We start from the raw sequence: 57,671 nt of genomic DNA, 5'->3' as shown, positions 1-57,671 counted from the left end.
CGGTGATGTTGGCTGCGTCGATCGCACGCCTGATCAATGCCTGCGTTGCGAACGGCCGGGCGGCATCGTGAATCAGCACAATGTCCGGCGCGTCGGCGGCCAGCGCCTCGAGGCCGGCATGAACGGAGGCCTGGCGCGTGGCGCCGCCATTCGCCGGGGGGCGGTAGTCAAACCCGGCGACGGCCTGATTGAACATCTCGGCGTCATCAGGGTTCAGCACCGGCTGGACAGCGAAGACGTCGGGGTGATCGCAGAATGCCTCCATGGCCCGCGCAATCACGGTCCGTCCGCCGACTGTCCGGTATTGCTTGGGGCCGCCGGCGCCGGCGCGAAGTCCGCGCCCCGCTGCGACAATGATGGCGGCCGTTCGTGGAGAGGTCGGCATTGGAATCGACAGGTATAAATGAGGTTGGAAGACGGGAATCCCGCTCGGGTCACTGCCCTTACCACGCTCGGAACAAAACCAGCAGGTGTCCCAAGGGGTTGGCCCCGGATTATTTGTGCTGCAGCGCACTTGTAACATGTAAGAAATTGGCTAAACTATAGGCATTCGATATTGTTGCCCAAATAATCGACAGTTCCGGGGCGGCTTGCAAGAGTTCCAAAGGCTTATGACTTCCAACCCGTCCCGCCCTGCATCAGATCAAAATCCGCTCATGATCGGGGATATCCCGATCGCCAGCCGCGTCTTTCTTGCGCCGATGTCCGGCATTACCGACCGACCGTTCCGTCGTCTTGCGGAATCGCTGGGGGCAGGGCTCGTGGTCTCCGAGATGACCGCCAGCGACGATCTCGTGCGCGGGCGTCCCATGTCCGTGCTCCGTTGCGAAGCAACCGGTGGCGGACCGCACGTGGTTCAGCTCGCGGGCTGCGAGACGCACTGGATGGCGGAAGGTGCGCGGATCGCCGAGGCAGCGGGCGCCGATATCATCGACATCAACATGGGTTGTCCCGCCCGCCACGTGACAGGCGGCCAGTCGGGGTCGGCCTTGATGCGCGATCTCGACCACGCCTTGCGACTGATCGAGGCGACGGTCGGCGCGGTGAAGGTGCCGGTCACGCTCAAGATTCGGCTTGGATGGGACGATCGCTCGCTCAATGCGCCGGCGCTCGCGCAGCGCGCCGAATCCGCCGGCGTGCGGATGATCACCGTTCATGGCCGCACGCGTTGCCAGTTCTACAAGGGTCGCGCCGACTGGCAAGCCGTGCGGGCGGTGAAACAGGCGGTCCGCATTCCCGTGGTGGTCAACGGCGACATAACCTCGTTCGAGGCAGCCGTCGCGGCGCTGGAGGAATCGACCGCCGATGCCGTCATGGTGGGGCGTGGCGCGCAAGGTCAGCCCTGGATGCCGGGGCAGATCGGACGCCGGTTGGAGACGGGCGTCGCCGAACCGCCGCCGTCGCTCGCGGACCAGTTGGCGTATATCCGCGCGCTTTATGACGATCTGCTTCGGCACTACGGCCTTCGTATCGGTCTTCGTCATGCGCGAAAACATCTCGGCTGGGCGCTCGGGATCGCGGCCGCCAGTGGAAATGTTTCCACGTCCGTCCTCAAGATATGGCGCGGAAAAATTCTGACGGCCGACGATCCGGCTGGCGTGCAGCGCTCTCTTGTGGATGCATTCGAGGATTTCGGATGGAGCGCCGCAGCATGACGTCGCTTGTGGAGCGCGCGCGCGCTGCGCCATCCGACGGCGAGGCTGTTCTCAACGCGCTTCCAAATCCGGTGCTGCTGGTCGCGCCCGACGGCCGGATCGTCGACGCCAACGCGGCCGCGGAGTCGTTCTTCGAAATGTCGGCGCAGTTCCTGCAGCGGCTGCCGCTGAAGGAGGTGGTCCCGTTCGGCAGCCCGCTGCTGCCGCTGATCGATCAGGTGCGGAACGCCGGTTCGCCGGTGAACGAATTCCGGGTCGATCTCGGCACGCCGCGGATCGGCCGCGACCGCCAGGTCGACCTGCACGTCGCGCCGCTGACGGAACGGCCCGGCCACGTCGTGGTGATGATTCAGGAGCGCACCATGGCCGACAAGATGGATCGGCAGTTGACCCATCGCAGCGCGGCGCGCTCGGTGACGGCGCTCGCGGCCATGCTCGCGCATGAAATCAAGAATCCGCTCTCCGGCATTCGAGGTGCGGCGCAGCTTCTCGAACAGGGAGCATCGTCGGAAGACCGGATTTTGACCCGCCTGATCTGCGACGAAGCGGACCGCATCGTCACGCTGGTCGACAGCATGGAAGTGTTCGGCGATGAACGGCCGGTGACGCGAGGCCCGGTCAACATTCATTCGGTGCTCGATCATGTCAAACGGCTCGCGCAGTCCGGCTTTGCGCGGAACGTCCGGTTTGCCGAGGATTACGATCCGTCGTTGCCGCCGGTTCTCGCCGATCGGGATCAACTGATTCAGGTCTTTCTGAATCTCGTCAAGAATGCCGCGGAAGCCGTTGCCGATCTGGGAGGCGAGGGAGAAATCCAGTTCACGACCGCATTCCGTCCCGGCCTCCGTCTGTCGGTGCCCGGTAACAAGTCACGCGTGTCGCTGCCGCTGGAATTTTGCGTCAAGGATAATGGTCCCGGCGTAGCAGAGGATCTCTTGCCCAACCTGTTCGACCCGTTCGTAACCACGAAGCCGGCCGGAAGCGGGCTCGGACTCGCGCTGGTCGCCAAAATCGTCCGCGATCACGGTGGCATCGTCGAATGTGAATCGCAGCCGCGCAAAACCACCTTCCGCATCCTGCTCCCGATGTTCGACATAAGTTCAAAGCACCGGCAGAGCGACGATGCCGCCGCCCCGGAGATGGCGTCACACGCCTCACGCGATCCAGGATGAGGACGACACATGCCCGCAGCTCACATACTGGTCGCAGATGATGACGCCGCCATCCGCACGGTGCTCAATCAGGCGCTGTCGCGCGCAGGATATGAGGTGCGTCTCACCGGCAACGCGGCGACGCTGTGGCGATGGGTCAGCCAGGGCGAGGGGGATATCGTCATCACCGACGTCGTGATGCCGGATGAGAACGCCTTCGACCTGCTGCCGCGCATCAAGAAGATGCGGCCGAACCTGCCGGTCATCGTAATGAGCGCGCAAAACACCTTCATGACGGCGATCCGCGCCTCCGAGCGTGGCGCGTATGAATACCTCCCGAAACCTTTCGACCTCAAGGAACTGGTCGCGATTGTCGGCCGCGCACTCGCCGAACCCAAGGAGCGCGCCGCCAGCCGCAGTAGCGAGAACGAATTCGAGTCCATTCCGCTGATCGGCCGTTCGCCCGCCATGCAGGACATCTATCGCGTGCTGGCGCGGCTGATGCAGACCGACCTGACAGTGATGATTTCCGGCGAGTCCGGCACCGGCAAGGAACTGGTCGCGCGCGCGCTTCACGACTATGGCAAGCGGCGCAACGGTCCGTTCGTCGCCGTCAACATGGCTGCGATCCCCCGCGACCTCATCGAATCGGAGTTGTTCGGCCACGAGCGCGGCGCCTTCACCGGCGCCAATAACCGCGCCTCCGGCCGTTTCGAGCAGGCCGAAGGAGGGACCCTGTTTCTCGACGAAATCGGCGACATGCCGATGGAGGCGCAGACGCGTCTGCTGCGCGTGCTGCAGCAGGGAGAGTACACTGCTGTCGGCGGACGCACCGCGATCAAGACCGATGTTCGTATCGTCGCAGCCAGCAATAAGGATCTTCGCGTTCTGATCCAGCAGGGGCTGTTTCGCGAGGACCTGTTCTTCCGCCTCAACGTGGTGCCGCTGCGCCTGCCGCCGCTGCGCGAACGCATCGAGGATCTGCCCGATCTGATTCGGCACTTCTTCGCCCTCGCCGAAAAGGACGGGCTGCCGCCCAAGAAGCTCGATGCGCTCGCGATCGAGCGCCTGAAGCGGCATCGCTGGCCCGGCAACGTCCGCGAACTGGAAAATCTGGCGCGCAGGCTGGCGGCGCTCTATCCGCAGGACGTCATCACCGGCCCCGTAATCGACGGCGAACTTGCGCCTCCTCCCGTGGTTTCAGGCGGCAGCGGCCGCCAGGGCGTCGACAGCCTCGGCGGGGCCGTCGAGATGTACCTGTCGTCGCATTTTTCGGCCTTTCCGAACGGCGTGCCCCCGCCGGGCCTGTATCATCGCGTCTTGCGGGAGATCGAGATCCCGCTTCTCACGGCAGCTCTGGCCGCGACTCGCGGCAACCAGATTCGGGCAGCCGACCTTTTGGGTTTGAACCGCAATACGCTGCGCAAGAAAATCCGCGATCTGGATATCCAGGTCTATCGGACCGGAGAATAACGCGGCCGCATTCGGCCTGTTTTCGATTATAATCCAGACCGAATCAGCAAATTATGCGAAGCTTGGCCCGTCCCCGCGCGAAGGATCGCGCCGCGGAAATGTCTCAATTGTGCAACATTGTTGTAGGAATGCATCAGTTCGCTGCCGGGTGCGGCCAGTTTAGTCAGCGAACTTCAAACCTTCAAACCTTATTCCCAGGATGATTAGCGCAGACACGCGGGCCCCCTCCCACGATCCGTCATTTGCCGAGCCGCGCGGCTGGACCCCGCGCCGACTTCTAGCGGCGGTTGCGATCGGGCTCGCGCTGTTGTCTGCACTCCTGACCTTCGTGGTTCTGGTCGGCCTCACCCCGATCGAGCCGAACCACCGGGTCGTCGTCACCTTCCTGCTGATCGACGCCGCCATCATCCTTTTGCTTATCGGGATCATCGCCCTCGAAGTCTGGCAGGTGGTTCAGGCCCGCAGGCGCGGCCGCGCCGCCGCGAAACTCCACGTCCAGATCGTCAGCCTGTTCTCGGTGATCGCGGTGCTGCCGGCGGTGCTGGTGTCGGTGGTGGCCAACGTCACCATCGATCGCGGTCTCGACCGCCTGTTTTCTGGACCCACCAGGGAAGTCATCCAGAACTCGCTGATCGTCGCCAACGCCTATTTGCACGAGCACGCCCAGCTCATTCGCGGCGATATTATCGGCATGGCCAATGATATCTCCAACGCGCGGCCGTTGTACGATCAGGACCGCGCGACATTCAACCAGCTTCTGACCTCGAACGCGAAAGCCCGCAACCTGCCGGGTGCGATGCTGATCGACAAGGACGGCAATGCGCTGGTGTCCGCGCAAACCGGCATCGAGCGGACCTACACCACGCCCAACCCGGATTTTCTCAAGAACGTCGGGGAAGACGAACCGCAAATCGCTGTATTTCCAGAAGCGAACTATGTCGCCGCCGTCATACGGCTGCGCGCGTTCGACGATAAATTTCTTTATGTGGCGCGCCTGCTCGATCCCCATGTCGTCGCGCAACTGAAGCAGACCGAGGCAAGCGTGGCCGTGTACGCCACGATCGAGGCGCGGCGCCTCGGCATCCAGGTGGCGTTCGCGCTGATGTTTGCCGTAATCGCGCTGACCATCCTGATGGCGTCGGTGCTGCTGGCGCTGAACTTCGCCGACCGGTTCGTCGCACCCGTCCGTCGCCTGATGAACGCGGCGAACGTCGTGTCCACCGGCGACCTGAACGTTCAGGTGCCTGTCCTCAAATCCGAAGGCGATCTAGCCCAGCTCGGCGAAACCTTCAACAAGATGACAGCCGAGTTGCGGATGCAGCGTGATGAACTCGTCAGCGCGAGCGGCCTGATCGACAGCCGCCGCCGTTTCATCGAGGCCGTATTGTCGTCGGCAAGCGCCGGCATCATCGGCGTCGACGGCGCCAATAACATTGGCATCCTTAACCGGTCTGCCGAGAAGCTGATCGGTCATTCTGAATCGGAAACGCTCGGACATCCGCTGTCCGAAGTGATTCCGGAGCTCAACGATCTCATGCAGACGGCGAGGGAGGGGACCCAGCGGCTGGTGCAGGGACAGGTCAACATCAATCGCGACGGCAACGAGCGCAATATCTCGGTGCGCATCAGCGCCGAGCAGAGTAGTCAATCGCGCGACAGCTACATCATCACTCTGGACGACATCACCGAACTCGTGACCGCACAACGCACATCCGCGTGGGGTGACGTAGCCCGGCGGATCGCGCATGAGATCAAGAATCCGCTGACGCCGATCCAGCTATCGGCCGAGCGCATTCGCCGCAAGTTCGGCAAGGCGATCACGGAAGACAAGCCGATCTTCGAGCAGTGCACCGATACGATCGTGCGCCAGGTCGAGGATATCAGGCGGATGGTCGACGAATTCTCGCGTTTTGCGCGGATGCCGAAGCCGGTGATGGAAGGCGAGGACGTCGCCGACACGGTTCGGCAGACGGTTTTTCTCATGCGCGTCGGGCATCCCGAAATCGAGATCGAAGCCGACATCAAGCACGACCCGATGCGCGCCCAGTTCGACCGGCGGCTGATCTCGCAGGCTCTGACCAACATCATCAAGAATGCGACCGAGGCCATCGAGGCGGTGCCGCCGGAGACACTCGGCAAAGGCCGGATCGATGTCATCGCCGCGCGGGAGGGCGACGACATTGTTATCGACGTAATCGACAACGGAATCGGCCTGCCGAAAGTTGCGCGAGCGCGCCTGCTTGAGCCCTACGTCACGACGCGCGAGAAGGGCACCGGCCTTGGTCTCGCGATTGTGGGGCGCGTGCTGGAAGACCACGGCGGAAAACTCGAACTCAATGACGCCTCCGCCATAAGACCGGAAGCGCGCGGAGCCTGGATGCGATTGCGGTTTGCGATATCCGGGCGCGCAAAAAGTGAAACCGACGGGAGCGGCGGAGCGACTGACGACGGTGCGTCGACCGGCGATGAAACGAAAGCAAAGGTTGCAACCGGCAACTGACTGGGCGGATCCAATCCATGGCACACGATATTCTGATAGTGGACGACGAGGCGGATATTCGCGACCTCGTTGCAGGCATCCTGGAGGACGAGGGTTTTACGACCCGCACCGCGCGCAACAGCGATGAGGCGCTTGCGGAGGTCTCAAGCCGCCGCCCGCACATGGTGTTCCTCGATATCTGGCTGCAAGGCAGCAAGCTCGACGGATTGCAACTGCTCGAGATGATCAAGCAGGACAGTCCCGACACGCCGGTGGTCATGATCTCCGGTCATGGCAACATTGAAACGGCCGTTGCCGCGATCAAGCGCGGCGCCTATGACTTCATCGAAAAGCCGTTCAAGTCCGATCGTTTGATTCTGGTGGCGACGCGTGCGCTCGAAACCTCGCGCCTCAAGCGCGAGGTCAGGGAACTGAAGCAGCTCGCGCCGGCGGCGGGATCGCTGGTCGGCCGTTCGCCGTGCATGAACCAGCTACGGCAGACCATCGAGCGCGCAGCGAAGGCCAACAGCCGGATCATGATCGTCGGCCCGTCCGGATCCGGCAAGGAATTGGCAGCGCGAACGCTTCACAATCAGTCGAGCCGCTCGGAGGGACCGTTCGTCGTCATCAACGCGGCGGCGATTACGCCGGAGCGAATGGAATTCGAATTGTTCGGCATCGAACAGACCGACGGCCAGCAGCCTCGCAAGACAGGAGCCCTGGAAGAAGCGCACGGCGGGACGCTGTTCATCGACGAGATCGGCGACATGCCGCGCGAGACCCAGAACAAGATCATGCGCGTCCTGGTCGATCAGACCTTTCAGCGCTCTGGCGGGATAAACAAGATCAAGGTCGATGTGCGCATCATTTCGTCGACGGCGCGAAACCTGGAGGAGGAGATTGCCGCCGGGCGTTTCCGCGAGGATCTTTATCACCGGCTGTCGGTCGTGCCGATCCGGGTTCCGCCGCTCTCCGAACGCAGGGAGGACATTCCCGAACTGATCGAATTTTTCATGGACCACATCTCCGCCGCCAGCGGGCTGCCCAAGCGCAGGATCGGCGACGACGCGATGGCCGTGTTGCAATCGCACGTCTGGCCGGGCAACGTCCGGCAACTTCGCAACAATGTCGAGCGCGTGATGATCCTGGCCGGCGGCGGTCCGGAGATAATCATTACCGCTGACATGCTGCCGCAGGACGTCGGCTCGATGGTTCCGGCGATGCCGTCCGGCGTTAACGGCGAGCACATCATGGGCCTGCCGCTACGCGAGGCTCGCGAGGTGTTCGAGCGCGACTACCTGATTGCCCAGATCAGCCGCTTCTCCAACAATATCTCGCGGACGGCCGAATTCGTCGGCATGGAGCGCTCGGCGCTGCACCGCAAGCTCAAGGCGCTCGGCGTCAACTAAAAGCCTTTCGGGGGTTGGACGCGCCGATGTCGCGAATTGCTTACGTCAACGGCCGCTATCGCGATCTGCGCGACGCCTGTGTCAACGTCGAGGACCGTGGCTATCAGTTTGCGGATGGTGTTTATGAAGTCTGCGAAGTGCGAGGCGGAAGGCTGGTGGATTTTCCCCGGCACATGGCGCGATTGCAGCGGTCGTTGCGCGAATTGCGGATCGCCGAACCGATGCCGCTGTCGGCGCTCGGTATCGTCATGCGAGAAGTGGTACGCCGCAACCGCGTGACCTACGGACTGGTTTATCTGCAGGTGTCCCGCGGCGTGGCGCGGCGCGATCATGCGTTTCCGCCGGATACAGTGAGGCCAGCCGTCGTGGTGACGGCGCGTGCGCTCAACTATGCGAAGAACCAGCAAACCGCCGCGACCGGCATCAAGGTCGTCACCGTGCCTGAAAATCGCTGGCCTCGGGTGGACATCAAGTCGGTATCGCTGCTGCCTAATGTGCTGGCGAAGCAGGAAGCGCGCGAGAAGGGGGCTTACGAGGCCTGGTACGTCGGGAGCGACGGATTCATCACCGAGGGCGCTTCGAGCAACGCCTGGATCGTCACCAAAGACGGCCGGGTCGTCACCCGCTCCGCCGAGAGCGGTATTCTCGCGGGCATCACCCGGGCCGTCCTCATGGAGGTCATGGCGGCGCTTCAGATCACTCTGGAGGAGCGCCCGTTCACGCCGGCGGAGGCGCACGAGGCCGCGGAGGCTTTCGTCACCTCGGCCTCCCAGATCGTCATGCCTGTCGTGGCGATCGATGGTCAGATCGTGGGAAATGGCCGCCCGGGCGGCATTGCCAGGCGGCTTCGGGAAGAATTTCACCGTTTTTCAGCATTTTCCTGACAGTTTTTGCCTATCCGGGCGAACCCGCGGCCCGAACCGGCTTGCCTAACCTCATGCTCTGCCTTCTAATCAAAGGCGCCGGGTCCGCGAGGAGGATCTCAAAGGGGGCCGGCGGCCAGGAGACGCTCCGGGGAGAGCTGTGTCCGGTCCAAAAAAGACAAACAAAACTGCGGGATAATAAAAATGGCGATAGACCGCGCACAAAACCTTCAGGACACCTTCCTCAACCACGTTCGAAAGACCAAGACGCCACTGACCATCTTTCTGGTGAACGGCGTCAAACTGCAGGGAATTGTCACCTGGTTCGACAATTTCTGCCTGCTGCTCAGGCGGGACGGTCATTCGCAGCTCGTCTACAAGCATGCGATTTCAACCATCATGCCGGGCGCCCCGATCCAGTTATTCGAAGGCGGCGAGGACGCTCCGCTTTGAGCAACATGAAAGTTTCCTGATTGGAACCCCGGCATCCCCAGGGGGGCATCGACCGTTCAGGGCCGATGCAGGGCAAACCGACCGGGCGGGCCATTGTCATCGGCCCTTATCTGCGGATACGGCGCGACGACGCCGGCACGCCGCAGGCGGGACATGCCATGCGCGACAGCGATGCCCGGCTGGATGAGGCCGCCGGCCTCGCACGCGCGATCGATCTCGACGTCGCCAAGGCGATCATCGCGCCGGTCAACCAGATCAGGCCCGCGACATATCTCGGCAAGGGCAAGGTCGAGGAATTGACCGGCTTGATTACCGCCGAAGGCGCCGATCTCGTGGTGATGGATTGCGCGCTGTCGCCGATCCAGCAGCGCAATCTGGAAAAAGCCTGGAGCACCAAGGTGCTCGACCGGACCGGCCTGATCCTTGAAATTTTTGGCCGCCGCGCCAAGACGAAGGAGGGCGCGCTTCAGGTCGAGCTTGCCCATCTCAACTATCAGCGTAGCCGTCTGGTGCGCTCGTGGACTCATCTTGAAAGGCAGCGTGGCGGCTTTGGTTTCATGGGCGGCCCCGGCGAAACCCAGATCGAGGCTGACCGCCGCCTGATCGGCGACCGCATTACGCGGCTGGAGAACGAACTGAAGAAGGTGCAGGCGACGCGGCGGCTGCATCGCGCCGGGCGGCGACGCGTGCCTTATCGCGTGGTCGCGCTGGTCGGCTATACCAATGCCGGGAAATCGACGCTGTTCAACCGGCTGACGCGCGCCGACGTCCAGGCCGCCGACATGTTGTTCGCGACCCTCGATCCGACGCTGCGCGCGCTGACGCTGCCGCATGGCGGCAAGGCGATGCTGTCGGACACGGTCGGTTTCATATCCAATCTGCCGACCCAGCTTGTCGCCGCTTTTCGCGCGACGCTCGAAGAGGTGATGGAGGCAGACGTTATCCTCCATGTTCGCGACATTTCGCACGAGGACGCAGAGGCGCAGCAGCACGATGTCGAGGCCGTGCTGCGCCAACTCGGCATCGATCCGGAACACGGAGCTCGCATTCTCGAAGTCTGGAACAAGATCGATCGCTTCTACGCGGATCAGCGAGAAAATCTGGAAAACATCGCGGCGCGCCGCTCGGCTGAAGTGCCGTGCTTCCTCGTCTCCGCCGAAACCGGCGAAGGGCTCGATAAGCTGCTGGCGGCGATCGAAGACCGGCTCGCGGCGACCCGAACCACGCTGGACCTGTCGGTCGATGCCTCCGACGGCGCGGCGATCAGTTGGCTGCACCGCAATTCCGAGGTGCTCGCCAAGGAACTGCGCGACGGCCGTTACGATATGACAGTCCGCGTCGACGAGACCAAACGCGACATTCTCGTCAACCGGTACGCCGCGATACCGCATCCCCTTTGACCAACTGCGCCGTCCTCTCCCGTCTTCGCAAGGCAGGGCCGCGCAGGACAGGCTTGACCGGCAAGGTGGCGCATTATTCGATGCGATTTAAATCATCGCAGGAAACTCTCAGGAGAGGCCCGTGAGCTATCAAAACACATCGCTGCTGATCGACGGCAAATGGCGTCCCAGTGCATCCGGAAAAACCCTGGCCGTGCTCAACCCTGCTACCGAGGAACAGATTGGCACGGTGGCCCACGCCGATCGCTCCGATCTCGATGAAGCTCTCGCCGCGGCCGAGAAGGGCTTCAAGGTCTGGCGCGCGGTCGCGCCTTTCGAGCGCGGCAAGATCATGCGAAAGGCGGCGGCCTTGATGCGGGAGCGCGCCGACAACATCGCAACGCTGATGACCATGGAGCAGGGCAAGGTTCTCAATGAGGCGAGGATCGAGACGCTGGTGGCGGCCGATGTCATCGAATGGTTCGCCGAAGAGTCCCGTCGCGCTTATGGCCGGGTGATTCCGGCGCGCGGCCCCGGCATCTACCAGATCGCGATCAAGGAGCCGGTCGGGCCGGTGGCGGCTTTCACGCCGTGGAATTTCCCGATCAATCAGGTCTGCCGCAAGCTGTCGGCCGCGCTTGCCGCCGGCTGCTCGATCATCGTCAAGGCTCCGGAGGAAACACCGGCGTCTCCCGCCGAACTGCTGCGGGCATTTGTCGATGCGGGCGTGCCCGATGGAGTCATCAATCTCGTGTACGGCGTGCCCGCCGAAATCTCCGAATATCTGATCCCGCATCCGGTTATCAGGAAAATATCGTTTACTGGCTCGACCGCGGTCGGCAAGCAGCTCGCCGCACTCGCCGGTCAGCACATGAAGCGCGCGACCATGGAACTTGGCGGCCACGCGCCAGCCATTGTGTTCAACGATGCCGATATCGCAGGCGCGGTGAAGATCATCGCCGGCGCCAAGTTTCGCAACGCTGGTCAGGTCTGCATCGCACCGACGCGGCTTCTGGTGCAGGACAAGGTATACAAGGATTTTGTCGGCCAATTCACCGAAGCCGCGAAGGCGATCAAGGTCGGCAACGGACTCGATGCCGATTCAAAGATGGGCTCGCTCGCGAACGCGCGTCGCGTTGCCGCCGTCGAGGGTTTTGTGCAGGACGCGATCGGCAAGGGCGGCCAGCTCGCGGCTGGCGGACATCGCATCGGAAACAAGGGTTACTTTTTTGAACCGACTGTGGTGACCGACGTGCCGAAGGGCGCCCGCGCCATGAACGAGGAGCCGTTCGGCCCACTGGCGCTGATCTCGCCGTTCTCGACCTTCGACGAGGCCGCGGAGGAGGCGAACCGCCTGCCGTACGGGCTCGCGTCCTATGCCTTCACAAGTTCGACCAAGACAGCGACCGCGATTGGTGCAGAGATCGAGAGCGGCATGGTGGCTATTAATAATGTCGGGCTCGCTTTGCCGGAAAACCCGTTCGGAGGCGTCAAGGATTCCGGCTACGGCTCCGAGGGCGGCATCGAGGCGATGGAGGCTTATCTCATCACCAAGTTCATCAGCCAGACCGGTGTGTGAACCGGGCCTTGGCTCTAACTGCTCAAACCCTTTTCCTGAGCTTTGGCCTCATTCCATAATGCATCCATCTCGGCGAGAGACGCATCCTCCAACGAGCGGCCCTTCGCGACAAGAGTCTGTTCGATATAAGCGAAGCGCCGCTCGAATTTCGTATTGGCTCCGCGCAGCGCCATTTCAGGATCGGCATCGACATGACGCGCGAGGTTGACCAGCGCGAACATGAGATCGCCGGTCTCGGACGCGATGTCGGATTTGTCGCCGCGATCCAGCGCCGTCTCGATCTCGTCGGCTTCCTCGCGGATCTTGGCGAGCACGGCCCGAGGATCGTTCCAATCGAATCCGACCGTAGAGGCCTTCCACTGCAGGGCCATTGCGCGCGCCAGCGCGGGCTGTCCGGCCTTGATGCCCGCGAGCAGACCCGAGGCCGGCGCTTCGTTCGTCGATTTGCGCGCGGCGCGTTCGGCCTTTTCTTCCGCCTTGATGCGTTCCCATGTTCCCTTGACGTCCGACGGCGCGATGTATCCTGAACTGTCGGGAAATACATGCGGATGCCGCCGGACCATCTTGCGCGTGATCGCTTCGACCACATCGCCGAACGAAAAGGCATTTTGCTCCTCGGCCATGCGCGCGTGAAAGACCACCTGCAACAGCAGATCGCCGAGTTCGTCGCAGAGATCGACCAGATCGTTGCGCGCGATCGCCTCCGCCACCTCATAGGCTTCTTCGATGGTGTAGGGCGCGATGGTCGCGAACGTCTGTTCGAGATCCCACGGGCAGCCGGTGCCGGGCGTTCTCAGTCGCGCCATGATTTCGATCAGGCATGAAATATCGCGGGAAGGGGTCATCATCAAGTCACCGATAGCGAGAAATGTGCATCCTCTATGCCGCAAGCCGCGCCGCCGTCCCAGCAAAAAGCAGGCGACCGGCCGCGCAACCCCCGCTGATTGGCGCGTAAAGGCGAGGGGTGTTATTGGCTTTCGCCATGACCGATCAACCAGCCTCCCGCACCGCGCTGGTGCTGTTCTCCGGAGGGCAGGACTCCGCGACTTGTCTTGCCTGGGCACTGCAACGCTTTGCGCGGGTCGAGACGCTGGGTTTCGACTACGGCCAGCGCCACGTCATCGAACTCCAATGCCGGGACAACCTGCTCGCTGGCATGAGATCGCTGCGTCCGGACTGGACCGGGAAGCTCGGCGAAAACCATACGCTTGCCATTCCGACGCTCGCGGAGATTTCCGATACCGCGCTGACCCGCAACGTCGCGATCGAAATGGGCGAGGGCGGACTGCCCAATACATTCGTGCCAGGCCGCAATCTCGTATTCCTGACCTTCGCGGCGGCGCTGGCCTATCGGCGCGGCATATCACACATTGTCGGTGGCATGTGTGAGACCGACTATTCCGGCTACCCGGATTGCCGCGACGATACCATCAAGGCGCTGCAAGCCGCGCTCAATCTCGGGATGGCCAGACAGTTCGAACTGCACACGCCCTTGATGAGGCTCGACAAGGCCGCGACCTGGTCGCTTGCGCATGAACTCGGCGAGGCGGGGCTGGTCGATCTGATCCGCGAGCGCTCGCATACCTGTTATCTCGGCGAACGCGGTGCACGGCATGACTGGGGTTATGGTTGCGGCGAGTGCCCGGCGTGCCGGCTGCGCGCAAAAGGTTGGCGCGAGTATGCAGCGCGGACGGCTTGATGGAACTCTCCAGGCGCAGACAGCGGCGGCATATATGGTCCGCGCAGCCGCCAGTCCGCCTCCTCGCGAAACCTCCGGATGTGTTATAGTGTTGCAGTCGACTCGCCATTCGCGGGCGTGTTAGACACACATCGCTGGCTTGGGACGAAGTAGGCCATTGACCCTCACCACCTCCCACGATCAAACCGTTCGCCCGTGCGTCTCGCGCAGCAGGATCGCGGTCGTGTTTCTGATTGTGGCTTATTTGTTGTCTGGCGCGCTGCATCAATGCCTCGACATCGACGTGACCGCTCCCGAAGGCCGGATCGTCGTCTCGATGACGCCGGACCCTACGGACACCGGTGGCCCCGAAATCGTCCCGGAACACCATTGTCATGGCTGTTTTCCGGTTTCGCTGCCGAACCCTCCGTCGCTTTCCATGACGATCGAACCTCAGATCGCCGCGATGCCGAAAGTGCTTTCTCGCGCCTCCGATCTTGTTCCGGGCATCGACACTCCGCCACCAAAACGCCTGACCTGAACGTGTTCGCGGGCGTATTGACGCCCTGATTCCGCCGTTCGTCAGGATCTTCCATGCTATCGAAAACCGTCGCGCGTCTCGCGGGGACGATGGCGCTGCTGGTCAGCCCTTGGCTGATGGCGACGTCGCATTCGCAAACGCTCACCTTGAAGACCGCGCTTCAGCGCGCGCTCGCCGCCAATCCGCGCCTGACCGCCGCCGAGCGCGATGTCGGAATCGCAACCGGCCAGCGCATCCAGGCCGGTGCGTTGATCAATCCCGAACTGTCCTATGAGCAGGACAATTCGTTCGGCTCCGGGCGCTATCGTGGGACGAAATCGGCGGAGACCACGCTGCAGATTAGCCAGCTCTTCGAGCTTTTCGGCAAGCGCGACGCGCGAATTGCCGTCGGGCAGGCCGGCGTCGAGGCCGCCGCCATCCAGCGCAAGGCGGTGCGTCTCGAAGTTCTGTCGGAGACGGCTGTCGCCTTTCTGGGCGTCCTCGGCGCGCAGCGCAGGGTCCGGATACTGGACGAGCAGATCGCCGCGATCGACAAGTTGTCCCCGTTGCTGCACCGGCGTGTGGACGCCGGAGCATCATCACCTGCTGAAATCGGCCGGGCTGAAGTCGCGTCCGCATTGGTGAAGGCGGATCGCGAGCGGGTGAGTTCGACGCTCGCCAGCGCCCGGCGCGAACTGGCGGTGCTGATGGGCGACGCCACGGCGAAGTTTTCAGTCGTTTCCGGTCGGCTCGACGATCTGGGGCGGCCACCCTCTTTTCAGGCCGTTGTCGCCGCGATCGATTCAAATCCGCAACTGATGCGCTGGACCGCGGTTTACGCGCAGCGCAACGCCGAACTGCTGCTGGCGAGGTTGAAGCCCTATCCGGACGTTCGCGTCGGCGCCGGCTGGCGTCATTATAACGAGACCGGCGACGACGCTGTCAGGCTGTCGCTGTCCGTTCCCATTCCGGTGTTTGACCAGAACCAGGGCAACATCCTGTCCGCTCGGGAAAGCCTCGCGAAAACGAGGGCGGAGCGCGAAGCCAATCGCAACACGCTGATCGTGCTCGCTGGCCGCGCCTACGATTCGTTGCAGGGATCGTTGCGCGAGTTGAAAGTGTTGCGCGACGTGGCGATTCCGAAATCGAGCCAGGCAGCCGACGCCATCTTCGAGGGATACGGGCAGGGGCGCTTCACGCTGCTCGAAGTGCTCGATGCGCAGGCAAGCGTCGCTCAGGCGCGCCTGCGCGAACAGGAGGCCCAGCAGAATTTTCACGTCGCCGTCGCAACGATCGAGGGTCTCGTCGGTCATCCGCTGGTGCTGACGCGGGGGACTGCGAGATGAAGACATCCACGATTATCTTTGTGGCCGCTGCGATCGTTGCGGGTTTCTCTCTCGCAGGCGTCGGATACCGCATGAAGGACCCTGCGAAGCCAAACGCGCCAGCATCGCAGACGAGCCACCACGAGGAGAAGCACGCAAGCGGACACATCGAGCAGGACGAACACGGAGCGGACCGCATTCTGATCAGCGACGTCAAGCTCGCGGCGGCCGGTGCGGTTCTCGCCAAGGCGGGCGCGGCGACGCTCAGCGATACGCTGTCCTTCAACGGCGTGTTGCGCGCCAACCAGGAGGCAGTGGTTCAGGTGACGCCGCGTTTTCCGGGCATCGTTCGCTCGATCAGCAAACGGATCGGCGACACGGTGGCCAAGAACGACCATCTCGCATCGATCGAAAGCAACCAGAGCCTTACCGTCTACGACCTGAAGGCGCCGATCAGCGGCACCGTGATCGACCGGCAGATCTCGCTCGGCGAGTACGCCTCGGAACAGAAGCCCTCCTTCGTCGTCGCCGACCTGTCGACGATCTGGGTCGACCTGTCAATATATCGGCAGGATCTCAATCGCGTCCGGACCGGCGACGAAGTGCTGATTGACCCTGACGACGGCGGCGCGGACATCAAGGGTCATATCTCCTACGTCGCGCCGGTCGGATCGAGCGACACGCAGACGGCGATCGCCCGGATCGTTCTCGCAAACGCGGACGGCCGCCTGCGTCCGGGCCTGTTCGTCACCGCGCGGCTCGTGCTGGCAAAGCGCAACGTGCCGGTTGCCGTGCGCGCGGGAGCGATACAGACGCTGGATAACAAGACGGTCGTTTTTGTCCGCGAAGGCGGCGACAAGATCGAAGCCCGCCCTGTCGCGCTCGGAGAATCCGATGCGAGGTTCGTGGAGATCCGTGCGGGGCTTTCGGCGGGGGAACCCTATGTCGCCGAGAACAGCTTCGTCGTGAAGGCAGAGATGGGCAAGGGAGAGGCCGAGCATGATTGATGCGGTCCTCGCCTTTTCGATCCGCCGGCGCTGGCTGGTGATCCTGTTTGCGCTGGGGATCGCGGTCCTCGGAGGCTGGAATTTCACCCGGCTGCCGATCGATGCGGTGCCTGACATCACGAACGTCCAGGTGCAGATCAATACCCGTGCGCCGGGTTACTCTCCGCTGGAAACCGAACAGCGCATCACGTTTCCGGTCGAGACGGCGATGGCCGGTCTCCCCAGGCTTGAATACACGCGATCGAGTTCGCGCTACGGCTTGAGCCAGGTCACGGTCGTCTTTCTCGACGGCACCGACATCTACTTCGCACGCCAGCTTGTCAACGAGCGCATCCAGCAGGTGAGGGATCAGTTGCCGCCGGGAGTGGAGGTCGCGATGGGTCCGGTGTCGACCGGGCTCGGTGAAATTTTCATGTATACCGTTGAGGCCGAGCAGGGCGCGAGGACGCCCGGCGGCGACGAATTCACGGCAAGCGACCTGCGAACGATTCAGGACTGGATCATCAAGCCGCAACTGCGCACCGTCCCCGGCGTGATCGAGATCAACACCATCGGCGGATACGAGCGACAGTTTCACGTGTTGCCGGATCCGGGACGGCTGATGGCCTACAATCTGGGATTCCGCGACGTGATGACGGCTCTCGCCGCCAACAACGCCAACGTCGGCGCGGGCTATATCGAACGCAACGGCGAACAATATCTCGTCCGGACGCCGGGACAGGTCGCCAACATCGCGGAAATTCAGGACATCGTCATCGGATCGCGCGGTGGCATTCCCGTCCGCATCCGCGACGTGGCCGACGTGCGGGAAGGCAAGGACCTGCGGACAGGAGCCGCGACGCTGGACGGCAGCGAGACCGTGCTCGGCACCGCGATGTTGCTGATCGGCGAGAACAGCCGCGCAGTCGCGAAGCAGGTGGCGACCAGGCTCGGCGAGATCGCCCGCTCGCTTCCCGACGGCGTGATCGCGCGCACGGTCTATGATCGGACCGATCTGGTCGATGCGACCATCAGAACCGTGCAGAAGAACCTGATCGAGGGCGCGCTTCTCGTCATCGCGGTGCTGTTTCTCGTTCTCGGCAACATTCGCGCGGCCATCGTGACGGCGTGCGTGATTCCTCTCGCCATGCTTTTCACGGTGACCGGCATGGTCGAGGCGAGAGTCAGCGCAAACCTGATGAGTCTCGGCGCCATCGATTTCGGCATTATCGTCGACGGCGCGGTGATCATCGTTGAGAATTGCCTGCGGCTTCTTGCCGAGGAGCAGCGCAGGGCGGGGCGGCTTCTGTCGCTCAGCGAACGCCTGCGGACGATTTTCAACGGATCCCGCGAGGTGATCAAACCCAGCCTGTTTGGCACCACGATCATCGCGGTCGTGTACCTGCCGGTACTGACGCTCACCGGCGTCGAAGGCAAGATGTTCACGCCGATGGCGCTCACCGTGCTGATGGCGTTGCTGGGTGCTGCGATCTTCTCCGTGACTTTCGTTCCTGCGGCCGTTGCGATTGTGATGACCGGCAAGGTCTCCGGGAAGGAGAGCCTCTTCATGCGCGGGGCGAAGCGAGGCTACCTGCCGCTGCTGAAAGGCGCGATCCGGTATCGGCGCCTGGTGGTGTCCGCGGCCGTCGTTATCGTGCTGGCAAGTGGCGTCGCCGCGACGCGCATGGGTGGCGAATTCATTCCCTCGCTCGACGAGGGTGACGTCGCCATCGCCGCGATCCGGATACCGGGAACCAGCCTGACCCAGTCGCTCGATCTCCAGATGGCGCTGGAGAAGCGGATCAAAAAAATCCCGGAAGTGAAGGACGTCTTCACGCGGACCGGCACCGCGGAGGTCGCCACCGATGCGATGCCGCCATCGATGTCCGACGGTTACGTCATGCTGAAGCCGCGCGAGGAATGGCCGGACCCCTTGAAGCCAAAATCCGAACTCGTGGAGGAAATCGAAAAGGCTGCGAACGAGATTCCCGGCAGCGCATATGAAATCTCGCAGCCGATCGAGTTGCGCGTCAACGAACTGATCTCCGGCGTGCGCAGCGACGTCGGTATCAAGATCTTCGGCGACGATCTGGACATTCTCCAGGGCGCGGCGAAGCAGGTGCAGTCAGCGATCTCAACCATTCGCGGCGCGACCGACGTCAAGATCGAGCAGGTGTCCGGACTTCCGATTTTGACGGTGAAGCTGGATCGACAGGCCCTGTCGCGCTACGGCCTCAGCACTGCCGAGGTCCAGAACATCGTCGAGATTGCGATCGGCGGCAAAAGAGTCGGCAAGCTGTTCGAGGGCGACCGGCGCTTCGATATCGTGGTCCGCCTCCCCGAAAATCTTCGGGGCCGCCTGGAGTCGATCCGCGCCATCTCGATTCCGCTGCCTCCCGTCGAAAACGCAACGGCCGCGGAGAAGACGAACGTTGCATGGTCGGCATCGTCCGCGCTTCAGATGCGTTACGTGCCGCTGTCATCGGTGGCGACCGTCGAGGTCACGCCCGGTCCAAACCAGATCAGCCGTGAAAACGGCAAGCGTCGCATCGTCGTGACCGCCAACGTTCGCGAACGGGACCTCGGATCGTTCGTGGCCGACGCGCAGCGGGCGGTCGCGGAGAAAGTCAAGCTGCCGCCGGGCTATTGGATCGGCTGGGGAGGGCAGTTCGAGCAACTCGTTTCGGCTGCCAAACGCCTGACCATTGTGGTGCCGGTTGCGCTGGCGCTCGTGCTGTTGCTGTTGTTCATGAGCTTCGGATCGCTCGCCGACGCGCTGCTGGTGTTCAGCGGCGTGCCGCTGGCCCTCACCGGCGGCGTTCTGGCGCTGCTGCTGCGCGGCATTCCGCTGTCCATCAGCGCCGGCGTCGGTTTCATCGCGTTGTCGGGCGTTGCAGTCCTGAACGGCATCGTGATCATCGCCTTCATCGAACGGCGGCGGCGTGAGGGAATGCCGGTGTTCGACGCCGTGTCCCAGGGGGCGTTGACCCGGCTGCGGCCGGTCCTGATGACGGCGCTGGTGGCATCCCTCGGATTCGTCCCAATGGCGATTGCGACCGGCGCCGGCGCGGAGGTGCAGCGGCCCTTGGCCACCGTCGTGATCGGCGGCATTGTCTCGTCGACCATCCTGACGCTGCTGGTGCTGCCGGCGCTGTATATTCTGTTCCGCAAGGACTCCGGGCCGGCTCCGGCGCATGATCCGTTCGCTGCCACGCCGTCGTCGGGGGCTGCAGGATAGACAGACGAGCCGGATCTGGAAGCGCGGACCAGACATGTTCGCTCGCGGAAGGGTCCAACGGGGAAGTCAAATGGATCCATCCGCGCCGGGCCATCAGGTCAGAGACGCCGTCTCTGATTCGCATAAGGTATATTATGGAATGTTTTTTATATCAGAAATCGCAAAGGCTTGGCGGCGTTTCCGTAAGCTCGGCTGAGATCGACATCTTTATTGAACCCAGGATTGACCTCGGAATAATCCTGCAAGGAGATCGTGACCTAGTTGGTCCCGGTGGGAATTTGCGCGAAGTGCTTGACGCGGTGACCGCGGAGTGATGACCAGACGTGGCGCTTCGTATCGTGGACTTGCTGGACCAGCAATAGACGTCAGGGAGACGGTTCAGATGGGCTTTTCGCGTCGTACAGTGCTGAAAGCGTCGGCTGCGGCGACGGTTGCCCTAAGCGGTGTCGGTGCGCCGTTCGTGGCGCGCGCGCAGAAAGCCGAGTTTTCCTACAAATTCGCCAACAACCTGCCCGAGTCGCATCCGCTGAACGTCCGCGCCAAGGAAATGTCGGCCGCGATCAAAACCGAGACCGACGGGCGCGTCGATGTGCAGATTTTTTCCAGCAATCAGCTCGGTTCCGATACCGACTCGCTCAGCCAGATCCGTTCCGGCGGCGTTGAGTTTTTCACCATGTCGGGCCTGATCCTGTCCGGACTGGTTCCGGCGGCATCGATCAACGGCATCGGCTTTGCGTTTCCGGATTACGCGACGGTTTGGAAAGCCATGGATGGCGAACTCGGCGCATACGTTCGTAGCGAGATCACCAGGTCCAATCTCGTGGTGATGGACAAGATCTGGGACAACGGATTCCGGCAGACCACATCATCGACCAGGCCGATCAACGGACCGGGCGACTTCAAGGGATTCAAGATACGCGTGCCGGTATCGCCGCTCTGGACGTCGATGTTCAAGGCGTTCGACGCCTCTCCTACCTCGATCAACTTCAACGAGGTTTATTCGGCCTTGCAGACGAAGGTCGTCGAAGGTCAGGAAAATCCGCTGGCGCTCATTGCGGCCGCCAAGCTGTATGAGGTGCAAAAATACTGCTCGCTGACGAATCATATGTGGGACGGCTTCTGGTTCCTGGCTAACCGTCGCGCCTGGGAGGCGCTTCCGGCCGACATCCGCGAAATCGTCGCGAGGAACATCAACGCGGCGGCGGTCAAGGAACGTGAGGATATCGAGAAGCTGAATGCGACGGTCCAGGCCGAGCTCACCGCCAAGGGATTGATCTTCAATCAGCCCGAACTCACCCCGTTCCGCGACAAGCTGCATTCCGCCGGTTTCTATTCCGAATGGAAGGGCAAATACGGCGATCAGGCGTGGTCGTTGCTGGAGAAGTCGGTCGGCAGGCTCGCATAAAAGCCGGCCCTCGGACGCCAGGAGATCAAGATGGCTCACGCCGAAGGTACGGGAGGCGCGACGGCTGACGTGGAAACGCCGGATACCCCGCGCCGGCATCCGCTCGGGGCATCGCTCGACGCCTGTCTCGGCTATCTCGTCGAAGTGCCGGCAGCCGCGCTCGTCGCCGCGGAAATCGTAGTGCTGTTCGCGGGCGTGGTTTCCCGCTACCTGCTGCACCGGCCGCTCATCTGGTCCGATGAACTGGCATCCGTCCTGTTCCTGTGGCTGGCGATGCTGGGTGCGGTCGCGGCGTTCCGCCGCGGCGAGCACATGCGCATGACCGCGCTGGTCGCGCAGTCTCGTCCCGCGCAACGCGCCTTTCTCGACGCAGTCGCGGTTTGCGCGGCCCTCGCCTTCCTGATCCTGATAGTCCGGCCGTCGTGGGACTATGCCTATGACGAAAGCTTCATCACCACGCCGGCGTTGCAGATTTCCAACGCGTGGCGCACCGCGGCGCTGCCGGTGGGCGTTGGCCTGATGGCCGTCTTCGCGCTGCTGCGGCTGGTGCGCACCGGCAACATGCGGACCCTGCTCGGCGCGGTCGCGACCGTCGTCGTCGTGATTTCCGCATTCTGGCTGATGCAGCCGTGGCTGCTGCCGCTGGGTAACCTGAACCTCCTGATCTTTTTCGTCGGCGTGGCTGGAGTCTGCGTGTTCGCAGGCGTGCCGATCGCCTTCGGATTCGGTCTTGCGACCTACGGATACCTGGCGCTGACGACGCGAACGCCTTTAACTGTGCTGGTCGGACGGATGGACGAGGGCATGAGCCACCTCATCCTGCTCGCCGTTCCGCTGTTCGTTTTCCTCGGCCTGCTGATCGAAATGACCGGGATGGCGCGCGCCATGGTGGCGTTCCTTGCCAGCCTGCTCGGCCATGTTCGCGGCGGCCTGCATTATGTGCTGGTCGGCGCGATGTATCTGGTGTCAGGCATTTCCGGGGCCAAGGCGGCGGACATGGCGGCCGTGGCTCCCGTGCTGTTTCCGGAGATGAAGAAGCGCGGAGCCGAACCGGGTGACCTCGTCGCCCTGCTCGCTGCCACCGGCGCCCAGACCGAAACCATTCCGCCGAGTCTGGTGTTGATCACGATCGGCTCGGTGACCGGTGTATCGATCGCGGCGCTGTTCACCGGCGGATTGCTTCCCGGCGCCGTGCTGGCGATCACGTTGTCGGCGCTGGTGTGGTGGCGGCACCGTGGCGACGACCTGAGCCACATCAAAAAGGCCGGGGCCGGCGAGATCGTCCGGACGTTCGTCGTTGCCCTGCCCGCGCTGGCGCTGCCGTTCGTGATCCGCGCCGCCGTTGTCGAAGGAATCGCGACCGCGACGGAGGTGTCGACCATCGGTATCGTCTATGCCGTTCTCGCAGGCCTGTTGCTCTATCGTCGGTTCGACTGGCGTAGGTTGCTGCCGATGCTGATTGAAACCGCCGCTTTATCGGGGGCGATCCTGCTTATCATCGGAGCGGCGACCGCGATGGCCTGGGGGCTGACACAGTCGGGCTTTTCCCGGTCTCTGGCGGCCACGATGGCCGGCCTGCCCGGTGGCGGCGGCGCCTTCCTCGCCGTCTCGATCGCGGCCTTCGCCGTTCTCGGCAGCGTGCTCGAAGGTATTCCGGCCGTCGTGCTGTTCGGTCCGCTGCTGTTCCCCATCGCCAGAGCCGTCGGGATTCACGAGGTTCACTATGCGATGGTCGTCATTCTGGCCATGGGCATGGGCCTGTTCGCTCCGCCCTTCGGCGTAGGCTATTATGCCGCCTGCGCCATCGGCCGCGTCGATCCTGCCGACGGGATCAGGCCGATCTGGGGGTACATGCTGGCACTGTTGATCGGCTTGATCGCCGTGGCCGCGTTTCCATGGATTTCGATTGGATTTCTGGAATAAAGACCAGAGAGTTGGTCGGTCTTCCGTCTCTATTTTCTGATATAGGTGGAGCGGAAAATAAAGAATCCTTCGCAAAATATTGAAGGGTAAAAGATATGATCGAAAATCAATACAATGTTGGTCTGGACAAGAACGCCGCCAACTTCGTGCCGCTGACGCCACTGAGCTTCCTTGAGCGGAGCGCGGCTGTGTATCCCGGCCTGACGAGTACTGTCTACGAGGGGCGCACCTTCACCTGGGCTGAGACCTTTACCCGCTGCCGACGCTTTGCATCATATCTCGCGGGGCGCGGAATCGGGCGCGGCGATACCGTGGCGGTGATGCTGCCGAACGTCCCGGCGATGAACGAGGTCCATTTCGCCGTGCCGATGACCGGCGCCATACTCAACCCGCTCAACATCCGCCTTGAGGCGGCCTCCCTCGCCTTCATGCTGGACCATGGCGGCGCAAAGGTCGTTCTGGTCGATCCGGAGTTCTCCGCCGTGATCGCCGCGGCGCTGGCGCTGATGACCGGCCCCAAACCCTTCGTCATCGACGTGGATGACGCGGCCTTTACCGGCGGCGAGCGCATCGGCGAAATCGAATATGAGGCGGCCGTCGCCGCCGGGGATCCGGATTTCATCGCCGTGCCGCCGCTGGACGAGTGGGACGCAATCGCGCTGAGCTACACCTCCGGCACCACGGGCAATCCGAAGGGCGTGGTCACGCACCATCGCGGCGCATACATCAATGCTATCAGCAATATTCTGGCCGGCGGGCTGGGGCAGCATCCGTCCTATCTCTGGACCCTGCCCATGTTCCACTGCAACGGCTGGTGCTTCACCTGGAGCGTTGCGGCGGCGGCGGGCGTAAACGTCTGCTTGCGCAAGGTCGATCCCGTCAGGATTTTCGAGCTTATCCCGAAGCACGGCGTCACCCACATGTGCGGCGCGCCGATCGTCTACAACACCTTGATCAACGCACCCGGCGCGCCCAAGGGCAAAGCCGCCCGGCCGATCATCGGGCTGATCGCCGGCGCAGCGCCCCCGGTCGCCGTGCTGGAGGGCGCGGAAAGCATCGGCATCAAGCTCACTCATGTCTACGGACTGACGGAGACCTACGGTCCCGCTGCGGTCTGCGCCGAACAGCCGGGTTGGGACGACCTCCCCGCCGACCAGCGCGCCCAACTCAAGCGACGGCAGGGCGTGTCTTATCCGCTCGAGGAAGCCATCACCGTCATTGACCCGGAGACGATGCGCGAGGTGCCGCGCGACGGCGAGACCGTCGGCGAGGTCATGTTCCGCGGCAACATCGTGATGAAGGGTTACCTCAAGAACGAGAAGGCGACGAAAGAAGCCTTCGCCGGCGGATGGTTTCATACCGGCGATCTCGGAGTGCTCGATGAGAACGGCTATGTCATCATCAAGGATCGCTCCAAGGACATCATCATTTCCGGCGGCGAAAACGTCTCCTCGCTTGAGGTCGAGGACGTCCTGTACAAGCACCCTGCCGTGCTGTTCGCCGCCGTGGTCGCCAAACCGGACGCCAAGTGGGGCGAGGTGCCTTGCGCCTTCATCGAACTGAAAGACGGCGCGCACGCGACCGAGGCAGATATCATCGGCTTTTGCCGCGAGCGCATACCGGGATTCAAGACGCCGAAGGCCGTGGTGTTCGGGACGATCCCGAAGACATCGACGGGAAAGATCCAGAAGTTCCTGCTGAGGAGTCAGGTCAATTCGGCGAAGGCGATCTCGGCTTAAGCTATTTCTTGCCCTGCTATTCGAGCGTCGAGATGAGGCTGGGGTCGCCGATCTGAAGCCGCATCCCGTCATAGGCCGGCACGACATTTTCCGGCAACTCGTGGCGCAGCACCTCGTAGTCCAGATCGGCGTGCATGTTGGTGATGACGGCGCGCTTGGGCTTGAAGCGGTCGATCCACGACAGTGCGTCCGCGATGCTGAAATGGCTGGGGTGCTGCGCGTATCGCAGTCCGTCGATGATCCACAGATCGAGGCCTTGCAGCGCCTGCCAGCTTTCATGCGGAATGTCGTGCGCGTCGGGCGTATAGGCAGCGTTGCCGATCCGGTAACCGAGCGCCGGAATGTTGCCGTGCTGTACGTGAAAGGCCAACAGCGTGAGGGTGCCGCCCTTGCCATCGATCGCCTGGCTTTCGCCCGCCTCGATGGAGAGGCTGTCCAGGATTGGCGGATAGCCGCTGCCCTCGGGCGACACGAAACAGTAAGAGAAGCGCGCCAGAATTTCCTTGGATGTCGATTGATTGAGATACACCGGAATCCGCTGGCCCTGATGCAGCACGATGGAGCGCAGGTCGTCGATTCCGTGTGTCTGGTCGGCGTGTTCGTGCGTGAGAAACACCGCATCGATGTGATCGACGTTGACGTCGATCAACTGCTCCCGCAGGTCCGGCGACGTATCGATCAGGACACGCGTTGTCCCCTGCTCCGATGCGCGTTCCACCAACAGCGAGCAGCGGCGGCGGCGGTTTCTCGGATTGGTGGGATCGCAGGCGCCCCAGCCCAGCGCAGGACGCGGTACGCCGGCCGACGATCCGCACCCGAGAATGGTTAGCGTCACCGTCATGCGATTACCTCCCCGCGCGGCACTTTGGAGAACAGCCGGAAGAAATTTTCCGTGGTCTGCCGTGACATCTCTTCGAGCGAAACGCCGCGCACATCGGCCAGCACCTTGGCCGTCTCCACGACATAGGAGGGTTCGTTGCGCTTGCCGCGAAACTTGCCGGGTGCAAGATATGGCGCATCGGTCTCGACCAGAATGCGATCCTCGGGCAACTCGGCAGCGAGCGCGCGCAACGCATCGGATTTCTTGAACGTCAGGATTCCGGTGAAGCCGATGTACAATCCAAGCGCAACAGCCTTCATCGCGAGTTCGCGGCCGCCAGTATAGCAATGCAGCACGCCGCGAAACGGTCCCTTCGCCATTTCGTCATCGAGAATGCGTCCGCAATCCTCATCCGCCTCGCGGGTGTGAATCACCAGCGGCAGACCGGTGGCGCGGGCGGCGGCGATGTGAGCACGGAATCCCCGCGCCTGCGCCTCGGGTGAGCCGTTTTCGTAGAAATAATCGAGCCCCGCCTCCCCTAGCGCCACGACCTTCGAATGCTGCGTCTGCGCGGCGAGTTCGTCCGGCGTGATGCCGTCCTCTTCGTTGGCGTGATGCGGATGCGTGCCGACCGAACAGTAGACATTCGAAAATCGCTCCGCGATCGCAAGCAGCCTCTCCTGTTCCCTCACGCGAGTGGAGATCGTCACCATGCGCCCCACCCCTGCCGCTTCTGCGCGCGCGACGACAGCGTCGAGCTCATCGGCGAAATCAGGAAAATCGAGATGGCAATGACTATCGACAAGCATCTGGTTTGCGGTCAGGTCAAGGACGGTTCGACATAGCGCGGAAACACGGGGACCGGCGGCGGTAATGTCGTGCCCGGCTTGATGCGGACGTGGCCGCCGAGCAGCGCAAAATTTCGTTCATCCGCGGGAATGCCGAGAATGTCGAGCATCCTGGCGGATGCGGCCGGCATCGCGGGCTGCGCGAGGATCGCGATCTGGCGCACCACCTCGGCGGTGACATAGAGTACCGTCTTCTGCCGCGCCGGATCGGTCTTGGCCAGCACCCAGGGCGCCTCGCCGGCGAAATAGCGGTTGGCCTCGGCGACGACAGCCCAGATCGCGTTGAGCGCCTGATGAATCTGCTGCGTGCTCATCGCTTCTCGCGCGAGCGCGATCATGCCGTCGGCCTGCGCAAGGATCGCCTTGTCGGCGTCGCTGAAATCTCCGGGCTCGGGCAGCACGCCGTCGTGCTGCTTGGCGATCATCGACAAGGAGCGCTGGGCAAGATTGCCGAAGTCGTTGGCGAGGTCGGCATTGATGCGCGCCACGATCGCCTCGTGGTTATAGCTGCCGTCCTGCCCGAACGGCACTTCGCGCAGGAAGAAGTAGCGCATCTGATCGACGCCGTATTGTGCGGCGAGGTTGAAGGGATCGACGACGTTGCCGACCGACTTCGACATCTTCTCTCCGCGATTGAACAGAAAGCCGTGCGCATAGACACGCTTCTGCAACGGAATGCCCGCCGACATCAGGAAGGCAGGCCAGTACACAGCATGAAAGCGGATGATGTCCTTGCCGATGATATGAACGTCGGCAGGCCAGTAGCGCCAGTTCCTGTCGCTCTCGTCCGGAAAGCCGACGCCGGTGATGTAGTTCGTCAGCGCGTCGACCCAGACATACATGACGTGCTCGGGATCGTCCGGCACCTTGATGCCCCAATCGAAGGTCGTGCGCGAGATCGAGAGATCCTTCAGCCCACCCTTCACGAAACTGACGACTTCGTTGCGGCGGGAATCCGGGCCTATGAAATCCGGCTGGCTTTCGTACAGCGCGAGCAGCCTGTCCTGATAGGACGACAGCTTGAAAAAATAGCTCTTTTCCTCCACCCACTCGACCGGCGTGCCCTGCGGGCCGCGCCGCACGTTGTCTTCGCCGACGACGGTCTCGTCCTCGGCGTAATAGGCTTCGTCGCGCACAGAGTACCAGCCAGCGTAGTTCGACAGATAGATGTCGCCGTTCGCCGCCATGCGCTTCCAGATTTCCTGCACCGAGCGATGATGCGCGGATTCCGAGGTGCGAATGAACCGATCGAACGAGATGTTCAGGGTCTCGTCGAGCTTGCGCAGCAATTCGGCGTTCCGTGTGGCGAGTTCGAGAGCTGATATGTTTTCACGCTGCGCGGTCTGCACCATCTTCTGGCCGTGCTCATCGGTGCCGGTCAGAAAAAAGACGTCCTTGCCATCGAGCCTCTGGAAACGCGCCAGCGCGTCCGTGGCGATGGCCTCATATGCGTGACCGATATGCGGCGCGCCGTTCGGATACACGATGGCTGTCGTGATGTAGAACGTATTGGCGCTCGACGGCGGCGCGCTTGAAGATGCCGGAGTCGCAGCCGGATCAGACGGGACCGTTGGTGCGGGTTTTACGGCCCTCGCCGGACGCTTCGTCACCGGCCGTTTTGCCGCAAACTTTTTTGTCACGGACTTTTTCGTCACAGATTGTTTTGGAGTTCCCTTTTTCGCCGCCGTTTTTCGGGGGGCTTTTGTCGTCGACCGCTTTTTGGCTGTTTTCTTGGCCTTTCGCTTGACCGTTTTTTTTACAATCTTCTTTGCGGCTTTCTTGGCCTTCTTCGGCGCGCGCGCTTTCGTCGTTGCCTTCGCGCTCGTCTTTCCGCGTTTGCTGATCTTGCGAGCGCCGGCCTTTTTGCTGCGCGCTTTGGCGGCAACGACGCGGCGCTGTTTGCGCGGCTTCACGCGGGATTTTTTTGCCGTTTTCTTTTTAGCGGGAGCCACCACAAATTCCTTATGAGTTTCAGGCGGGGTTTTGAAAAACGATCGTGAGCGGAGCGTTATTATCGCGTTGCTTCTGCCAGAAGCCCGAACACCGAGAAAACCAGCGGTTTCCGCTCGAGATTGTAGGTCTCCGTCTCGCGCGCGGCGTTGTTGATCTTTTCCCATACCTCCGCGAGCCGTGCAAGACGAGGAAGATCGGCGTTCGCATCGCCGACACGAAGGCGTTCGCCGATCCAGCGGTCGACACTGTCGACGAAGGCGCCGAGCGCGGCTCGATCGCTGCCGCCGAGCGCGTCGCCCAGCATGTGCAGTTCGCGCGGGTCGACCTGGGGAAGGCTATCCAGCAGCACCGTCGTCCGCTGGTGGAGCTTCAGCGCTCCGCCCCCCATCAGCGCCAGCGCCCGCGCCACGCTTCCCTCCGCTGCGTCGGCGGCTTCCCGCAACGATGCATCGTCGGGCGCGAGCCGCCCTGCTTCGGCCGCCGCACGAATCACATCGGCGGTCGCCAGCGGCCGCAGCATCAGCTTGCGACAGCGCGACTGGATTGTCGGCAGCAGCCGCGCCGGCGCGTGACTGATCAGAAAGAACAGCGACCGCCGCGGCGGCTCCTCGAGCACCTTGAGCAGCGCATTGGCGGCATTGGGATTGAGTTCGTCGACGGTATCGACAATGCACACCCGCCAGCCGCCGATGGCCGCGGTCGAACCGAAAAAGGCGATCGTTTCCCGCGTCTGCTCCACGCTGATGACTGTGCGCAACACGCCCTTGTCGTTGGGCATCCGCTCCAATGTCAGGAGTCCGCCATGCGTGTCGGCCGCGACATGCCGGGCAACCGGATGCGTCGGGTCAAGTTCGAGCGTCTGCGCCGATTGCACGTCGGACAGCGCGGGATCGCCGTGCGCAAGCACGAATCGCGCCATCCGGTAGGCCAGCGTCGCCTTGCCGATCCCCGGCGCGCCTCCGATCAGCCATGCGTGCGGAATACGACCGCCACGATAGGCGTCGAGCAACGTTCGCTCCGCCTCGCCATGGCCGAAAAATGCGGTCGTTTCGCGGGGATGCTTGACCGATATCTCCGCGGCCGTGGAGCGGGCGATCATGTGCGTGTGACTTCCTTGACGGGGTCCGCAGTCAGCACGCGATCGCGCAGCGCTGTCCATACGGACGCGGCGACGGTTGCGACGTCGGCATTGGCATCGATCACCACGCAGCGTTGCGGGTCGCTGGCGGCGATGTCCCGATAAGCGTCGCGAAGTTGCCGGTGAAACGCAATGTCCTCGGCCTCGAAGCGATCCGGTGCAAAACTGCCGCGGCGCGCGGCGGCGCGCTGCATTCCGATCTCCACCGGGATGTCGAGAATCACGGTCAGGTCAGGCTTGAGATCGCCGATCGTGACCCTCTCCATCGCGTTCAGCACGCCAGGCAGCACATTCCCCAGCCGTCCCTGATAGGCGCGCGTCGAATCCGCAAACCGATCGCAGAGCACCCAGATGCCCTGCTCCAGCGCCGGCTTGACGACAGTATGAACATGATCGTCGCGTGCGGCCGCAAACAGCAAGGTTTCGGCATCGGCGCCGAGCAGCTTTCCCATGCCGGACAATACGAGGTGACGAATGATTTCGGCGCCCGGCGAGCCCCCGGGTTCCCGCGTGACGATGGTGCGCAGCTTCGCAGCGTTCAGGCGTTCGGCGAGGATCTTGATCTGCGTCGATTTGCCCGACCCCTCGCCGCCTTCGAAGGTGATGAAGCGCCCGCGCTCCGGGCCCGCATTGGCCGCGGCCGCGATCATCAGAGTTTCTCGGCGCCCGAGCGCACCATCCCGATGACAAGCTCGATCGCGCCGTCCATGGCGCGGCGCATCGTCGAGCCGACGCCCACGGCGTTCGTGGCATGAACCGGCGTTTCGACTGCGACTTCCTTGCCGCGCCATATTTTGATCAGTCCGATGGACTGCCCCGGCGCAACCGGCGCGTGGACCGGTCCGTCATAGACGATGCGCGCGAGCAGTTTGTCGTTGCCGTTCTTCTGGACCATGACCTGGACCGGCTCTGATGCCGCGACCCCGACCGAGCCGCTGTCGCCCCCGAACACCTTGGCGTAGCCAATCGGCTGTTCCGCCGCGAACAGGGTCCGGACTTCGAAATTCCGAAACCCCCATTCCAGCAATTTCTTCGCCGCGGACGCGCGGTCATCAGCGCTCCCAAGGCCGTTCACCACCACGATCAGCCGCGTGCCGTTCTGAACGGCCGAGCCGACCATGCCGTAGCCACCCTCCTTGGTATAGCCGGTCTTGAATCCGTCCGCTCCCTCCATCGCGGTCAAAAGCGGATTGCGGTTGAACTGGCGGATCTTGTTCCAGGTGAATTCGCGTTCACCGAACAGCTTATAGAATTCCGGGTACGTCAGGATGATGTGGCGCGCCAGAACCGCAAGCTCGCGAACCGACATCTTGTTGCCGGGATCCGGAAGGCCGTTGGAATTGGCGAAGGTCGAGCGGGTCATGCCCAGTTCCCGCGCCCGCGCCGTCATCTTTTCCGCGAAGACGCTCTCATTATTGGCGATGCCCTCCGCCAGCGCCATGCAGGAGTCGTTGCCGCTTTGGATGATCGCGCCGTGCAGGAGATCATCGACCGAGACACGGCTGTTGATCGCCGCGAACATGGTCGATCCTCCGGAGGGCGCCCCGCCTTTGCGCCAGGTATTCTCGCTGATGAGGAACTCGTCGGTGAGCTTGATCTGGCCTTTCTTGATGGCGTCGAACACCACCTCCACCGTCATCAGCTTCATCATGCTGGACGGCGCCCGCAGTTCGTCGGCGTTCTTTTCGAACAGTACGCTGCCGCTGTTGGCTTCGATCAGAATTGCGGTCGGGGCGCCGGTCTCGAAGCCCTCTTCCTTCCTGGCGCCCTGCACGCTGTTGTTGGCAGCAAGCGCAACGTTCCCAATCCCGATCGCGAGGGTGACGAGGGCGGCCATCAGACCGCACCGTATGAATCCCCGGCTTCCGGCTGGCGTGGAAAGTCTGGCTCTCATGCACCGTGTTCCGAATTAGAGCGTTCTGGAGCGGTTCACGTTTCCCCTCATCCGGCACCCTGGCGCGTCGAAGACTTACGGTGCCGACTCTTCCCAAGGGCGTAAGGGCGTATACGCCCGTCCTCGACCGGTTGGGAGAGGCAAAGAGGAGCACTCTCACCTGATAATGGCGGATTCTAACAGTTGGGGCTATCGCGAACAACACGAGGCGCCCGCGTCAGCGAATCCGACCGGAACATCGATACGGCCGATCGGTTGCAGGTGAGCTGCGCTCAGTAGAGTCCGCGGCCCGAGAGCAGTTCGCTCGGCCCGCGCGGATCGACCGGCGCGTAGGCGGAGACCGGGCGGACATCCTTCGCCACATCGTCGCCGCTGGCGTCGTAGGAGACCGCCCGCGGATTATCCCGCGCCTGCGGGTGTGACCGGGCGCGGCCGGACGCCGACATTTCGGACGTCGCGTTGATCGAGGCAACGTCCATCGAGGTATGTCCGAGCGTATAAGGCCGCCCGTCCGGCGTGGGAACGTCGCCGCTGATCGCGCGTCCGGACGACGCGAGTTCAGGCACGAACGGCCGCGCCGATGCGATCCTGACCGTGGATGGCGAGGGAGCCGGTTCGCCGGTCCGCAAGGTCGCCATCAATTGCCTGTCATCCGAACCTTCGAGCGGCGCCCGTCCGACATATTCGACCTTCACCCGCGCGATGCCGTTTCGTTTGAACTCCAGCAATTCCGCGGCTTTGTTCGAGACGTCGATCACCCGGTTGCCATGATACGGTCCGCGGTCGTTGACGCGAACGACGAGGGATTTGCCATTGCCGAGGTTGGTCACTCGCGCGTAACACGGCAAAGGCAGCGTCGGATGCGCGGCGGACAGCGAGGTCATGTCAAAAACTTCGCCGTTGGCAGTCAGGCGGCCGTGGAAATCATCGCCGTACCAGGAAGCGAGCCCTTCGGCGCGGTAACGGGTGTTTTCCTCCGGAACGTAGACACGCCCGGCAACGGTGTAAGGCTTGCCGACCCGATATGTGCCGCCGCCTTTCGGCACCGGTTCGCCGAAGGCGACGACCCGCGGACTGCTCGAAACTCCGTATTTAGGATCGATCCGGCTCAATTTGCCCGATGAACTACAGTTGGCCAGCATCAGGCACGCGCCTGCGGCTGCTATAGCGCACGCAGCACGTCCGATTCGATCTGAAACTGGTTTCCCCATCCGTCCCCGAGACCCGTTCCCCGACGCGATACCACGCATCCACGCGCCGGTCGGCATGATCCGGCCCACGCCCCCATCACGCCGGCGAACATATCTCAGCGTAAACACGGCGGAAATGGGGAAGGCCTGCGGAAGACCAAACGCGTGGTAAATCAAAGCTTGTTGCCCGGCATGATCAGCCGCCCCTCATGCCGGACTGATCGAAAGCAACTCCAACCCTGTTCTTCTTGATCCAGATCACCCGGCAGCGCCGAATCACGCGGTCCTTCTCGGTCATGAGCTGAAAATCCGACGGGACAAAAGTTGGATCCGGGACTTCGAGAGCGGCTCCCTCGGAGGATACGTTCAGGAGCCGGCACCGCATGCTCAGCCCGCCCGCGGAAATATAAGCCGGTTCGTCGATTCCGACTCGCGGATGTTTGCGGCGATCTTCCATGGGTGATTTCATCGTCTGCAGGAACGTATTATTTCGGATTTAAATGTGACCTATAATCGCGCGCAGTCTTGCTCTCTCTCGCTGGATGAATTCTAGCGCGACCAGCCTAACGAAACACAAATATACCTGACGTTCTGTAGCGTCGGCTCCCTTTATTACATCTTACCTCGCCACGAGCACCCCGGTCAGTTTTCCCCGCGGCTATCAATCGATCCCAAGCGGCGAGCGCACGTCTGCACCCCCGGGCGACACAAGGCGCAAAGGGCGCGGCTTCGGCTCAAGGTAAAAATAAAAATGTCTATGCATATTACTGTGAAATATACCATTTTATTGGAGCGGTTGAGGCTTTCCTGAAGGAAAGTCCGGGCAGCATGACCGGATCATGTTCGCCAACCCCACTTGTTTAAAAACCTCGTCGCATTGCGCTCCGCCAAGGCGTGCGCTAAGCGATCCAACTCCCGGGATGGAAGGGTGGCCGAGTGGTTTAAGGCACCGGTCTTGAAAACCGGCGTGCCCGCAAGGGTACCGTGGGTTCGAATCCCACCCCTTCCGCCAAACACCGCCGATAGCCCTCCATAGCGCGATATTGCCGCCGATCACCGCATTGCCATCGGGTGAGGGAGTAAACCGCCGATTTTACGCTACAGCCCGATATATCTTGAGCAGCGACGGCAGCTATCGACCCCATTTTGGTCATTCCGGCACGTTGTGCAGAAGCCTAAAAGCAGCCATTAAGTTCTTTCTTACCACAAGCGCGCACATCATGCAGGATGATCATCGCAACAACCTGACGTTTCACCGGTGCCGTTAGATGACACCTTCGACGCCAAGCCGTGTGCGAGTAGTCCTTATCTCGCCTTTGGGAAGAGTTCTGTTAATCCGATACCGGAACACAGGCCCGTCAGGGATAGATCGCCCTTGCTGGACGACTGCCGGTGGCGGGATTGAGGTAGGTGAGACTATCGCCGATACGGCCCTTCGCGAGATCAAGGAAGAAACGGGCATCACCGCCGTGACCCTTGGTCCGGTGGTCTGGTATGGCGAAGATAGCATAAGGGGTGGCGCTTGGGGGATAACGTTCAAGGAGCACTTCATTGTTGCCCACTCCGTGACTGAGGAGCTTAGCAAGGACGGGTGGACAGAGCATGAGCATCAGCAAATTTTAGGGATGCGATGGTGGAGCATTCAGGAAATTGAAGAGGCCACGGACCTGATTTTCCCGATTGGTCTCTCTGACCTTCTCCGCCCAATCCTTTCGGGAGAATACCCGGAAAAGCTGCAAATTATCTCTACCTCATAAGGCGGGGCACTGATCTTGTCGGCTTCTTCACGGATCCGCTCAAAGGCCGCCAGTCCGCTCCCCACCCCGATGGCCATTCGCCCTCGCCCCAAACTATAGGGCTATAGCGTAGGTGTAGTTCTCGCCTTCTTCGTCTCCTTTCCGCCATCCCGCCGAATGCTCTCTATAGTGCGCTATTGCCGCCGATCACCGCACTCGCACCAAGCGAGGCTGAGAACCGCCGTTTCTACACTACAGCCCGATAAATCTCGAAGGTCGGCAAAGGCAGCTTACGACCCCATTGCCGTCATCCCAACACGTTGCGATGCAGCTCAAAAGCGGTCAATTTATTAGTGTTCACCGTGGGTTCGGGCCATGCGGGATGCCTATAGCGAGGCTTTGGACGCGAACTGTCGTCAACGGACGGCAGATAGCCAGCGTGGCGCCAAGCCCCGGCCGGGAAAATCTGCGATTGGTGCGCTCGGAGGGACTCGAACCCCCACGATGTTACTCACTGCCACCTCAAGGCAGCGCGTCTACCAATTCCGCCACGAGCGCTTTGGACCGAAGCCGAGGCTCGCGCCCCGACTGGATCGACGGCGCCGATGTAACAAAACAACGGTGGGGGGACAAGGCCCGGCGAACCGTTCTTCCCCGAGGCAAAACGGTTCGAAACAGTATTGCCTGGAAGCCATAACCATACTGGAATCAGGGATTTCGGATATGCCCTTGATCCCGCCGCCTCTCTCGGGTCCGTTCGTTGCGGACCCGCAAGTCCGCGCTTATCTGCGGTCTGGCGTTCTTGGCAGCATCTGTTTGACTTCGACAGCGATGCGGTTGCGGTTGACCATCACCACCCCGCTGGCGACCGGCATGTTGTTGGCGAGGATCTTGACCTCGTCCTGCTCGGTGGCGTCCAGTTCGATGATGGCGCCGCGGCTGAGCCGCATCACCTGATGAACGGGCATCGACGTGGTCCCCAGGACCACCATGAGATCGACAGATACTTTATCGAGCGTCGCCACGAATACGGACTCACGGACCATGCAAATTGATACGGTCCAAGACCACCACGTTATGGTTAGACAATGGTTAATGACCGCCAGCTTCTCGATTTGAAGCCGCTCGCAGCCTCGCCCGGCAGTCCTGTCGATTGGGTCTTGTCCGACGCACCGGTGCTCTATCCGGAGGCTGTTGCCGCCATGGAGGCACGGGCGGCCGCGATCGCCTCGAGCGAAGCGTCGGAACTGGTCTGGCTGCTGGAGCACCCCCCGCTCTACACTTCCGGCACCAGCGGGCGCGAAGGCGATCTGCTGCAGACCCGCTTTCCGCTGTTTTCGACCGGGCGCGGCGGCCAGGTGACTTATCACGGCCCCGGCCAGCGCGTGGCCTATGTCATGCTCGACTTGAAGCGTCGCCGTCCCGACGTGCGGGCGTTCGTCGCCGGACTTGAGGAATGGATCATCCGCACGCTCCGCGCTTTCGACGTCAACGGCGAACGGCGGCAGGACCGGGTCGGCGTCTGGGTGGCGCGCCCGGACAAGGGATCGGGCCATGAGGACAAGATCGCGGCGATCGGCGTGCGGCTACGCCGCTGGGTATCGTTCCACGGCGTCTCGCTCAACGTCGAACCCGACCTCAGACATTTCGATGCCATCGTGCCATGCGGCGTCACCGACCCGCGCTACGGCGTCACCAGCCTGGCCGATCTCGGCCTTCGCATCGGGCTGGCGGATGTCGACATCGCGCTCCGGCGAGCGTTCGCAGAAGTGTTCGGGTCGGATTTGCGTATGCCAGGAAAAGACACCTGACCTCCGCGTTGCTGGTACGAAACCGCTTGGTCGCAGGCCGTGGCGCCGTCGGTCTGCTTACACCGTCGGAAGTTGTGAGAAGCGCTCGCCGGGCCGGATCAACTTCAAGGCGTCCGCCATCACAGGCTGATCTTCGACCGCATCGACGCGCGCGAATTCCGGTCCGTTCCGGCAGCGCGCCACCATGTCGGCGACGGCTTCGGCCTGCCCCGTGAACAAGGCCTCGACGCTGCCGTCACGGCGGTTGCGCACCCAGCCGGCAACGCCGAGACGAATGGCTTCGATCATCGTCCAGTAGCGGAAGCCGACGCCCTGGACGCGGCCACGGATCACGACCTGACGAACCACATCGTCCATTAGCGTTTCATTTCCGACAACCTCACACTGCGGTCAGGCAAGGCTTCAAGGCACTGGCGAACACCGCCGTCTCACGCAAATTCGAGAACCAGCGCATCGACCGCCAGTGTCGCTCCGGGGACCGCCGCGATCTTCTTGATGACTCCGTCCTGCTCGGCCCGCAGTACGTTCTGCATCTTCATGGCTTCGATCACCGCCAGCGTCTCGCCGGCCTTGACTTCCTGTCCCTCCGTCACGGCGATCGAAACGACGAGGCCCGGCATCGGACACAGCAGCTTCTTGCCGTTATCGGCCGCCGTCGCCGCCGGCATCAGCCGCGCCGCCGCCGCCTCGGTTTCGGTGAACACGTTGATCGCGACCTCGAAGCCCTGATGCGCGAGCCGGAATCCGTTTGCGATCGGCCTCACCTGCATCGCGACCGGATTGTCGTCGATCGTACCTTGCCAGACCGGTTGGCCCGGCACCCAGCGCGAAAGCAGCCGCTGTGCATCGCCGAAATCCCCATCCTTGCCGACGAAGCGGATCGCGATGGCATCGTCCTCGCGGGCGACATCGAGCAGGATTTCATCGCGGCCGAGCCAGACCGCGCGGCGACCTTCACGCCTGACGACGCGGCCGGACATCTGGCCGGAAATCCGCCGCTTGCGTTCGCCGAGCACGTGATCGATGGCAGCCGCCACCGCGGCCAGCCTGAACGCCGTCTCGCCTTGCGGTGTCCGCGCCGTAAATCCGTTAGGGAATTCCTCGGCGATGAAGCCGGTCGAGAGATGGCCGGCGCGCCAGCGCGGATGGTGCATCAGGGCCGACAGAAAAGGAACGTTGTGCCGGATGCCGTCGATGTAAAACGCGTCGAGCGCGTGAGCCTGCGCCTCGATGGCGGCGCGGCGCGAGGGCCCGTGCGTCACGAGTTTGGCGATCATCGGATCGTAGTGAATGGAAATCTCGCCGCCCTCGTACACGCCGGTATCATTGCGCACGATGATGCCGTCGCGGTTCGTTTCCGCCGGCGGACGATATTTGACGAGGCGGCCGACCGAGGGCAGGAAACCGCGGAATGGATCTTCCGCATAGACGCGCGATTCAACCGCCCATCCCGTCAGCTTCACATCTTGCTGCGCGATCGGGAGTTTTTCTCCGGCTGCGATGCGGATCATCTGCTCGACCAGATCGATGCCGGTGACCAGTTCCGTGACCGGATGCTCGACCTGCAGCCGCGTGTTCATTTCGAGGAAGTAGAAGCTCTTGTCCTGGCCGGCGACGAATTCGACAGTGCCCGCCGAGTCGTAGTTCACGGCCCGAGCCAGCGCGACGGCCTGTTCGCCCATCTTGCGCCGCGTGGCTTCGTCGAGCAGCGGCGACGGCGCCTCCTCGATGACCTTCTGATTTCGCCGCTGGATCGAGCACTCGCGCTCGCCGAGGTAGATCGTGTTGCCATACTTGTCGCCGAGCACCTGGATTTCGATATGGCGGGGATCGACGATGAACTTCTCGATAAAGACCCGGTCGTCGCCGAATGACGACTTCGCCTCCGCCCTCGCGAGATTGAACCCTTCGGCGACCTCGGCGCTCGCATGCGCAATGCGCATGCCCTTCCCGCCGCCTCCCGCCGACGCCTTGATCATCACGGGATAGCCGATCTCGTCCGCGATCCTGACGGCGTGCCGGTCGTCCTCGATCACGCCGAGGAAGCCCGGAACGGTCGAAACCCCGGCCTTTGCCGCGGCCTTTTTGGATTCGATCTTGTCGCCCATTGCGGCGATCGCGGCGGGATTGGGCCCGATGAAAACCAGGCCGGCGTCGGCGAGCGAGCGCGCAAACGCCTCGCGCTCCGACAGGAAGCCGTAGCCGGGATGAACGGCCTGCGCCCCGGTCGTGCGGCAGACGTCCACGATTTTCTCGATGACGAGATAGCTCTCGGCCGCCGGCGGCGGTCCGATCAGAACGGCCTCATCGGCCATCTGGACGTGAAGTGCGTCGCGATCGGCTTCCGAATACACGGCTACGGTTTCGATGCCCATCCGGCGAGCCGACTTGATGATCCGGCAGGCGATCTCGCCGCGATTGGCGATCAGTATCCGTTTGAACATCTGCCTGTTGACCTGCAACCTTGAGGCGCGGTCCAGTCTTGCGGACGGTGTGCGCGATCTGGCCTTGGGACGCGGCGAACCATTCCGTCGTATAGAAAAAAGAAAACAGGAGCAAAGGCTTTTCAGCCGGAACGTCCACGCAAGATTGCTCGGCGGCCTACATGCCGAGATCGAGAAGGTTCGGGAGATGCATCAGCGGCAGGGTCGCCGCCCCGATCAGGCTCGCGACCAGCGCCATCAGATGACGATTGCTGCGCCGTTTGCCACGCATCTGGGTTGCGATCCATTCCAGCACTTCGATATTGACGCCCACTGCCCTGGTCGGCGCCCAACTCTCGATGGCGGTCGCCGGCGACAGCGCGATGCTGCGCGGCGGCACCGGCAGACCCGAAGCGGACGCGGCGTGGTGCACGATCGCCTTGGCAAAAAGATCGTCGAACCGCCCGTCGTCGCTGCGCTCGGTCGCGGCATCGTTGATTTCAAACAGGGCTTCGGCCTCCTCCCGGCTCACCGGGTGGTTATCCACGGCGACAACCGTCAGGAGCCGCTCGCACCAGGACGTATCGGTCGAATCGAGCACGCGGGAAAAGTGAATGCGGCCGTGCGCGGTAGGTCCCTCCCCCGTGATGACGCCATCCCGCACCGTGATGAGCGCTTCGACAACCGCCTGCGGGCTGACAATGGTGGAAATGTCGATCGGACCGACGGCGGCGAACGTGTCGGAAGGCATGGCGGAGGGCATGTTGGAGGTCTCACTTCTGGATCAGATCAATTTCACGCGGGTGTGAATCGTTCGTTAAAATCCGACGATCCGTCGCCGTCTTGAATGACCGACTACCGGTTCGTCGCCGCGATGCGCATCGCGGTTCAACTCGATCGCAATACGCTCCGGCGCGCGTGGGGCATGGTCGCGGCAACATCGCGGCATCTCGATCACAAAGCCGTAGGCGTTAATTCGTCACATCAGCCGGGCCCCGACAGGAAGATGCTCCGCAACGACTGCCGGAAAAAAAGATATTGTCTTTTTCATAACCGGTTCCGTTTCCTGCTCCCGCCGCCTATATTCGCCATATCCCGCCGTTAATTGACACAAGGACGTGACGATGACTTTATCGATTGGTTCGCCTGCGCCGGACTTCGAAGCCGAGAGCACCGAAGGCCACATCAGCTTTCACAAATGGCTCGGCGACGGCTGGGGGCTTTTCTTTTCTCACCCGAAAGACTTTACGCCGGTCTGCACGACCGAGCTTGGCGCCGTCGCGCGGCTCAAGCCGGAGTTCGACAAGCGCGGCGTCAAGCTGATCGGCATCAGCGTCGACCCGACCGACAAGCATCATCTGTGGTCCAAGGACATCGAGGAGACGCAAGGCGTCGCGCCGAACTATCCGTTGATCGCTGACGTCGATTTCAACGTCGCCAAGCTCTACGGCATGCTCCCGGCCAGCACCTCGGGCGACGTCAGCAAGCGGACGCCGGCGGACAACCAGACTGTCCGCAATATCTTCGTGATCGGTCCTGACAAGCAGATCAAGCTGGTCTTCGTCTACCCGATGAGCACCGGCCGCAACTGGCAGGAAGTGCTGCGCGCGATCGACTCCCTGCAACTCACCGCCAAGCATGGCGTCTCCACGCCGTCGGACTGGAAACCGGGCGACGACGTGTTCTTCTCCGCTGCGGTGCCGGAGGAAGAGGCGCGCAAGAAATTCCCCAAGGGCTGGAAATCACCGAAGCCGTATTTCCGCATTGTCGAGCAGCCGAAGGACTAGGCCTTCCTCGAGTTCGAAAGTGTGCATGAAGGGACGCTGCGGCGTCCCTTTCTTTTTATGGCATGCCCTGCGGTTGCCGCCATGCACGCACGAACCTATGCTATAGCGTTTTCGGGCGAAGTGGAATCCGGTTCGCGTGAAGAAAACGCGTCAAATCGAGAATCTGGAGTCTTTCACCGTTTCATGGAAATGGTGAAAGACTCCAGATGATGACAACAGGTTGCGCGGCGACGCGCGCAACCTCCCCACCGACAGAGAATGGAAATCACCATGCACGTTCGCGCCGCAGTCGCCATTGCCGCCGGCAAGCCGCTGGAAGTCACGACCGTGGAACTCGACGGGCCGCGCGACGGCGAAGTCATGGTCGAGATCAAGGCCAGCGGCGTCTGCCACACCGACGAGTTCACGCTGTCCGGCGCCGATCCGGAAGGTTTGTTTCCGGCGATCCTCGGCCATGAGGGCGCCGGCGTGGTCGTTGATGTCGGCAAGGGCGTGACGTCGGTGAAGAAAGGCGATCACGTCATTCCGCTCTACACGCCGGAATGCCGGCAATGTCCGTCATGCCTGTCGCGCAAGACCAACCTCTGCACGGCGATCCGCGCCACCCAGGGCCAGGGACTGATGCCCGACGGCACGTCCCGCTTCTCGCTTGATGGCAGGAAGATCCACCACTACATGGGCACGTCGACCTTCGCCAATTATATCGTGTTGCCGGAGATCGCGGTCGCGAAAATCCGTGATGACGCGCCGTTCGACAAGGTCTGCTACATCGGCTGCGGCGTCACCACCGGCATCGGCGCAGTCATCAATACGGCGAAGGTGGAGCCCGGCGCCAAGGCGATCGTGTTCGGCCTCGGCGGTATCGGATTGAACGTGCTGCAGGGGCTGCGGCTCGCCGGCGCCGACATGATCATCGGCGTCGACATCAACGACGACCGCAAGGCGTGGGGCGAACGCTTCGGCATGACGCACTTCGTCAACCCGACGGACATGGGCAAGGACCTCGTCCCTCACCTTGTCGACATGACCAAGTCCGGTGCCGATCAGATCGGCGGCGCCGACTACACTTTCGATTGCACTGGCAACGTCAAGGTGATGCGCCAGGCGCTCGAAGCCTGTCATCGCGGTTGGGGACAGTCGATCGTGATCGGCGTTGCTTCCGCCGGCGCGGAGATCGCGACGCGGCCGTTCCAGCTCGTCACCGGGCGGGTCTGGAAAGGCACCGCGTTCGGCGGCGCGCGCGGCCGCACCGACGTGCCGAAAATCGTCGACTGGTACATGCAGGGCAAGATCGAGATCGACCCGATGATCACTCACATCATGCCGCTCGACGACATCAACCGGGCGTTCGACCTGATGCGCAAAGGCGAGTCGATCCGCAGCGTCGTGACGTTCTGAATCGAAATAGCGCATGAGCGATTCCACAAAGCAACCGCCTCTCGCGCTTGTCGCAGTCGATACTCCGCTCCGCACGAAGCCGTCGAACTATCCCGAGCCATTTTTCTCGCGGATGCTGAAGCGGGAAAAACGTCCGCTGGGCGATCATTTCGGCCTGACAAATTTCGGCGTGAACCTGACCAGGCTGTTTCCTGGCGGGGAATCCGCGTTGCTGCACCGGCACAGCAAGCAGGACGAATTCATCTACATCCTCGAAGGACGGCCGACCCTCGTCACGGATGAAGGTGAGATCGATCTCGAGCCTGGCATGTGCGCGGGTTTTCCAGCTGCCGGCCGTGCCCATCACCTCGTCAATCGGACGGCTGCCGACGTGGTTTATATCGAGATCGGCGATCGTTCACCCGGCGACGAAGGCAGCTACCCCGCCGATGATATTCAGGCGAAAATGGCTGCGCCCGGCCACTGGGTATTTACACGCAAGGACGGAACACCTTACGGCTAGAGCCTTTCCGCTTCTGACGGATCAGAAGCGGGGCTCTATGATTTTGATTGACGCGTTTTCTTGAGGGCGGCAGCACATTCCGGCGAAAATCCGGAGCGATGCGGTCATCGATGCACCAGCTTGCCTGCCGAAGCGGACTCAAGCGTTGCTGCTTGTTCAGCGAAATGGCGATAGAAATCCCGCATGTCATCGCCGGCGAGTTCACGGCAACGCGCCAGCGCCGCATCCGCATCCTGCACGTGACCGGCTTTGATCGCAGCAAGCAACGCGCCGTGCTGGCGCTTCCATTCGGCGAACTCCGGCGATGCCGCCACCACCTCGTCTCCCGCAATCGCGTAAATCTTGGTTGGCCGCGACTTGCCTTTCAAAAGAATTTCGCCTGCCTCCAGTAACGCGATTCCTTTTGCCCGCTGCGCCACGTCTTCCGAGACCAGAAGGTCCGCATTGAACGCCTTGCTCGCAGACTCGATCCGGGCCGCAACGTTCACAACGTCGCCCATGGCGGAATAGTTGAATCGCCGTTGCGATCCCATGTTGCCGACGCAGGCCAGTCCGGCATTGATGCCGACCCCGATCCTGACGCGAGGGTCCTCGAAGCCGCGGGCAGAAAATCCGAAGACGTCGGAGCCGTTAAGCGCATCAATCGCGGCGCGCATCTTGAGCGCGGCGCGGCAGGCCCGGGTCGCATGATCGGGAACCTCCACCGGCGCGTTCCAGAACGCCATGATCGAGTCACCGATATATTTGTCGATCGTTCCCATCTCGTCCTGGATGGCATCCGACAACGGCGCCAGCAGCGTGTTGATGAAATCGACCAGCTCTGTCGCCGACAGGGCCTCGGAGATCGGCGTAAAGCCGCGCACATCCATGAACATCACGGAAATGTCGCGGGACTCACCGCCAAGGCGCATCGCCTGTGGCGAATTTTCAAGTCGTGCGAGTAGTTCCGGCGCGAGATATTGGCCGAAGGCCTGGCGCACGAATTTCTTTTCATGATCGGAAGCAACGTGAAGTACGCGTTCCACCGCGATATAAACCGCCAGCGCCGCCAGCGCGGGAAAGATCGGATCGATCAACAACCGGAAATGCGAAAACGCAATCCATGATCCGGCGAGCCCAGCAAGGAACACCACGCCGCCGGCATAGAATGAAAACCGGGCGCCGAACGCCAGCACCAGGCCGGCGACCAGCGCACCGAACAGAACGGTCAGGACGATCTCAAGCCCGTTCGACCAATCCGGGCGCTCGATGAAATCCTGCGCGAGGATTTGTTCGATCAGTTGGGCCTGGATCGCCACGCCCGGAACCAATCCCCCGAGCGGCGTCGCCCGCGCATCCATCAGGCCCGCGGCCGATGCGCCGACGAGAACGATCGCGCCATCGATCAGAGGCTTGACTGCGGCCTCCTTGGCGGGATCGAGAATGTCTTTCACGGACACATAGCGTTGCGGTTGGTCGCGGCTGAAATAGACCCAGGATTCGCCGTTGCTGGTCAGCGGGAGCTTGAATTGCCCGACCCGCATATCAATCAGCGCAGCGTGGCCGGTGTCGCTGTCGCCGCTCGAGCCGGTTCCGCGGACGATGATGCTTCTCTGGTTCTGGGCGACGCGCAACGCCTCGACCGCGAGGCCCGGATAAACGTTCGCGCCATCGGAAAACAGCATCGGGACGCGGCGGACGATGCCGGCGCGATCGTGCGAACTCAGATTGATGCCGCCGATGCCCGCGGCCGCGTCGTTGAGAATCGGCAGGCTCGACACTGTGCCGTGAAACGGCACCAGCACCTTGGCCGGGTTGACACCGACGAAGGCCAGCCCGGCCCGCACTGGCGGGCGCTGGGCATTGGCTGTGGTGCTGGCGGCAAAGCCGAGCACGACCCCGGTCTTGCTGATGGCGTCCGCGAACGCCCGGTCATGATCCGGCAGGTTCGCAAGCAGCTTCATGGTCTGGTCGAGATCGGGGACGCCGGAATCCTTCAAGTCCTGGGCGAGCCGGCTCGGCGTGGTGCGATCCGACTCCGAAAAAACGACATCATATGCGATCACGCCGGAGCCAAGATCGGCGAGCCTCCGCGTCAGCGCGGCAAGCCGCGTCCGCGGCCATGGCCATTGTCCGTATTCGGCGATCGAGGCCTCGTCGATATCGACGATCCGCACCGGCAGGTCGGTATAGGCTCGCGGTTTGAGCCGCTGATAGGTATCGAACGTGCGCTCTTTCAATTCGGTGACGATGCGCGGATCGTAAGCGCGCAGCGACGTGAGCAGGACAAGCGTCACCACCGCCGCACCGACGGCGCGGAGATTCTTGTTGCGCGTCAGCCGGCGCAGACGTGCCACCGCCCGTGTGATGCGCACGCCCAAGGTGCCGCGGAGATGCGCCGCAGTCTTCACCGTTCGACCCCGACGCAACTGGAGTCCTTCGTCGTTTTACAAAAACGGCGAACCTCTTGCTGTGACCCGTTTTCTTCACGCGAACCGGATTCCACTTCGCTCGAAAACGCTGTGGGAAGCGACGACATCAAAGCCTCAATCCGGCTCCTCGATTTGCAGTCGGTGGCTCGATGGCCCGGCGGACCAGACGGCACGAGTGTTACCGGCACATTAACGAAATCCGCTCAATTTGGCGCGACGAAAATAGCCAATTTTTCAGCACTGTAAGAGGTTTTGCGAGGCCACGCGCAGCAGATTAACGACAAATCCGCCGTCTGTCTCTCATGCTTGCCGCCAGAGCCGATCAGCAAAGCAGCAGAGGCAGCCTACAATGATGGCCCGGACATTTTTCAGCAAACGGAGTTTCGCCGTGATGGCGGCGACAGCCCTCCCCTTTGTGACGGCAGCCGGTTTCGTGATGTCCGTCCACGCCGGGACGAACACGCGCTTGCAGGACATTGCCGACGACGCGGCGCTCGCGGGCGTCAACTCGCTGGCGACAAATATCGATCAGCCCGCTGACATGCGGCTGGCCGAAGCGATGGCGGCGGCCGGGACCGTCCTCGCAACGCAACCCGGCATCGTCCGGAAACTCCGGCCGTCGGTTGAGGGGTTGACGATGTCGGTTGCCGTGGAGGATGCCGGCAAAGGAACGCGGGCCTCCGCAACCGCGCGATACGTTCCGGCAAAGGACAGGCGGTCGGTCCCGCAGGTCGTGCACCTGCGCGGATACACCGCCGCAGCGCTCTGACGCGCGGCTCCGGTCGCAGAGCAGGTTCGGCTCAAAACCGCGCGGTTGGCCCGATCGAGACTGAAAGGTTATCGGTCGCGTAGTTCGGCAGCGAGGAGTCGATCCTGATATATTGGACCTGCGTTCGCACGCCGACGTTCTTGTACACCTGCGCATCGAAAATCGCGCCGTAACGTTGCTCGGTGTCGTTCCGCACCGTGACGGGATCGACGATCGGATTGGGCGCATCGTAGTTGGCCCAGCTAAAGCCGATCGTCGGCGCGATCACGAATTGATGCGGCGTGCCGAACACCGGCAGGGCGAACGCATACGGGAAGGCCATGTCGATCGAGTAACGCTTGTAGGAGTAATAATCAAAGACCGCTTGGTTCTGATCGAATCCGGCGCGCGCCGTCCAGTGCAGCGCTCCGAAGCGCAGATCCGACATCACAGCCGCCGACAGCAGATCCCCGCTCTGCTGGCTGGCCGTGGGAAAGTTGTTCGAATCGGAGAAATCGCGGTGCCGCCCCTCGACGAACGCCTCCAGAAGTCCGCGGTCGCCGATCGTCGTGCGCGCGGACACGCCGCCGCCGCCGGCCGAAAAATAATTGGCGTCCCCGAGCCAGACCTGATCGCCGATGCCGTAGAGCTTGAACGATGCGTTCTGGCCGATCGCGATGCGCGGCCCGACGACGAGTTCGACGAGACCGAAATTGTACTGGTTGAGCTTGTACTGGCGTGAATTGACGCCGAGGAAACTTGCTTCGATGGCGTCTCCCCGCGTGCCGATCTTGTAGGCGTAGTTGGCTGTGAGGGTCTGGAAGAAACTCCAGTCCGGACGCTTGCCGTACGTGCCGTCGAGAAGCGCGTCCTGACCGAGCGCGCGCACCATCAAGCTCGAAGGGCCGAGGTTGGCGTTGGTCTGATAGCGGAAGCCGGCGGTGGTGAACACGCTGAACTCGTATCGCGCCATCCGGCGGTCGATCTCGGTCAAATAGGCCAGGACCTGCGCCCTGATCTCATCAGGGGCGTCGCCAGCCTTGATCGCCTCCTGGAAATAGCTGCGCGCGAGTTCGTATGAGCCGAGCTTGAAATACAGAACGCCAAGTTCGAGTTTCACGCGCGGCAGATTCGGATTGAAGAACAGCATGCGCTCGAGCGCGCCGATGGCCGCTTCATAGTCGCCGCGCTTCACGGCCTGTTCGGCGAACTTGAAACTCGCCTCCAGGTCGGAGGGATTTTTGTACATCTGCTGAAACAGCGCGTCGTAGTCCTGCTGGACCACCGCCGCCGCCGTGACGGGCGGCGCCGGCGATTGCGCCGCAGCCGCCGAGCAGCAGGCAATGGTCGCCAGCAAAACGAATACGGCTTTCGCCGTCTGAACACATTTCACGCCGCCACCCAAAGCTATCTTTGATGCGAGGCTTCCGTTCCATCTTTGTGGAATATCGAGAAAATCCGCAGCTTAATAAATTTTAGCTTAGCGTCGGCGGACGCAATTGAAACGAGGCTGACCGTCGGGCCACGCAATTTCAGCGCGGAGTCACCTTTTTACCACACTTTGAACAAGTAAAATCAATGACTTGGCCATGCCTCGCGATTTTAAGCCAAAGAGACGAATCGAGCCGCGCCGCGCTCCCATCTCCAATCCACACCCCGGACCGTCAAGGTGGCTCGCGGTTCTCCAAGGACGACCCGGCAAAGGGCGTGACATCGGGACCTCGCTCTCCCTATAAGGGTGCGGGGCGCTCGTAGCTCAGCTGGATAGAGCATCGGATTTCGATTCCGAGGGCCGGGAGTTCGAATCTCTCCGAGCGCGCCAACCGCCATTCTCTTTCAGCTTGGCATTGCAGCGTCAGCCGCGTCCGCGCTGGCCTGGGATAGCTTCTCGCGTTTCCGCGATGGCATCCAGCCGCGTCAGTCGCCATCTGGCGTCTGTTTCAACTGCGATGCATTCAACTGCGATGCATCAGACTCGTCGCTTATCTTTTTGTTTGAGCATGATCTTTTCCGAAAACCGGTTTCCAGTTTTCGGGATCATGTTCTAGCGACGGCGCTTCGGCAGGATCCAGCCCAGGACGATCCGCCCTCCGATGAACAGCATGACGCCAACAAATGCGAGTGTGAACAGGATCGAAATCATGAGGCAGGGTCCGGTGTGGTGTTGAGAACGCGGGCGACATGATTACGTCCCTCCGCCTTCTTCGCAAGGCGTGGCCGCGTGGACGGCAGAACAAGGAAAACGCCCTTCCCAGCCGTCACGCCCGTTTTTTCGAATTGTGACCTGTAATTTCCTTCGGTCGGGACTTTTGCCGTTCCCCGATGTTGTGCAGAATGGATAAAATGGATTCACGATTGAGGACGGATCGATGGCGAAACTGCGAACTCTCGTGTTGGCGACCGCCGCTGTGGTCGTTTCGACGGCCACTGTCCAGGCGGCGGAGGATATGCGGCTTGCGGCCACGATTGCCCGTCACCATCACCACGCGAAGTACTGGCGCGCGCCCATTTCGGGCGGACTGGTGGCCGGTATACGTGGTGCGACGCCGTTAACCGTACCCTTCTTCGCACACGGCTGGTATCCTGGCCCCGCTTACTATTATGGCTGGCGACGGCATTTTTGCTGTGCCGCGGCCGAACATGTGATCTCGGTCAATTATTAGGACCGCTCGACATTCGGGATTGTCCAGCCGCTGGATCGCGGCCATGAGGTGAGCCAAGCCATGAGGTGAACCAAGCGGAATGGGCCTTTGGCCCGGCACGCGATCTTTTCAGCTCGGGCGCTTCATCGGACGGTCTATTTTCGTGGCCGCTTGGTCAACTTGTAGGACCACCAGGTGGTGGCGTGATTCCAGCTTTTGATGCTCATATTGCAGATATCGCAGTCTTGATGGTTCGTGTCCTTGAACGGGCTGGTATAGACCGTCACCTGATAGACTGCTCCGCACCCCGGACAGGTATATTCACCTCCATCGCGGGTTCGCACGCCGGGTGTGTGACGCTTCGATGATGCCATAGGGGGGCGAGTAGCGCCCTTTGGCCCAACCCGCAAGTCACTTCGTGACCGATCGCAACAATTCCTCACAAGCGATGCTTGTATAAGGATCCTTATCCTCGCTCGTGGTTGCTCTCAGCGTATTTTCGTGATGAGATTTGGTTCGTGTGGGGGAGGATGTTCAATATGCTTTCGAAGCTAGTCAGCACCGCCGCGGCCGCGGTCACCTGTTTTGCCGCCGCATGGCCGATCAGCGCATCCGCCGATATCTTCATCACGAGCGCCACCATCAGGCGTGGGGATTTGGTGATCGAGGGACGGATCCGGGGCACGCGCGACCCCAACGTCGAAATCAAGATCAACCCGGCCAAGACGGTGAAAATCGAGAGCACGGGGACCGGGGCATTCAGATGGTCCGGCGCTGAGTTTCCCTCAACCTGCATCGTGACGATCACCTCCGGGTCCCAGACCCGTGACGCGGTGATTCAAAACTGCGGAGCAGCAGGAGCGCCCGGTCCTGCCGGACCGCCCGGACCAACTGGACCCGCTGGCCCCGCTGGATCGGCGGGGCCCGCAGGACCACCGGGACCTCCCGGGCCAGCCGGACTTGCTGGCCCACCAGGGCCTGCGGGGCCTGCAGGTGCGTCAGAACCACCGGCGCCTAATGCGAAATAGCGAGAACCGCCCTCGCCTTCGAATCCGTGAACCATAAATGGCGCTGTGTCACTTGAGGCGCTGCGCGCGCGGTGGAGCGCCTCAAAATCCCGTTTCAGCCCAACTGGAACGGGATGAGTTGACGATGATGCGTTCTCAACGCGTCATGGCATAGCCGTTCGAAGAACGGCGTCGCTGCGCTCGCCTATGGCCGTTCGAAGAACGGCGTCGCCGTGCTCGCCTATGGCTGCTCGAAGAACGGCGTCGCTGTGCTGGCTCGAGGAACAGCGTTGCTTCGCGCTCAACGACGCCATCCAACGTCTTTGATCCGGTCCACGTTTCAAGACGTGGGATACGCGGCACAAGCCGGGCACGACAATTCGTCAAACCTCAACCCGCTCCGGGCCGGCACCGTCACCTCAAAGCCAAAAGCATAAACTCTATGCGTGAAGCAAACGCGCGAACATCTTTCCGAGAGCTTGCAAGCTCGGGAACATGTCGAACGCTTCCGCCAGAAAAATGAAAAGGAATGCGTGAACAATGTACATGCGGCCATCGAACCACCTGAGCGCGCATTCAAACAAACGCTTCGGGTATGGAAGGCTTGCAAAAATGAAAACGAGCGCTGGCCCGAGAACAAGCGCACCGATGATGTCGCTTGGATAATGAAGCCCGACAACGACCCTGGGAATCGCGATGATCAACGCGACCCATGCGAAGCAGAATAATCCGAGCCAGCGCTTCTCAACGAGAACAACGGCGGCAAGGCTGAAAAACAAGGTCGCGGTGTCGCTCGGAAACGAATTCGTCCGATCCCAGGGCGTTCGCGGCATGACGGTGTCCAGAGGAATTGCCAGATCCAGGATCGGGCGTATGTGAACCGCGGTATGAAACTGCGACCAGACCGAGAGCATCGTCGCCAGGCAGATCGCCATCAGGCCGGCCAGCATTCGACCACGGCGCTCCGGCTGTTCGCTGGAGAACCACAGCGCGACAATGGAAAAGAACAGGGGGAATCCCCTGAAGAGCGAATTGTTGGCGAGGTCCCAGAGGTCCTGATTTCTTCCACCGATTGAATTGAGCGTAAGCAGAACCTGCCTATCAAGGCCCATAATTGTCGCTGCTATAGAACTCATCGCATCAACCGGAAATGAAGGGTCGAAACAGACGCAAATTTCGCGGCACTGCTATTACGCGCAAACCGCTGCCGGTCAATAAAACAATGATGTAGCGTTTTTGAGCAAAGCGCGTGCTCGAGCTTGACCCGAGGCACCGATTCATGCGCGCCAGCAAGAATCAAAGCCCACCTGCGCTGTGGCAATCGCAGAAGAGAGAAGAGAGAAGAGAGAAGAGAGAAGAGAGAAGAGAGAAGAGAGAAGAGAGAAGAGAGAAGAGAGAAGAGAGAAGGTGTGGCCAAAGCTGCCACGCCAAACGGTTCAGCGGGCAGGAAACTTAGTTTCAGTTCGGCGAAAGAGGAGCGGCACTGCAACTTGTCCTGCCGCTATTCGCACGCGCCGGTTCGGTATGAAACGAGCGAGCGACAGGTTGCCGAACATACCGGCTGGGACAAGGCATTTGCGCGTGGTCTGCAGCCGGGATGGCCGAGTTGATGGGGCGTCCCGCGTCTATTGCCGCATCGCCTCCGCCATATTGGACGAGGGATGAGGACTCGAGGCAGCCGCCGGAGACTCGTCCCGCTTCTTGCGGATTTCCCACAGAATGATCAAGGCCGGCAGAAAAAGGGCGACCAGAAGTCCGGCAATCACGATCCCATAGAGAATAACGTTCAGCGCCGACCAGAGAACCAGCGCCACGTGCATCAGCGTCGTCAGAATCAGGACCACTTCTCTGTACACCATCGTCGGGAAACCCAACTGGTACATCGCCATCGCCGTCAGTATTGACAGGACCATCGCCGGCAGCACGATCGCTATCAGCCGAAGGCTCATTACTGAAAGTACCTGCTCCTTGATGTCCGCCAGCATTGCGTGCGCCTCCTGCTACTCAACTTCATACTTACTCAACTTCGATGGAATCGTATCGTCGGGTGAGAAGCCACACAAGGGGTACCCGGCAGGGGATGCTTTATAGCGTTTACAAGCGATGCACGGCCTCGCCCCGGCCTGAGAATGGGCGCCCGATTGAACGAGGAAAACACGCTAGATCAAAATCATAGAGTTCATACCTCCGGTTTTGCCCGAAGCGGAAGCAGCTCCGGTGGCAAGCGCCGCATCCCACATGGTTGACCACCGCGCCGCCAGATCTGGCTCTCCTGCCCGCAGCGCGCATGCCCTCTCCCGCGATTCAGACGGTCGGCTCGTGTGTGGGAAGGGTCGCGCAGTGCCGGGAAAGACCGGGGGACTCGTTCACGCAAAATACCGCGCTGTCCACCAAGGTGAACAGCGCGGCAGTCCTGGGGAACAAGTTCGGACCGAAGTCCGACTCTTTTTACCGGCTTGCGCCGGTGGCGGACGGCCGATGAGGCCGAATCCCTCTCGTAATATCATTTACAATATAGCGTAAAACTTCAAGGCGTATAGTCGGATTTGGAGCGATTCCAGACATTTCCGGGCTTCACCGGTCATCGGAGATGACATCCAGCATCGCATGGTTTCGGGTCGCCGAACGCGCGCGACGACGCCTGCGCCGAGGCGGGCTTCACGGTCGTTAACCATTGATTAACCAGAATCCGGCGACGCTCTTTTCCGGCCTGCGTTGCTCGCTCCGCTGCCGAACGGGAGTCCCGCGGATCAGCAATGTTTCGGCTCGCTCGTTCTTTATCGCGGCCCGATGACGGCCGTAGCAGGAGTGAGGTTTCGATGGCGGACAGCGACAGCACCATTGCCTGGCATCGCGCCCGGTTGAAAAAACATCGCGAAGTTCTGCGCGACATGGAGGTTCGCCGTTTTCGTTTCGGTGAGACCGCAGAGCCCCAGGCGCGCGCCGAGAAGCAACGGTTGGTGGCCGACCTGCAGCGCAAGATCACCACCTCCGAGCGTGTCATCGGCGCCTACGAGAAACGGACCCGCCGTCCGCGGACGACCGATTATCGCAGTCTCGCCAGCGTTCACTGGGGTAATTGGAATAGCGCCCCTTGCAACGGCGTGTCTGCGCGTGGTTGAGGCCAGCGGCAAAGCTCGCTGATATCTGAAACGACACCACGACCTGGAGTCTTTCATCATTTCACGGAAACGGTGAAGGACTTTGGAGTCATTTCGTTTCTGAGAGATCGTCTCTTAAGACTATGATTTAACACGTTTTGTTCACGAGAGCCGGCATCCGTCCCCCAGGTCAAGTCTGAGGCCATGCTTCAGTCAAAACACTGTGAAACGCTATGGAATTGGTTAGGCGTGGAATCGGGGTGACGGGTTGGCATGGCCCTCTCCGATCCCATATGGCTGATTGCGACGCCCTTTGCGGAATCGGGATCACCGGCCTCCAGGGCTGCGACATGAGTTGTGGAGTTGCGCATAAGCATTTGAAACCGTTTATTTTCGGCTGACATGAATCTGCTCGAAACTCTTCCCACTGTCATGGGGGCAGCCGCCATCGCTCCTGCGCTGCTGCTGCTGTGGCTGGTGATCGCGGCCGACGAAAGGCCGGGACCGCCCGCGATGGTCTGGGCGGCGTTCGTGCTCGGCGCAGCCAGCGTATCGCTGCTTGGGTTAACGCGGGCGCCGTTCGCGCCGCTGGTAAACGTGACGGAGCCGCCGTGGCTGGCGTTGATCCTGCATTCGCTTTTTGCGATCGCCGCCCCCGAGGAACTGGTGAAGATCGCCGCCATCGCCGCGGTTGCCGCGATGCGCCGCAAGCCCGCCGATCCCATGGATGCGGTGGTGTACGGCGCCGCCGCGGGGCTTGGCTTCGCGGCCTATGAAAACCTCGCTTACCTGATGCAGCATGCCGACATCTGGCGTTCGCTCGCTGTGCTGCGCAGCGTGCTCACCGTTCCGTTCCACGGCGCGCTGGGCATTATCGCCGGCGCCTACATCGCCATCGCGCGTGCGGGCACCGCGCTCGGCGCGCACCGCCATGCCCGCGACTGGGCGCGCATCCGCAACCGGGTGGCTATCTTCGCGGTGCCCATCGTGTTGCATGCCAGTTTCGACGCGCCGCTGCTGGCGCTGCAACGCAATCCCGATCTCAGCGGACCCGGGGCGCTGGTGCTCGAAGGCACGGCCATGCTGGTCGGATTCGGCGCCATCCTGTTTGCGGGCTATCTGGTTCGGCGTGTCGGCGCGCACCACGCTCCTCGCACCGAGACCTCGCGCGAGCGCCTGCGCAACCTGCGCGGCATGTGGGCGCTGCTGGTCGGCGGCGGCGGGGTAAGCTTTCTCGGCGCGGCCTTCATCCTGTCATCGATCCATCGATGGATGACCAATGTGGACAGGCACGTCGCCACCTACCTCGTCCCGGTGGGGATGGTTGCGATCCTGATCGGGACCGTCCTCCTCCTCATGACCTCCGCCATCTATGTGCGCGGACGCAACCGCCTGCGAATGGCCGGGGCCGGAACGAGTCCCGCCGATCCAGATTGATTTCGGTATCGCTGCCGAGTCCATCTCCTTTGAAAGATTGATGGATTCCGGTCAAGCCCGGCGCTGACGGCTGATCAAAATGCCAGTCAGGACATGAAACGTTTCAGAACACGGATTTTTTGCCACTTTTTGAGCCGTCGTGCGTTAAACTCCGGCCCGAAGGATGCGCGGTTTTCGTTTCATGGAGCCAGCCGATGACAACCCCTTCCCAGGATTTCGAACGTCTTCAGTTGAAAATTACCACCGAGGTCCACGAGCATTGGAAGGCCTTCCTGTTCGAGGGCATCCTGCTGGTGCTCCTCGGAATGGCCGCGGTCATCGTGCCGTCGCTCGCAAGCTTTGCCATCACGATCTTCCTCGGCTGGCTGTTTCTCATCGGCGGCATCGGCGGCCTGATGATGACGTTCTGGGCGCCACGGATACCCGGTTTCTGGTGGTCTCTGCTCTCGGCAGCGCTCGCGCTGCTGGTCGGCATCCTGCTGGTGATCCAGCCAGTCCGGGGCATGCTGACGCTGACCATCGTGGTCGGCGCCTACTTTCTCGCCGAGGGCGCCGTCACCATCATGTACGCGCTCGACCATCGCCGTGAACTTTCGCAGCGATGGGGCTGGTTGCTGACGGCGGGAGTGATGGACATCATCGTCGCCTTCGTCATCATTGTCGGGCTGCCCGGAACGGCCGGATGGGCCGTCGGATTGCTGGTCGGGCTCAACATGATGTTCGGCGGCGCGACGCTGATCGCAATGGCGCTCGCGGCACGCAACGCGGATTAGGGACCGTCAACAGCCCCGGCAGATGCTCTTGATCTTGCGGTCGAGAGCGGCATCCGCTGGATCGACTTTCGCCTTCTCGGCCTCCCTGGTTTCCGGAGGAAGGTCGCTCAGGCGCGGCTGACGGTGACCAACCGGTGCGTTGGTGTAAGGCGATGACGGGGTAGCGGCCGGAGCAGCCGGATCGTTCAATCCGCCCTTCGTTCCCTGTTGCGCCACCGCCGCGGACGCTCCGATCAAAGCCACAGAAACCGCGATCGCAAAGGTCTTGCTCATTCCGCTGCTCCCATTCCGCTGCTCCAATGTCCGCTCATGGTGTCCGCTCATGGTGTCCGCCATGGTATTGTCGGGAACGTTCCGGAAGCTTCAACGTTCCGCGACTTGCGCAAGCACCTTTTCGGCTTGGACCGTCGAGCGTATGATCCACCAGCGCATGATCCGCCAAAGTGTGAGCGATGTGGCGAAAAGATCATGCGCATTCTCGGATCCCACTCTAGGGCAACGGTGGATAGAGATGAACGCCTCCGCAATAATCGACAACATGATACCGCGATTCCGGCGGATATTCACCTTTTCCCAAGGTTAAATCTGCGCGCGACATATAGTCCGGTCCTACCGGCGACTTGCCGTATCCGCCCGGGATATCGAGCACGTAATCCGGCTGGCACAGGCCGGACACCCGGCCGCGCAGCCGGCGCATCAAGGCCTGTCCCTGTTCCAGCGTGGTCCGCAGATGCGCCGTGCCCGGCGCGAGATCGCCGTGATGCAGATAGTAGGGTTTGATGCGGCATTCGACGAAGGCGCGCATCAACGCCTCCAGCGTCGCGGCCTCATCGTTGACGCCGCGCAGCAGCACCGACTGGCTGACCATGGGAATCCCGGCCTCGACGATCCGCGCGCAGGCCGCCCGCGCCGCAGCCGTCAGTTCACGCGGATGGTTGGCATGCAGTGCCAGCCAGGTGGTGGCGCCCGCGACTTTCAGGGCCGCCGCCATCTCGTCAGTGACCCGCGCGGGGTCGGCCACCGGCACGCGGGTATGAATACGTATAATCCTGACATGATCGATGGCGGCGAGTTCAGCCATGATCTCGGCCAGCCGCCGCGGCGACAGCATCAAGGGATCGCCGCCGGTCAGGATCACTTCCCAGACCTCCTGATGCGACCGGATGTAGTCGAGCGCGGCCGAGGTCGCCGATTTCGACAGCGCGGTTTCCTTGGCCGGGCCGACCATCTCGCGACGGAAGCAGAACCGGCAATAGACCGCGCAGACATGGACGAGCTTGAGCAGCACCCGATCGGGATAGCGGTGGACGATGCCGTCCACCGGCGAATGTGCGTGGTCGCCGATGGGGTCGGCGCGCTCGCCGGGTTCGGCCGCAAGTTCATCGCCGCTCGGCACATACTGCCGCGCGATCGGATCGTGGGGATCGGCCGGATCGATCAGGCCGGCCACATGCGGCGTGATCGCAATGGCATAGCGCGCGGCGACCTTCACGAGATCGGGCAAAGCCGCAGCCGGCGCAAGGCCATGGGCAATCAGGTCTTCCGGCCGCCGCAAAGTCGAAACCACGCTCTCGCCGCTCCTTCCGCTCATGCATCCTCCGCGGGCGGCGTCCACACCACCTGATCGATCCTTGAGGCGCCGCTTGCCAGCATCACCAGCCGGTCGAAGCCGAGCGCCACCCCGCTCGCTTGCGGCATCGAATCGACCGCCGCGAGAAAATCCTCGTCCAGCGGATAACGCTCGCCGTAGCGGCTTTGCTTCTCGTCCATCGCGCGCGTGAAACGAATGCGCTGTTCGGCGGCGTCGGTCAATTCGCCGAACCCGTTCGCAAGCTCGACGCCGCAGGCATAGACCTCGAAACGCTCGGAGACGCGGTCGTCATTCGGATTGACCCGCGCCAGCGCGGCTTCCGGCGCGGGATATTCGAACAGGATCGTCAGCCGCCCCTGCCCGAGCTGAGGCTCGATGTGCTCGACCAGCATCTTGCTAAAAATATCCGACCAGGTGTCGTCGTCCGCGATCCGCACCTTGCCCAACGCCGCCGATGCCAGCGCTGCGCGATCGCCCTCCCCGGCGGCTACGGTTTTCAGGAGATCGATCCCGGCGAAGCGATCGAACGCAGCGGCGACGGTCAGCCGCTCCGGCTCCGCCAGCGGATCGGCGCGCCGGCCGCGAAAGGAGAACGTGCCGATGCCCGTCGTCCTGGCTGCGCGGGCGATGACAGCGATGCAGTCGGCCATGACGATGTCGTAGGCACAGCCTGCGCGATACCACTCCAGCATGGTGAATTCTGGCAGATGCAGGTCGCCGCGCTCGCGGTCGCGAAATACTTTCGCGAATTCGACGATCTTCCGTTCGCCGGCCGCGAGCAGCTTCTTGCAGGCGAATTCAGGAGAGGTGCGCAGGTAGCGCGTGACCCGCTCGCCGGCCGGCGACGTCAGCGCGGTGCGGGGCGCATGGAGGTGGGTTTCGTTGCCCGGCGACACCTGCAAAACGCCGGTTTCGACCTCGACGAACGCTTCCGCGTCGAACCAGGCCCGCAGCGCCTTGGTCACGGCACAGCGCGCCTGCAAAAACGGCCTCCGGTCCGCGTGCCTGGCCTGATCCCACCAGGGAGAAATCCCGCTCATCCATCCTCAGCAATCGACCGGAATCGGCCGCAAACCACTGGCGCCGACGGGCCAAATCAGTATGTTGCGGCCCGAAACCGCCTCAACGGCCGCAGGACGCCCCTGTCCGGACCGGTCTCGAGCCCGAACCTTAGGAAATCCAGCCTTGAGAGTCATCGCCAGTTCT

The 57,671-nt window shown here is 62.2% G+C and carries 50 protein-coding genes and 3 tRNA genes (1 of these 53 running past the window's edge); 30 read left to right on the top strand and 23 right to left on the bottom strand.

Annotated elements, in window-relative coordinates; genetic code table 11:
- A protein-coding gene (locus BGO16_RS10760) for a bifunctional 2-C-methyl-D-erythritol 4-phosphate cytidylyltransferase/2-C-methyl-D-erythritol 2,4-cyclodiphosphate synthase (RefSeq protein WP_292618687.1) crosses the window boundary here: on the bottom strand, positions 1-385 show its beginning. 812 nt of this gene lie to the left of the window's left edge; only the first 385 of its 1,197 coding nucleotides appear in the window; it begins with the start codon at positions 383-385; its stop codon lies beyond the left edge, outside the window.
- 226 nt (positions 386-611) lie between these two features.
- Between BGO16_RS10760 and dusB the strand changes: the two genes are divergently transcribed.
- The 9 genes from dusB (at position 612) to BGO16_RS10715 (ending at position 12,441) form a co-directional block, all read left to right on the top strand.
- A complete protein-coding gene (gene dusB, locus BGO16_RS10755; protein WP_292618686.1) occupies positions 612-1,655 on the top strand; it encodes a tRNA dihydrouridine synthase DusB in 1,044 nt (347 codons plus the stop codon).
- Complete coding sequence (locus tag BGO16_RS10750; protein WP_292618685.1) at positions 1,652-2,827, top strand: nitrogen regulation protein NR(II); 1,176 nt, start codon at positions 1,652-1,654, stop codon at positions 2,825-2,827. The genes dusB and BGO16_RS10750 overlap by 4 nt, the downstream gene beginning before the upstream one ends.
- Positions 2,828-2,836: 9 nt before the next feature.
- Positions 2,837-4,279, top strand: a complete 1,443-nt coding sequence (ntrC, locus tag BGO16_RS10745; protein WP_292618684.1) for a nitrogen regulation protein NR(I) — start codon at positions 2,837-2,839, stop codon at positions 4,277-4,279.
- Positions 4,280-4,478: 199 nt separating this feature from the next.
- Positions 4,479-6,779, top strand: coding sequence for a PAS domain-containing sensor histidine kinase (locus tag BGO16_RS10740; RefSeq protein ID WP_292618682.1), 2,301 nt, complete (start codon positions 4,479-4,481; stop codon positions 6,777-6,779).
- Between the two features lie 17 nt (positions 6,780-6,796).
- The gene (locus tag BGO16_RS10735) at positions 6,797-8,167 is read left to right on the top strand and encodes a sigma-54 dependent transcriptional regulator (RefSeq protein WP_292618681.1); all 1,371 of its coding nucleotides are present in this window, start codon (positions 6,797-6,799) and stop codon (positions 8,165-8,167) included.
- Positions 8,168-8,193: 26 nt separating this feature from the next.
- Positions 8,194-9,051, top strand: a complete 858-nt coding sequence (locus BGO16_RS10730; RefSeq protein WP_292618680.1) for a D-amino-acid transaminase — start codon at positions 8,194-8,196, stop codon at positions 9,049-9,051.
- A 183-nt stretch (positions 9,052-9,234) separates the two neighbouring features.
- Positions 9,235-9,483 (top strand): RNA chaperone Hfq, encoded by a 249-nt coding sequence (gene hfq, locus BGO16_RS10725; RefSeq protein WP_009797508.1) that lies wholly within the window; start codon positions 9,235-9,237, stop codon positions 9,481-9,483.
- Positions 9,484-9,503: 20 nt separating this feature from the next.
- Positions 9,504-10,883: a GTPase HflX gene (gene hflX, locus BGO16_RS10720; protein WP_292618679.1), complete on the top strand. Its 1,380-nt coding sequence runs from the start codon at positions 9,504-9,506 to the stop codon at positions 10,881-10,883.
- 121 nt (positions 10,884-11,004) lie between these two features.
- Positions 11,005-12,441, top strand: a complete 1,437-nt coding sequence (locus BGO16_RS10715) for an NAD-dependent succinate-semialdehyde dehydrogenase (protein ID WP_292618678.1) — start codon at positions 11,005-11,007, stop codon at positions 12,439-12,441.
- A gap of 14 nt (positions 12,442-12,455) precedes the next feature.
- On the opposite strand, the gene mazG is transcribed toward BGO16_RS10715, so the two are convergent.
- On the bottom strand, positions 12,456-13,286 hold the full coding sequence (gene mazG, locus BGO16_RS10710) for a nucleoside triphosphate pyrophosphohydrolase (protein ID WP_292618722.1): 831 nt from the start codon (positions 13,284-13,286) through the stop codon (positions 12,456-12,458).
- A 137-nt stretch (positions 13,287-13,423) separates the two neighbouring features.
- Here mazG and queC point away from each other — a divergent pair, with 137 nt between their 5' ends.
- The 8 genes from queC to BGO16_RS10670 all read left to right on the top strand — a co-directional run bounded on the left by queC (position 13,424) and on the right by BGO16_RS10670 (position 25,255).
- Complete coding sequence (gene queC / locus BGO16_RS10705; protein WP_292618677.1) at positions 13,424-14,140, top strand: 7-cyano-7-deazaguanine synthase QueC; 717 nt, start codon at positions 13,424-13,426, stop codon at positions 14,138-14,140.
- 223 nt (positions 14,141-14,363) lie between these two features.
- Positions 14,364-14,660 (top strand): hypothetical protein, encoded by a 297-nt coding sequence (locus BGO16_RS10700; protein ID WP_292618676.1) that lies wholly within the window; start codon positions 14,364-14,366, stop codon positions 14,658-14,660.
- A 53-nt stretch (positions 14,661-14,713) separates the two neighbouring features.
- On the top strand, positions 14,714-15,985 hold the full coding sequence (ihpA, locus tag BGO16_RS10695; protein WP_292618675.1) for a divalent metal ion exporter subunit IhpA: 1,272 nt from the start codon (positions 14,714-14,716) through the stop codon (positions 15,983-15,985).
- Positions 15,982-16,971, top strand: coding sequence for a divalent metal ion exporter adaptor subunit IhpB (ihpB, locus tag BGO16_RS10690; RefSeq protein WP_292618674.1), 990 nt, complete (start codon positions 15,982-15,984; stop codon positions 16,969-16,971). The genes ihpA and ihpB overlap by 4 nt, the downstream gene beginning before the upstream one ends.
- The gene (locus BGO16_RS10685) at positions 16,964-20,188 is read left to right on the top strand and encodes a CusA/CzcA family heavy metal efflux RND transporter (RefSeq protein WP_292618673.1); all 3,225 of its coding nucleotides are present in this window, start codon (positions 16,964-16,966) and stop codon (positions 20,186-20,188) included. Before ihpB ends, BGO16_RS10685 begins: the two co-directional genes overlap by 8 nt.
- A gap of 382 nt (positions 20,189-20,570) precedes the next feature.
- Positions 20,571-21,593: a TRAP transporter substrate-binding protein gene (locus BGO16_RS10680; RefSeq protein ID WP_292618672.1), complete on the top strand. Its 1,023-nt coding sequence runs from the start codon at positions 20,571-20,573 to the stop codon at positions 21,591-21,593.
- 30 nt (positions 21,594-21,623) lie between these two features.
- Entirely contained in the window at positions 21,624-23,516 is a 1,893-nt protein-coding gene (locus tag BGO16_RS10675) for a TRAP transporter large permease subunit (protein ID WP_292618671.1), read from the top strand.
- A 95-nt stretch (positions 23,517-23,611) separates the two neighbouring features.
- A complete protein-coding gene (locus BGO16_RS10670) occupies positions 23,612-25,255 on the top strand; it encodes an acyl-CoA synthetase (RefSeq protein WP_292618670.1) in 1,644 nt (547 codons plus the stop codon).
- 16 nt (positions 25,256-25,271) lie between these two features.
- On the opposite strand, the gene BGO16_RS10665 is transcribed toward BGO16_RS10670, so the two are convergent.
- Genes BGO16_RS10665 through metG form a run of 3 tightly spaced genes read right to left on the bottom strand, consistent with a single transcriptional unit; the run spans position 25,272 to position 28,533 of the window.
- On the bottom strand, positions 25,272-26,096 hold the full coding sequence (locus tag BGO16_RS10665) for an MBL fold metallo-hydrolase (RefSeq protein ID WP_292618669.1): 825 nt from the start codon (positions 26,094-26,096) through the stop codon (positions 25,272-25,274).
- A complete protein-coding gene (locus BGO16_RS10660; RefSeq protein WP_292618668.1) occupies positions 26,093-26,884 on the bottom strand; it encodes a TatD family hydrolase in 792 nt (263 codons plus the stop codon). The genes BGO16_RS10665 and BGO16_RS10660 overlap by 4 nt, the downstream gene beginning before the upstream one ends.
- Before the next feature lie 11 nt (positions 26,885-26,895).
- Complete coding sequence (gene metG / locus BGO16_RS10655; RefSeq protein ID WP_292618721.1) at positions 26,896-28,533, bottom strand: methionine--tRNA ligase; 1,638 nt, start codon at positions 28,531-28,533, stop codon at positions 26,896-26,898.
- On the opposite strand from metG, the gene BGO16_RS10650 reads away from it, so the two are divergent.
- Positions 28,433-28,891, top strand: a complete 459-nt coding sequence (locus tag BGO16_RS10650; RefSeq protein ID WP_292618724.1) for a hypothetical protein — start codon at positions 28,433-28,435, stop codon at positions 28,889-28,891. The two genes, metG and BGO16_RS10650, sit on opposite strands and share 101 nt — an antisense overlap.
- Before the next feature lie 43 nt (positions 28,892-28,934).
- Here the strand turns inward: BGO16_RS10650 and BGO16_RS10645 are convergent, their stop codons facing one another.
- From BGO16_RS10645 to BGO16_RS10625, 5 genes are all read right to left on the bottom strand, one after another.
- Positions 28,935-29,975, bottom strand: coding sequence for a DNA polymerase III subunit delta' (locus tag BGO16_RS10645; RefSeq protein ID WP_292618667.1), 1,041 nt, complete (start codon positions 29,973-29,975; stop codon positions 28,935-28,937).
- Complete coding sequence (tmk, locus tag BGO16_RS10640) at positions 29,972-30,664, bottom strand: dTMP kinase (RefSeq protein ID WP_292618666.1); 693 nt, start codon at positions 30,662-30,664, stop codon at positions 29,972-29,974. The genes BGO16_RS10645 and tmk overlap by 4 nt, the downstream gene beginning before the upstream one ends.
- The gene (locus tag BGO16_RS10635) at positions 30,664-31,851 is read right to left on the bottom strand and encodes a D-alanyl-D-alanine carboxypeptidase family protein (protein WP_292618665.1); all 1,188 of its coding nucleotides are present in this window, start codon (positions 31,849-31,851) and stop codon (positions 30,664-30,666) included. The genes tmk and BGO16_RS10635 overlap by 1 nt, the downstream gene beginning before the upstream one ends.
- 329 nt (positions 31,852-32,180) lie before the next feature.
- A complete protein-coding gene (locus tag BGO16_RS10630; protein WP_292618664.1) occupies positions 32,181-33,119 on the bottom strand; it encodes a septal ring lytic transglycosylase RlpA family protein in 939 nt (312 codons plus the stop codon).
- A 175-nt stretch (positions 33,120-33,294) separates the two neighbouring features.
- Entirely contained in the window at positions 33,295-33,555 is a 261-nt protein-coding gene (locus BGO16_RS10625) for a PilZ domain-containing protein (protein ID WP_292618663.1), read from the bottom strand.
- A 465-nt stretch (positions 33,556-34,020) separates the two neighbouring features.
- Between BGO16_RS10625 and BGO16_RS10620 the strand changes: the two genes are divergently transcribed.
- Together BGO16_RS10620 and BGO16_RS10615 are read left to right on the top strand one after the other, a co-directional pair.
- Positions 34,021-34,110, top strand: a tRNA-Ser gene (locus tag BGO16_RS10620).
- A 256-nt stretch (positions 34,111-34,366) separates the two neighbouring features.
- Positions 34,367-34,855: an NUDIX domain-containing protein gene (locus BGO16_RS10615; protein WP_292618662.1), complete on the top strand. Its 489-nt coding sequence runs from the start codon at positions 34,367-34,369 to the stop codon at positions 34,853-34,855.
- Between the two features lie 452 nt (positions 34,856-35,307).
- Here BGO16_RS10615 and BGO16_RS10610 read toward each other — a convergent pair.
- Positions 35,308-35,392 (bottom strand) — tRNA-Leu (locus tag BGO16_RS10610).
- Between the two features lie 224 nt (positions 35,393-35,616).
- Positions 35,617-35,859, bottom strand: a complete 243-nt coding sequence (locus BGO16_RS10605; RefSeq protein ID WP_292614625.1) for a FliM/FliN family flagellar motor switch protein — start codon at positions 35,857-35,859, stop codon at positions 35,617-35,619.
- Between the two features lie 63 nt (positions 35,860-35,922).
- Here BGO16_RS10605 and lipB point away from each other — a divergent pair, with 63 nt between their 5' ends.
- A complete protein-coding gene (gene lipB / locus BGO16_RS10600) occupies positions 35,923-36,645 on the top strand; it encodes a lipoyl(octanoyl) transferase LipB (RefSeq protein ID WP_292618660.1) in 723 nt (240 codons plus the stop codon).
- 57 nt (positions 36,646-36,702) lie between these two features.
- Here the strand turns inward: lipB and BGO16_RS10595 are convergent, their stop codons facing one another.
- The 3 genes from BGO16_RS10595 to BGO16_RS10585 form a co-directional block, all read right to left on the bottom strand.
- Positions 36,703-37,002, bottom strand: a complete 300-nt coding sequence (locus tag BGO16_RS10595) for an acylphosphatase (RefSeq protein ID WP_292618659.1) — start codon at positions 37,000-37,002, stop codon at positions 36,703-36,705.
- Between the two features lie 71 nt (positions 37,003-37,073).
- Positions 37,074-39,089, bottom strand: a complete 2,016-nt coding sequence (locus tag BGO16_RS10590) for an acetyl/propionyl/methylcrotonyl-CoA carboxylase subunit alpha (RefSeq protein ID WP_292618658.1) — start codon at positions 39,087-39,089, stop codon at positions 37,074-37,076.
- 157 nt (positions 39,090-39,246) lie between these two features.
- On the bottom strand, positions 39,247-39,819 hold the full coding sequence (locus BGO16_RS10585) for a hypothetical protein (protein ID WP_292618720.1): 573 nt from the start codon (positions 39,817-39,819) through the stop codon (positions 39,247-39,249).
- Between the two features lie 373 nt (positions 39,820-40,192).
- On the opposite strand from BGO16_RS10585, the gene BGO16_RS10580 reads away from it, so the two are divergent.
- The 3 genes from BGO16_RS10580 (at position 40,193) to BGO16_RS10570 (ending at position 42,755) form a co-directional block, all read left to right on the top strand.
- Complete coding sequence (locus BGO16_RS10580) at positions 40,193-40,855, top strand: peroxiredoxin (RefSeq protein WP_292618657.1); 663 nt, start codon at positions 40,193-40,195, stop codon at positions 40,853-40,855.
- A 270-nt stretch (positions 40,856-41,125) separates the two neighbouring features.
- Complete coding sequence (locus BGO16_RS10575; RefSeq protein WP_292618656.1) at positions 41,126-42,253, top strand: S-(hydroxymethyl)glutathione dehydrogenase/class III alcohol dehydrogenase; 1,128 nt, start codon at positions 41,126-41,128, stop codon at positions 42,251-42,253.
- Between the two features lie 13 nt (positions 42,254-42,266).
- Positions 42,267-42,755 carry a cupin domain-containing protein gene (locus tag BGO16_RS10570; protein WP_292618655.1) on the top strand — a complete coding sequence of 163 codons (489 nt, stop codon included), beginning with the start codon at positions 42,267-42,269 and terminating at the stop codon, positions 42,753-42,755.
- 104 nt (positions 42,756-42,859) lie between these two features.
- Here BGO16_RS10570 and BGO16_RS10565 read toward each other — a convergent pair whose 3' ends face one another.
- Positions 42,860-45,145, bottom strand: a complete 2,286-nt coding sequence (locus BGO16_RS10565; protein WP_292618653.1) for an adenylate/guanylate cyclase domain-containing protein — start codon at positions 45,143-45,145, stop codon at positions 42,860-42,862.
- A 412-nt stretch (positions 45,146-45,557) separates the two neighbouring features.
- Between BGO16_RS10565 and BGO16_RS10560 the strand changes: the two genes are divergently transcribed.
- Complete coding sequence (locus tag BGO16_RS10560; protein WP_292618652.1) at positions 45,558-45,935, top strand: hypothetical protein; 378 nt, start codon at positions 45,558-45,560, stop codon at positions 45,933-45,935.
- Positions 45,936-45,966: 31 nt separating this feature from the next.
- Here BGO16_RS10560 and BGO16_RS10555 read toward each other — a convergent pair whose 3' ends face one another.
- Complete coding sequence (locus BGO16_RS10555; protein ID WP_292618651.1) at positions 45,967-47,307, bottom strand: tetratricopeptide repeat protein; 1,341 nt, start codon at positions 47,305-47,307, stop codon at positions 45,967-45,969.
- 352 nt (positions 47,308-47,659) lie between these two features.
- On the opposite strand from BGO16_RS10555, the gene BGO16_RS10550 reads away from it, so the two are divergent.
- Positions 47,660-47,736: transfer RNA gene (locus BGO16_RS10550), tRNA-Arg, on the top strand.
- Positions 47,737-48,283: 547 nt separating this feature from the next.
- On the top strand, positions 48,284-48,577 hold the full coding sequence (locus BGO16_RS10545; RefSeq protein WP_292618650.1) for a hypothetical protein: 294 nt from the start codon (positions 48,284-48,286) through the stop codon (positions 48,575-48,577).
- 445 nt (positions 48,578-49,022) lie between these two features.
- Here BGO16_RS10545 and BGO16_RS10540 read toward each other — a convergent pair whose 3' ends face one another.
- The 3 genes from BGO16_RS10540 to BGO16_RS10530 all read right to left on the bottom strand — a co-directional run bounded on the left by BGO16_RS10540 (position 49,023) and on the right by BGO16_RS10530 (position 51,548).
- Positions 49,023-49,364: a hypothetical protein gene (locus tag BGO16_RS10540; RefSeq protein WP_292618649.1), complete on the bottom strand. Its 342-nt coding sequence runs from the start codon at positions 49,362-49,364 to the stop codon at positions 49,023-49,025.
- Between the two features lie 639 nt (positions 49,365-50,003).
- Positions 50,004-50,675: a phosphatase PAP2 family protein gene (locus BGO16_RS10535; protein WP_292618648.1), complete on the bottom strand. Its 672-nt coding sequence runs from the start codon at positions 50,673-50,675 to the stop codon at positions 50,004-50,006.
- Positions 50,676-51,188: 513 nt separating this feature from the next.
- Complete coding sequence (locus tag BGO16_RS10530; RefSeq protein WP_292618647.1) at positions 51,189-51,548, bottom strand: hypothetical protein; 360 nt, start codon at positions 51,546-51,548, stop codon at positions 51,189-51,191.
- A gap of 834 nt (positions 51,549-52,382) precedes the next feature.
- Here BGO16_RS10530 and BGO16_RS10525 point away from each other — a divergent pair.
- The 3 genes from BGO16_RS10525 to BGO16_RS10515 all read left to right on the top strand — a co-directional run bounded on the left by BGO16_RS10525 (position 52,383) and on the right by BGO16_RS10515 (position 54,874).
- Positions 52,383-52,685, top strand: coding sequence for a hypothetical protein (locus tag BGO16_RS10525; protein WP_292618646.1), 303 nt, complete (start codon positions 52,383-52,385; stop codon positions 52,683-52,685).
- 381 nt (positions 52,686-53,066) lie between these two features.
- Positions 53,067-54,101 carry a PrsW family glutamic-type intramembrane protease gene (locus BGO16_RS10520; protein WP_292618645.1) on the top strand — a complete coding sequence of 345 codons (1,035 nt, stop codon included), beginning with the start codon at positions 53,067-53,069 and terminating at the stop codon, positions 54,099-54,101.
- Between the two features lie 194 nt (positions 54,102-54,295).
- Complete coding sequence (locus tag BGO16_RS10515; protein ID WP_292618644.1) at positions 54,296-54,874, top strand: HdeD family acid-resistance protein; 579 nt, start codon at positions 54,296-54,298, stop codon at positions 54,872-54,874.
- 6 nt (positions 54,875-54,880) lie between these two features.
- Here BGO16_RS10515 and BGO16_RS10510 read toward each other — a convergent pair whose 3' ends face one another.
- The 3 genes from BGO16_RS10510 to epmA all read right to left on the bottom strand — a co-directional run bounded on the left by BGO16_RS10510 (position 54,881) and on the right by epmA (position 57,505).
- Positions 54,881-55,147, bottom strand: coding sequence for a hypothetical protein (locus tag BGO16_RS10510; protein WP_292618643.1), 267 nt, complete (start codon positions 55,145-55,147; stop codon positions 54,881-54,883).
- Positions 55,148-55,364: 217 nt separating this feature from the next.
- Positions 55,365-56,465, bottom strand: coding sequence for a lysine-2,3-aminomutase-like protein (locus BGO16_RS10505; RefSeq protein ID WP_292618642.1), 1,101 nt, complete (start codon positions 56,463-56,465; stop codon positions 55,365-55,367).
- Complete coding sequence (gene epmA, locus BGO16_RS10500) at positions 56,462-57,505, bottom strand: EF-P lysine aminoacylase EpmA (protein WP_292618641.1); 1,044 nt, start codon at positions 57,503-57,505, stop codon at positions 56,462-56,464. The genes BGO16_RS10505 and epmA overlap by 4 nt, the downstream gene beginning before the upstream one ends.
- Positions 57,506-57,671 lie beyond the last annotated feature (166 nt).

Origin of the sequence: Nitrobacter sp. 62-23, assembly GCF_001897285.1 — a bacterium.
GTDB lineage: Bacteria > Pseudomonadota > Alphaproteobacteria > Rhizobiales > Xanthobacteraceae > Nitrobacter.
This window is presented reverse-complemented; position numbering and strand designations above follow the sequence as displayed.

Excerpts from the sequence above, each read along its gene's own strand:
- epmA (WP_292618641.1), bottom strand. The coding sequence starts at position 57,505 with ATGAGCGGGATTTCTCCCTGGTGGGATCAGGCCAGGCACGCGGACCGG.
- BGO16_RS10520 (WP_292618645.1), top strand. The coding sequence starts at position 53,067 with ATGAATCTGCTCGAAACTCTTCCCACTGTCATGGGGGCAGCCGCCATC.
- ihpB (WP_292618674.1), top strand. The coding sequence starts at position 15,982 with ATGAAGACATCCACGATTATCTTTGTGGCCGCTGCGATCGTTGCGGGT.
- BGO16_RS10680 (WP_292618672.1), top strand. The coding sequence starts at position 20,571 with ATGGGCTTTTCGCGTCGTACAGTGCTGAAAGCGTCGGCTGCGGCGACG.
- BGO16_RS10630 (WP_292618664.1), bottom strand. The coding sequence starts at position 33,119 with ATGGGGAAACCAGTTTCAGATCGAATCGGACGTGCTGCGTGCGCTATA.
- BGO16_RS10505 (WP_292618642.1), bottom strand. The coding sequence starts at position 56,465 with ATGAGCGGAAGGAGCGGCGAGAGCGTGGTTTCGACTTTGCGGCGGCCG.
- BGO16_RS10645 (WP_292618667.1), bottom strand. The coding sequence starts at position 29,975 with ATGATCGCCCGCTCCACGGCCGCGGAGATATCGGTCAAGCATCCCCGC.
- BGO16_RS10530 (WP_292618647.1), bottom strand. The coding sequence starts at position 51,548 with ATGCTGGCGGACATCAAGGAGCAGGTACTTTCAGTAATGAGCCTTCGG.
- BGO16_RS10545 (WP_292618650.1), top strand. The coding sequence starts at position 48,284 with ATGGCGAAACTGCGAACTCTCGTGTTGGCGACCGCCGCTGTGGTCGTT.
- BGO16_RS10535 (WP_292618648.1), bottom strand. The coding sequence starts at position 50,675 with ATGGGCCTTGATAGGCAGGTTCTGCTTACGCTCAATTCAATCGGTGGA.
- BGO16_RS10685 (WP_292618673.1), top strand. The coding sequence starts at position 16,964 with ATGATTGATGCGGTCCTCGCCTTTTCGATCCGCCGGCGCTGGCTGGTG.
- BGO16_RS10560 (WP_292618652.1), top strand. The coding sequence starts at position 45,558 with ATGGCGGCGACAGCCCTCCCCTTTGTGACGGCAGCCGGTTTCGTGATG.
- BGO16_RS10665 (WP_292618669.1), bottom strand. The coding sequence starts at position 26,096 with ATGACGGTGACGCTAACCATTCTCGGGTGCGGATCGTCGGCCGGCGTA.
- BGO16_RS10670 (WP_292618670.1), top strand. The coding sequence starts at position 23,612 with ATGATCGAAAATCAATACAATGTTGGTCTGGACAAGAACGCCGCCAAC.
- BGO16_RS10615 (WP_292618662.1), top strand. The coding sequence starts at position 34,367 with ATGACACCTTCGACGCCAAGCCGTGTGCGAGTAGTCCTTATCTCGCCT.
- BGO16_RS10590 (WP_292618658.1), bottom strand. The coding sequence starts at position 39,089 with ATGTTCAAACGGATACTGATCGCCAATCGCGGCGAGATCGCCTGCCGG.
- ntrC (WP_292618684.1), top strand. The coding sequence starts at position 2,837 with ATGCCCGCAGCTCACATACTGGTCGCAGATGATGACGCCGCCATCCGC.
- BGO16_RS10595 (WP_292618659.1), bottom strand. The coding sequence starts at position 37,002 with ATGGACGATGTGGTTCGTCAGGTCGTGATCCGTGGCCGCGTCCAGGGC.
- BGO16_RS10510 (WP_292618643.1), bottom strand. The coding sequence starts at position 55,147 with ATGAGCAAGACCTTTGCGATCGCGGTTTCTGTGGCTTTGATCGGAGCG.
- BGO16_RS10740 (WP_292618682.1), top strand. The coding sequence starts at position 4,479 with ATGATTAGCGCAGACACGCGGGCCCCCTCCCACGATCCGTCATTTGCC.
- dusB (WP_292618686.1), top strand. The coding sequence starts at position 612 with ATGACTTCCAACCCGTCCCGCCCTGCATCAGATCAAAATCCGCTCATG.
- lipB (WP_292618660.1), top strand. The coding sequence starts at position 35,923 with ATGGTTAATGACCGCCAGCTTCTCGATTTGAAGCCGCTCGCAGCCTCG.
- BGO16_RS10675 (WP_292618671.1), top strand. The coding sequence starts at position 21,624 with ATGGCTCACGCCGAAGGTACGGGAGGCGCGACGGCTGACGTGGAAACG.
- ihpA (WP_292618675.1), top strand. The coding sequence starts at position 14,714 with ATGCTATCGAAAACCGTCGCGCGTCTCGCGGGGACGATGGCGCTGCTG.
- hfq (WP_009797508.1), top strand. The coding sequence starts at position 9,235 with ATGGCGATAGACCGCGCACAAAACCTTCAGGACACCTTCCTCAACCAC.
- BGO16_RS10660 (WP_292618668.1), bottom strand. The coding sequence starts at position 26,884 with ATGCTTGTCGATAGTCATTGCCATCTCGATTTTCCTGATTTCGCCGAT.
- BGO16_RS10730 (WP_292618680.1), top strand. The coding sequence starts at position 8,194 with ATGTCGCGAATTGCTTACGTCAACGGCCGCTATCGCGATCTGCGCGAC.
- queC (WP_292618677.1), top strand. The coding sequence starts at position 13,424 with ATGACCGATCAACCAGCCTCCCGCACCGCGCTGGTGCTGTTCTCCGGA.
- BGO16_RS10525 (WP_292618646.1), top strand. The coding sequence starts at position 52,383 with ATGGCGGACAGCGACAGCACCATTGCCTGGCATCGCGCCCGGTTGAAA.
- BGO16_RS10580 (WP_292618657.1), top strand. The coding sequence starts at position 40,193 with ATGACTTTATCGATTGGTTCGCCTGCGCCGGACTTCGAAGCCGAGAGC.
- BGO16_RS10585 (WP_292618720.1), bottom strand. The coding sequence starts at position 39,819 with ATGCCTTCCGACACGTTCGCCGCCGTCGGTCCGATCGACATTTCCACC.
- BGO16_RS10515 (WP_292618644.1), top strand. The coding sequence starts at position 54,296 with ATGACAACCCCTTCCCAGGATTTCGAACGTCTTCAGTTGAAAATTACC.
- BGO16_RS10635 (WP_292618665.1), bottom strand. The coding sequence starts at position 31,851 with ATGGCCGCCCTCGTCACCCTCGCGATCGGGATTGGGAACGTTGCGCTT.
- BGO16_RS10625 (WP_292618663.1), bottom strand. The coding sequence starts at position 33,555 with ATGGAAGATCGCCGCAAACATCCGCGAGTCGGAATCGACGAACCGGCT.
- mazG (WP_292618722.1), bottom strand. The coding sequence starts at position 13,286 with ATGACCCCTTCCCGCGATATTTCATGCCTGATCGAAATCATGGCGCGA.
- tmk (WP_292618666.1), bottom strand. The coding sequence starts at position 30,664 with ATGATCGCGGCCGCGGCCAATGCGGGCCCGGAGCGCGGGCGCTTCATC.
- BGO16_RS10735 (WP_292618681.1), top strand. The coding sequence starts at position 6,797 with ATGGCACACGATATTCTGATAGTGGACGACGAGGCGGATATTCGCGAC.
- BGO16_RS10575 (WP_292618656.1), top strand. The coding sequence starts at position 41,126 with ATGCACGTTCGCGCCGCAGTCGCCATTGCCGCCGGCAAGCCGCTGGAA.
- BGO16_RS10750 (WP_292618685.1), top strand. The coding sequence starts at position 1,652 with ATGACGTCGCTTGTGGAGCGCGCGCGCGCTGCGCCATCCGACGGCGAG.
- BGO16_RS10570 (WP_292618655.1), top strand. The coding sequence starts at position 42,267 with ATGAGCGATTCCACAAAGCAACCGCCTCTCGCGCTTGTCGCAGTCGAT.